Origin of the sequence: Massilia horti, assembly GCF_004614195.1 — a bacterium.
Lineage (GTDB): Bacteria > Pseudomonadota > Gammaproteobacteria > Burkholderiales > Burkholderiaceae_D > Telluria > Telluria horti.
In genome coordinates, this window is sequence record NZ_SPUM01000068.1 from 1 (window position 1) to 43,464 (window position 43,464).

Sequence of the window (43,464 nt, forward strand, 5' to 3'; positions counted from 1 at the left end):
AGCATCGTAGGGTAGGGTGCGCACCCGTGCGCACGCGGACGTTCGATCCGCCCGCGCCCTCAGATCAGTCCCTCGAACAGCAGCACATCGACCTCATCGCCGGCCGCCACATTGCCTTGTTCGTCGTGCAGCACCACCATGCAGTTCGCCTCCGACATCGAGCGCAGGATGCCCGAGCCTTGCGATCCCGTGATACGCACCTCCGGCCTGCCGTCCTCGCCGCGCGACAGGGCGCCACGCTGGTATTCGGTGCGTCCCGCCTTCTTGCGGATTGCACCCGCCGAGCGCGCGCGCACCAGGACCAAAGGCGCTTCTGCGCCCATCATGCGTAGCAGGGCATCGCGCGCAAAGAAGTAGAACGACACCATGACCGCCACCGGATTGCCCGGCAGCCCGAACAGGAACGCGCTCTTGCCGCCCGAGTTGATGCGCCCGAACGCGAGCGGACGCCCCGGCCGCATGCCGATCTTCCAGAACGTGACGTCGCCCAGGCGCGCCATGATTTGGCGGGTGTAGTCCGCGGCGCCCACCGATACGCCGCCCGAGGTGATGATCGCGTCCGCGTTCTCGCAGGCGTTCCTGAGCGCGTCCTCGAGCGCCTGCGGGTCGTCGCGCACGATGCCCATGTCGATGATGTCGCAGCCCAGCCGCTGCAGCATTCCGTAAATCGTATAGCGGTTGCTGTCGTACACGCAGCCGGGATCGAGCGGTTCGCCGATCGAGCGCAGTTCGTCGCCGGTCGAGAAGAATGCGACGCGCAGCCGGCGCTGCACGGGCACTTCGGCCACGCCCAGCGATGCGAGCAGGCCCAGGTCGGCCGGCCTTACGATCTTGCCTTGTTTGAGCGCCGCGCTGCCGGCCGTGAGGTCTTCGCCGGCAAAGCGCCGGTTGTCACCAAGGCGGATCGTGCCCGGTGCGATCGTGATGCAGGTCTCGGTTTCGTTCGCCACGAACTCCTGCGGCACCACGCTGTCACATCCGGCCGGCATCACGCCGCCGGTCATGATGCGCACGCATTCGCCAGCAGCCGGGACGAGGCTTGATGGCCGCCCCGCGAAGATCGTCCCGATCACCTTCAGCGTGGTCGGACCGTCTTCGGCAAGGTCGGCACCGCGCAGCGCGTAGCCATCCATCGCCGAGTTGTCATGCGCGGGTACGTTGATCGGCGAGATGATGTCGTCTGCCAGTACCCGTCCCAGCGCCGCGCGCAGCGCGACCTTTTCGATCGATCGGATCGGCGTGACGAAGTCGCGGATGATGCGCTGCGCATCGCGCACCGGCAGCGCGTCCGGGTCGTAGCCGGACAGGCAGCTGACGACGTCGGCCAGGCGTGCCGGACCGGCGTTGTCCATGCTGCGTAGTTCGTCGAGGGTATTGATGTTGCGGAAGGCATTCGTATCCTCGAACAGGACTTCGGCCGCCTTGAGCTCGGCGAACCAGCCGTCCACCTTGCGTCCGCCCTCAAGCAGGTAGCGCGCGAGCAGGGGCAGGCGGTCGACGCGCACTAGGCAGAACACCGGGTGTGGCTGGCGCCGCATGCCGGGTTCCTGGGTCGCGGCATAAGCGAGGTCGGCGTCGTGCTCGCGCAGGGCCGCGAACAGGCGTTCGGCCAGGTCGGCAGGCAGAAACGGGGAGTCGCAGGGCGCGGTGAGCAGGTAGGGCGTGCGGGCGCGGCGCATGCCGGCTTCCAGCCCGGCGAGCGGGCCGGCGAAGCCCGGCGTCTCATCGGGCCAGACTTCCACTCCCAGCTTCGCGTATTCGCCCTGGTTCTGGTTGGCGTTGATGGCGACCGTGCCCACCTGTGGGGCCAGGCGCTGCAGCACGTGCGCCGCCATGGTCGCGCCGCGAAATGGTTGCAGGCCCTTGTCGACGGTGCCCATGCGCGTGCCGCGCCCGCCAGCGAGGATCAGCGCGGTGATCTGTTCGTTCTTGTTCATGTTATGTCAGCCGCCAATGTAGGACATTTCGACTTTTTTCGCGCCGGGCTCAAAGCCGGGAGTAGCAATGGCGCGGGTCTCGGAATAGCGGTCGGCGCGGTTGCTCCAGAGCCCGGCGATGGCGTTGCCGATCTCGAGGTCGCTGCGGCCTTCGCGCAGCAGTGCGCGCAGGTCGTGGCCGCGGGTGGCGAACAGGCAGGTGTACAGTTTGCCTTCGGTGGACAGGCGCATGCGCGTGCAGTCCTTGCAGAAGGCTTGCGTGACGCTGGAGACCAGGCCGATCTCGCCACGGCCGTCGCGGTAGCGCCAGCGGGCGGCGGTTTCGCCGGGGTAGTTGGGAGCGATCGGTTCGAGCGGCATTTCGGCGTCGATGCGGCGCACGATTTCGCCCGAGGGGATGACTTCGTCCATGTTCCAGCCGTTGGAGGCGCCCACGTCCATGTATTCGATGAAGCGCAGGATGAACGGCGCGTCCTTGAAGTGGCGCGCCATCGGCAGCACCTGGTCGTCGTTCATGCCGCGCTTGACCACCATGTTGACCTTGATCGGGCCAAGGCCGGCCGCGTGGGCGGCGTCCAGGCCCTTGAGCACGTCGGCCACCGCAAAGTCGACGTCGTTCATGCGCTTGAAGGTGGCGTCGTCGAGCGCGTCGAGCGAGACGGTGACGCGGTCAAGGCCGGCTTGCTTGAGCGCGCGTGCCTTGCGCGCCAGGAGCGAGCCGTTGGTGGTGAGCGTGAGGTCGAGCGGACGGCCGCTGGCGGTGGGCAGTTCGCGCAGCATGCCGACCAGGCGCTCGATGTCCTTGCGCAGCAGCGGCTCGCCGCCGGTCAGGCGGATCTTTTCGACACCGTGTGCGACGAACAGGCGCGCCACGCGCGTGATCTCTTCGAACGACAGCAGGGCCGAGTGCGGCAGGTAGTCGTAGTCCTTGTCGAACACTTCCTTGGGCATGCAGTACACGCAGCGGAAGTTGCAGCGGTCCGTGACCGAGATCCGCAGGTCGTGCAACGGCCGCGCGAGGGCGTCCAGCACCGGCCCGGCCGGTTGCTGGAGGACGGGCGGAACGGCGAGTGCGGTCGCGCGCGCGTCGCTGATCATGATGATTTTTTCAGCCATGCCGATAGGATAGCATCAGGCCAGAGTTGTGTAGGGGCTGACCTGAGGCGTAGGGTGCGCACCTGTGCGCACGCGGACGTTAGCGCAGTGTTGGCACCGCAACTCAATTCAAGCGTACCGCGTGCGCACAGGTGCGCACCCTACGAGGCCCCAGGCCGCGTGCGTGGTCACAAGAAAAAGGGAAGCACGCGGCTTCCCTTTTTGGTCATCGACGCGTCACCGCATCACTGTCGGGTATCGACCTGGATCAGCGGTTCGTCGACCGGCGGCGGGGCCGGCTTGCGGGTTCGCCCGACGCGTACCGGCGGCTGCACTGCTGCCGCGGCTTCCTGTGCGGCGCGCAGCTTTTCCGGATCGGTCGATGCCAACGTCAGCCCAGCGTTGCTCAGCAGTTCGTTCAGGTCCGTCGCGGCCGCTGGTGCCGGCGCGGGCGCTGCGACAGCAGCAGCGACCGGCTCAGCAGCCGGAGCCTCGACAGGCGCCGGTACAGCGGCCGCTTCAGCCGCTGCAGCAGCGGCGGACGCTTTAGCCGCCGCAGCAGCGGCAGCTTCAGCCGCAGCTTTAGCCGCAGCCTCACGCGCCGCCTCGGCAGCAGCTTTTGCAGCCGCAACCGAAGCAGCGGTCGGGAACGGCCACGGACCGGTCGCCGGGACGGCGGCAGGCGCGGGCGCTGCCGCAGCTTCCTGTGCCACCGGAGCCGGCGCCGCAGCCTGTGCGGCAGCGAGTGCCTGAGCTGCAGCTTGTTCAGCCGCCTCCGCCACCGCGCGCTGCGCGGCGGCCTTGGCTGCCGCCACCGATGCAGCGGTCGGGAACGGCCACGGGCCGGTCTCGGTCTTGGCGCTTGGCGCCACCTCGGCCGCAGCCTTGGCTTGCGCGGCAACCTTGGCCGCTTCCTGGTCGGCTACCGGGGTGAAGGCCAGGGTCGCCTCGCCGGCTTGCGCCGATTCGATGCCCTCTGCCTGCTCGCGCTCGCGGCGGTTGCGATTGCGCCCGCCACGACGGCGGCGGCGGCGCGGCTCTTCGCCACCTTCAGCTTCGAACAGTTCGCCGTTCGGGCCGGTCGTGGTGACGGCCTTGACTGCCTGCTCCAGCTCGTCGCCGTGCGGGGCGGTCACTGCCGCTTGGGCCGATTCCACCGGTACTGCGGCGGCTTGCGCCAGCGTCAGGTCCTCGGCCTTGGCCTCGGCGGCAACCTGGGCACGCTCGCCGCGCTCACGCGGCTGGCGCGGTGCGCGTTCCGGGCGCTCGCCACGTTCGGCGCGCTCGGCACGTTCAGTACGCTCGCCACGCTGGGCGGTCGCCTGCGCTTCCACTGGTTCGCGCTGCTCACGCGGCTGGCGCGGCTGGCGTGGCTGGCGTGGGGCGCGCGCTTCGGTCTCGGCGGTCTTGGCCGCTTCTTCCTGTGCCGGCCCCTTCACGACCTGTTCGCGTTCCTCGCGCTCGCGTCCGCCTTGCTTGCCGTTGCGGCCACCGCGGGCACGCTGGCCGCGGCCGTTGCGCTCGCCACGTTCAGGCGCTGCCGCGGCCGGCTTGGCCGGGGTGGCCGGCGCAGGCACGGGCACGCTTGGTGTCGGGATGCCGAAGAAGAAGTTACGCAGCCGTGCGAAGAAGCCGAGCTGGCTTGGGGCCGGGGTGGCGGCCGGGGCCGGCTTGGCGGCAGGCTTGGCCGGTTCGCTGCGGTCGACCATCGGCGCCGGCGCGGCCGGGGTGATGCTCTTGACCACGGCTTCCTGGCGCGGCTTGGTTTCTTCCTTCTGGCGCTTGGCGAAGGCCATGTCGGTGTCGGCCGACTCGGCCAGCGTGTAGCTGGCGGCGGCTTCTTCCAGGCGCGGGTCGTCGTGCTTGATGCGCTCGAGCTTGTAGTGCGGGGTCTCGAGGTGCTTGTTGGGAATGAGGATGACGGCGATGCGGTGGCGGTTCTCGATCTTGAGCACTTCGCCGCGCTTTTCGTTGAGCAGGAACGCGGCCACGTCGACCGGCACCTGCACGTGGATGGTCGCCGAATTTTCCTTCATCGCCTCTTCCTGGATGATGCGCAGGACTTGCAGTGCGGACGATTCGGTGTCGCGGATGTGGCCGGTGCCCGAGCAGCGCGGGCAGGTCACGTGCGAGCCTTCGGACAGCGACGGGCGCAGGCGCTGGCGCGACAGTTCCATCAGGCCGAAGCGCGAGATCTTGCCCATCTGCACGCGGGCGCGGTCGTGGTGCAGCGCGTCCTTCAGGCGCTGTTCGACTTCGCGCTGGTTCTTGGCCACTTCCATGTCGATGAAGTCGATCACGATCAGGCCGCCCAGGTCGCGCAGGCGCAGCTGGCGGGCCACTTCGTCGGCCGCTTCCAGGTTGGTGTTGAAGGCGGTGGTTTCGATGTCGGAGCCGCGGGTGGCGCGCGCCGAGTTGACGTCGATCGAGACCAGCGCTTCGGTGTGGTCGATCACGATCGCGCCGCCGGACGGCAGCGGCACCGTGCGCGAGTAGGCGGTTTCGATCTGGTGTTCGATCTGGAAACGCGAGAACAGCGGCACGTCGTCGCTGTAGCGCTTGACGCGATGCACCATGTCCGGCATCACGTGGCTCATGAACTGGTGCGCCTGTTCGTAGATCTCGTCGGTGTCGATCAGGATCTCGCCGATGTCCGGCTGGAAGTAGTCGCGGATCGCGCGGATCACCAGCGACGATTCCTGGTAGATCAGGAACGGACCCGGGGCCGACTTGCCGGCGCCTTCGATCGCGCGCCACAGTTGCATCAGGTAGTTCAGGTCCCACTGCAGTTCCTCGACGTTGCGGCCGATGCCGGCGGTGCGGGCGATGACCGACATGCCTTGCGGCAGGTCGAGCTTGTCCATCGTCTCGCGCAGTTCCTGACGTTCCTCGCCCTCGACACGGCGCGACACGCCGCCGCCGCGCGGATTGTTGGGCATGAGCACCAGGTAGCGGCCGGCCAGCGAGATGAACGAGGTCAGGGCCGCGCCCTTGTTGCCGCGCTCTTCCTTTTCGACCTGGACCATGATTTCCTGGCCTTCGCGCAGCGCTTCCCGGATCGAGGCGTTACGCACGTCAACGCCTTCGCGGAAATACGAGCGTGCCACTTCCTTGAACGGAAGAAAGCCGTGGCGGTCTTCGCCGTAGCTGACGAAGCAGGCTTCCAGCGACGGTTCGATGCGGGTGATGACCCCTTTGTAGATGTTGGACTTGCGCTGTTCGCGACCGGCCGTTTCGATATCGATGTCGATCAGTTTCTGGCCGTCGACAATCGCTACGCGCAGCTCCTCTTGCTGCGTAGCGTTAAACAACATTCGTTTCATTTTTATAAACTCCGCGACCCGTGGGCCGTTGCCATGCCGCCTTGCCAGGGCGGCGAAAAGTACCGGGATATACGCGGGGAAGGGAGTTTGGAGGTGGGTATGCCCGGGCGGGGCGGGCGCGGACGAATATCGTTCTCGCGGCCGCCACGGGGCGCGGATGGGGTCGATCGTCATGCCGAAGGCACGCCGCGACTAAGGTCCCTTGCGGCCCGATCGGGGCGGCGCAACAAGACCAGTCAGGCGGGGTGCGACAACAAGCCAAACCGTAGCCAGCGAACAAACCAAGACTTCGATACTGAGGCGAACAATCAGCCTTTATTCTCTTCAGCCTTCAGATTGAGGCTTAACGACCGGGTCGGGCGCAAACGACAAGCGTTATCGACGCCATCAACCGGCGAGCTGGCTAACTGGCCAGCTTGCCGGTACTTATCCTTACAATTCCAAACAATCCAATCCTGCACCCCTGCGCGTTATCCGGTTACAACTGCGGGTGCAACCCCGACTCGCGCAAGAGCGTGCGTACACGTTTTTTTCCATCGAATTCGCAATTTGGCGGGGCCGATGGACACGCCCCTGTGTAAAATATCGTTTTAATTCTTACACCAGCAGAGGTTTGACCGCCGCCTGTCGATTATATATTCAAAATGAAGGACTTAGAGAGAATTTCTGGGAAGACAGAGCGAATGACCTTGCAAAACGATGTCGTTCCCCCTTCATCGCAGCCGGCAGCCCCCCAGGCGCAGTTCGTTACAATTACCGAGGAAGAAGCAGGCCAGCGCATCGACAACTACCTGATGCGCACTTGCAAAGGCGTTCCCAAGAGCCATATCTACCGCATCTTGCGTTCCGGCGAAGTGCGCGTGAACAAAGGTCGTGTGGATCAGCTGTACCGGCTGGAAAGTGGCGACCTGGTGCGCATCCCGCCGGTGCGAGTTGCTGAAAAATCAACATCAAACGCGGCCCCGGGCGCCGAGTTCAAGATTGTGTTCGAGGACAACCACCTGCTCGTGATCGACAAGCCGGCCGGGGTGGCCGTGCATGGCGGCTCGGGCGTGTCTTACGGCGTGATCGAGCAATTGCGTGCGGCGCGGCCGGATGCCAAGTTCCTGGAACTGGTGCACCGGCTGGACCGCGAAACGTCGGGCTTGTTGTTGTTGGCGAAAAAACGCTCGGCGCTGACCAACCTGCACGAGCAGATGCGCGTCGGCCAGACCGACAAGCGTTACCTGACCCTGGTGTCCGGCGACTGGCAGCACAAGCGGCAACATATTAAGTTGCCGTTGCACAAGTACACGACGCCCGAAGGCGAGCGCCGGGTGGTGGTGCAGGCCGGCGGCATGGAGTCGCACACAATTTTCAACCTGCTGCGCAAGTGGGAGAAATTTGCCTTGCTGGAAGCGGAGCTGAAGACGGGGCGCACCCACCAGATTCGCGTGCACCTGGCTTCTTCGGGCTTTCCGATCGCAGGTGACGATAAATACGGTGATTTTGCATTGAACAAGCAGTTGCAGAAGGCCGGCGGCCCGCTGCGCAGGATGTTTCTGCACGCGTATCAGATTACGTTCACGCACCCGGATTCCGGCAAAACCATGAGCCTGAAGGCGGCATTGCCAGCTGAATGCGAACGTTTCTTGGTAAGCTTGGGGAAACCATTGGCCTAGGACAAGCGCCAAGACCGTGCGGCGCCCCTACCAGATACCAGAATGAGGAGCCGGTCGCTAACATGCGTCCGGGAAACATGGCAAGAAAGCAATTTGATCTGATCGTTTTCGATTGGGACGGCACGCTGATGGACAGTACGGCCGCCATCGTCAAATCCATCCAGGCGGCAGCGCGCGACGTGGGCGTGCCGGTGCCAAGCGACAAGGCGGCCTCGCATGTGATCGGGTTGGCGCTGGGCGAGGCGATGTCGTCGGTGATTCCGGGCCTGGAGCCGGCGCTGTATCCCAAAATCGTCGAGCGCTATCGCTACCATTACCTGGCGAAGGACCACGAACTGGTGCTGTTCGACGGCGTTCGCGACATGTTGACGCAACTGTCGCAGGAGGGCTACTTCCTCGCCGTGGCTACCGGCAAGAGCCGGGTTGGCCTGAACCGCGCACTGAACGCGGCTGGCCTGTTGTCCGTGTTCGATGCGACCCGTTGCTCGGACGAGACATTTTCCAAGCCTCACCCTGCGATGTTGCAAGAGTTAACGAGGGAATTGGGCCAGGACATGCGCCGTACCGTTATGATCGGCGACACCACGCACGACCTGCTCATGGCAAACAACGCCGGGGCGGCAGGCATCGCGGTCGAGTATGGCGCGCATCCGGTGAACCAGCTTGAGGCGTGCAAACCGGTGTTTTCGGCCAAGACGGTGACTGAGTTGCACGAGTGGCTGATCGGAAACGCCTGATGGACCAGGTCTTTATCTGCGAGTCGGACGCGCTGGCCGAAGGCGGGAAAGGCGTGCGCTTTCCGGTCGTGGCCTACGGCGACCCGGCAACCGGCTTCGTGGTGCGTTACGATGGCAAGCCGTATGCCTACCTGAACCGCTGTGCGCATGTGCCGATCGAGCTGGACTGGTTCGAGGGCGAGTTCTTCGAGTCGAGCGGATTGTATTTAATGTGTTCCACGCACGGCGCGATCTACGTGCCGGACAGCGGGCTGTGCGCGGGTGGACCGTGCAAAGGCGGCAAGCTGCGGCCGATCGCGGTGCGTGAAGTGGACAACAAGATTTATTGGCAACCGGACGACCATATCCGGCCGCCGGCGGCGTGAAGCGCGCGAGGGCGCACGGCGCCTCCAAGGCATGCACGCCACGATTTTTGAATCGAGTTTATGAGCGACAATATTAGGAACGACAACCCGGACACGCGGCAGGCAACCAGCCCGACCGTCAGCCACTGGGAGCGAGAAACGCTCGAAAAGCTGGTATTTGCGACGATCAAGGAGCGGCGCGCAGCGCGGCGCTGGGGCATCTTCTTCAAACTGTCCTTCCTGGGGCTGGCATTGTTCGTCATCTGGGCCTATTTCGATTTCAGCCTGGGCGGGTCGGACGAGGCGATGGGCCGCCATACCGCACTCATCGAAATTAACGGCACCGTCGAGGCGGAAGGGCCGGGCGCGGCAGATACTGTGATTCCGTCGCTGAACAAGGCGTTTGCCGACAACGGGGCCGCTGCCGTTGTGCTGCGCATCAACAGCCCTGGCGGCAGTCCGGTGCAGGCCGGCATCATTGTCGATGAGATCAACCGGCTCAAGAAGGGCTATCCCAACAAGCCGCTATATGTAGTGGTTGACGAAATCTGCGCTTCGGGCGGCTATTACATCGCCGCGGCTGCGGACAAGATCTATGTAAACAAGGCGAGCATCGTCGGTTCGATCGGCGTGCTGATGGACGGTTTCGGGTTTAATGGCTTGCTCGACAAGATCGGCGTCGAGCGCCGCCTGCTGACGGCCGGCGCCAACAAGGGCTTTCTCGACCCGTTCAGTCCGCAGTCGGCGCAGCAGAAGGCGCACGCCCAGGAAATGCTCGACGAAATCCACCAGCAATTCATCGCGGTGGTGCGCGCCGGGCGCGGAAAGCGCCTCAAGGAAACGCCGGACATGTTCTCCGGCCTGTACTGGACCGGCGCCAGGGCGGTGGAGATGGGGCTGGCGGATGGTTTCGGCACCGTGGACACGGTGGCGCGCGACATCGTCAAGGCCGAGGACATCATCGATTACACCGCACACGAAGGCCTGCCGGAACGTGTTCTGAAGAAATTTGGCGCCTCCGCCGGTGCCGGGGCGGTCAAAGCCTTCACTCGCAGTTCGCTTCCCGGCCTGCGCTGACACGGGCGCGACTGCCGAAGCCGTCGCAAATCGTAGGGTGCGCACCTGTGCGCACGCGGTCACGGCATGCTGACTTGCGGCCGCGGCTTAACTACGCCACGTTCACGAACCGCGTGCGCACAGGTGCGCACCCTACGAACCCCGTGGCGGCCGCCGACCGAGTTCCATATCTCCGGCTGCCTCTCTGATCCGCCTCAATATTTCTCTTGAAAGTTCGCCCCGATGTCCTATATTGGACGTGTAGTTCTTTCCAAGGAGGGCGAGTTAAAAGTTCAGCCTGCTTTTTGCAACGTTTGAATTGAGAGGCTACAGGCCGCACGAGCGGGATTAGAGAGAATTCAATTCCTCAGCAGTGCTCCCAGTGGGAGAGGAAACGACGGCGCTTGCCGTCGTTTCCATTTGTGCTGTAGGAATCTGATTAGTCTTGGCAGAGTTTTGCTGAGTCCATCTGCCTCTCAAGAGCCGGGCACGACTGGTCGCGCGCCGTCTCGTCGTACTGGGTGAACCCACCCGCGTCGAGCCACGCCTGGAAGTTGCGCTCGGCCTGGTCGTACCACACGGCGCGCAGGAGCAGATCGCCGTGCCCGGTCAGTTGCGGCTCTTGTCCGCCAGTGCTCCAACGAGCAAGCGCCAGCCGGGTTGATAAAAGCGCAGATTGCTCGTGGGCGATTCTCGTGCGATCTTCCATCGAGCTGGTAACCTTGAAGGTAGGCATCCTCGGTCCTCTTGTTTGTCGTGTTAACTAATCCTACGGCTGAGTAGTCCTTGCTTCATTCGCGTAGGGCGATTCCTAATGCAATTGAAGTGTATCAATAGGAGGATTCCTAGGCTTGATTTGCGTCAAATGAGTGTTCTGCCGCAATGCGGGGCCCGCAGGTTCCGACGGTAGCGCTTTCCGCCGTATGGGCGTTCTGCTAAAGTCTCGCCCCATGAGCAAACTTTCCCTGGACCGGATCCTGCAATCGCAAGGTTTCGGCAGCCGTAAATACTGCAGGGCGCTGATCGAAGACGGCGATGTGGCCGTCAATGGCGCAATCTGTACCGATTACAAGACACCGATCGAGACCGAGGGCCTGGTCCTGACGGTGTTCGACGAAGAATGGACGTACCGCGAGCACCTGTATATCGCACTGTACAAGCCGGCCGGCTTCGAGTGCTCGCGCAAGCCGAGCCACCATCCGGGCGTGCTGACGTTGCTGCCGGAACAGTTCGAGTGGCGCGCCGTGCAGCCGGTCGGGCGGCTCGATCATGACACCACCGGATTACTGTTGCTTTCCGACGACGGTGCGTTCATCCATGCGCAATCGTCGCCCAAGCGGCACGTGCCGAAGGTCTACCAGGCCACGACGGCCGAGCCGGTAACCCAGGCACTGGTCGACCAGTTGCTCGCCGGTGTGCAGCTCGTTGACGAGCCGGCGCCGCTGGCGGCGGTATCGTGCGTGCAGCGCGGCGAGCATCAGCTCGAGATTGTCCTGGAGCAAGGCAAGTACCACCAGGTCAAGCGCATGCTGGCTGCGGCCGGCAACCATTGCGCGGCGCTGCACCGGTCGCAGATCGGTGGGCTTACGCTCGACTCGCTGGCGATCGGGGAAGGGGAATGGTGCTATCTCGAAAAGCCGCAGCTTGAGCTGCTGGTACCCGATTAATCTGCACCGGCCACCCGCCGCCTGACCAGACGGAGCGTCCTGACGACTCATGAAACTCGCCACTCTCAACGACGGTTCCCGCAACGGCCAGCTTATGGTGGTCGCGCGCGACCTGAAATCCGCCCACATCGCCGACGGCATCGCACCGACGCTGCAGTCCGCGCTCGACGACTGGAGCTTCATCGCGCCGCAATTAAATGAGCTGTATGCGCAGCTCAATGAGGGCAGGGCGCGCCGCAGCTTCGATTTCGATCCGGCGAAATGCATGGCGCCGCTGCCGCGCGCATTTCAATGGGCGGATGGATCCGCCTACGTGAACCATGTGGAGCTGGTGCGCAAGGCGCGCGGCGCCGAAATGCCGGAGTCCTTCTGGGAAGAGCCGCTGATGTACCAGGGCGGCAGCGATGATTTCCTGGGGCCGATGGACGACATCGTGCTCGCGCATGAGGAGTGGGGCATCGACTTCGAGGCCGAGGTGGCGGTGGTCGTTGACGACGTGCCGATGGGGGCGACGCCGGATGAAGCCTGGCTGCATATAAAGCTGGTCATGCTCGCCAACGATGTCTCGCTGCGCAATCTGATTCCGCCAGAACTGGCAAAGGGGTTCGGCTTTTTGCAATCGAAGCCGGCGACCAGTTTTTCACCGGTGGCCGTGACGCCGGACGAATTAGGCGATGCCTGGAAGGACGGGAAGCTGCACCTGCCGCTGCGCTCGACCTGGAACGGGCATCTGGTTGGGCAGCCGCATGCGGGCGTGGACATGGTATTCAACTTCCCGCAACTGATCGCGCATTTGTGCAAAACGCGTAATGCGCGAGCAGGCAGCATCATTGGATCGGGCACGGTGTCAAACAAGGATGCGTCGCGCGGGTACTCCTGCATCGCCGAACAGCGGTGCCTGGAGATGATCGAGCACGGTCAGGCGGTAACGCCGTTCATGCGCTTTGGCGACACGATTCGCATCGAGATGCTCGACGCGTCCGGCAAGTCGATCTTCGGCGCGATCGAGCAGGCGGTGAAGCGCTTCGAGCGCTGATTACATACTGCCACTCGCAGGGGCAAGCGAATCTTCCGTCCATGTGTTCATGGGCGGTTGTTTTTGCTTTGGGTCCCGACAACTTTCCAACGTAGGCACTACTCCAGTTTGTCGCGAACGGGGTCGTGCACCTCTCAGCAGCTCCCGCAGGCGCCGGGAACGGCGTAATCGGAGCGCACCTTCTGTTGCCGCCAGCCTGGCTACGGTCGAAGATTAGCAAATAAATTCAACGGAGCAGGCCGCATTGTTTTGCCAGTCTTTGGCTTTTGACCGGTATCAGATTTGTTCAATATTTTGTCGAAACAAAAGTTAATTGAACGTTATGTGAAAAACTTTCATGAAAATGTATCCAGTTATGTACGAATTGTATTTTTTGGTGAAAAAGTATTAATCGTGTAAAGACAATCGGTGAAAATTTTGTGGCGGGTTTGGTGAAAAGACACCCGAATTGGACGATTTCTGTATAGTTGATACAATGTGAAGTTGATTCACATGCATCTTCGCTTTGCTGCAAGCAGATAATAAATGTTCAAGTTAAGCACCAGTTTCATGGTCCTGGTTATAGCCACCACGACGCTTGCGGCCTCCGCTCAGCAGATGCGCAAGTCCGGCATGTCTGGTCAGGAGCCGGGAGCTGGCGAGGCTGCGGCAACTGCGTCTGTACTTACGCCGGCGCTCGTTCCTGCGCCATCGCACAGGTTGGTGATCACTGACACCGTGACGGATCCGGCCGGCGCAGCCGGTCAGGCTTCGGATACCGGCAATGACAGCCTGGAGCCGCGCCCGGTGGCAAAGCATTCAATTCATGAAAATGATGTGTCGAGTGAATTTCAAAAGTTCATCTTGGATAACCCGGCTGAGGTACTTCCGATTTTTGCTCCGCTCCTGAATTCCCCGGTTCCCGGCGATGACCTGTTAATTCGCGGTTGGGGCACTATCGCTAATAAACAGGAGCCGGCGTTATGCTGACTCACCTGTTGATCGCTGCGATGGTCGCGGCCGGTACGAGTGCAATTGCCAGTTTGGTGATTATTATCTCGCAAAGATGGCATGGCAAGCTGTCGCTCGATCATGACCTTGAGGGCGTTCAGAAATTTCATGCTCGCGCAGTGCCGCGTATCGGCGGCATTGCGATTATTACGGCTATTTCGCTTACACTTCTTTTTTCTTATTGCTTCACCGGCGATCTGCTATCTGTTTCCGCCTTTTCGGCGGCAGTGCTCCTTCTTTGCGCTGGATTGCCTGCTTTCGTCGCAGGGGTGACGGAAGATTTGACAAAGCGCGTCTCGGTCAAGGCACGTTTGCTCGCGTCATTGGGAAGCGCATTGCTGGCCAGCTGGTTACTGGGCGCCACGATCGATAAACTCGATATTTGGGGTTTGGACGCCTTGTTAACCTGGGCCCCCCTCGCTTTGGTCGTTACCGCGGTAGCCGTGGCTGGCGGTGTCAATGCCATCAATATCATTGATGGCTTCAATGGCCTGGCGGGCAGCACTGTCACCATTATGTTAGCTGCACTTGGCATTCTTGCCTGGAATGTCGGCGACGAGCTGGTAGCTCAGTTGGCGGTGGTCGGTCTCGGGGCTACGGCTGGTTTTCTTTTCATGAACTATCCTTCGGGACGCCTGTTTCTGGGCGATGGAGGAGCATATTTCCTCGGATTCTGGGTGGCGGAGATTGTTGTGCTGTTGCTCGTCCGTGATACATCGATCAGCGCTTGGCAGGTCCTGGCGATTTGCGCCTATCCGGTTATCGAAGTTTTGTTCAGCATCTATCGACGTCAATACCTTCGACAGGGTGACCCCGTGGCGCCCGACGGGCTTCATTTGCACACGCTGGTGTTCCGGCGTGTTGTTTCCCGCTTTATCGCGGATACTGATCACCCCTGGAAGCGCAATGCTGCGGTGGCTTGTGTGATTGTTCCCTGGGTCGCCCTGGGCGCGTCGTTAAGTCTTGTATTTGGAGATACAACACCATCCGCAATGCTGATTGTTTTCGGCCAGGTCCTTGCTTATATCGCCATATACCGTCGCGTGGTCCGGGGCCGATGGACTGCCCGCCAAAATACGGACGTGTTGAGCAGCGACGAAGTTCATGCCAATGACTGCACTGGGCGCGTTGCGCTATCGCCTGCCATACGACATGACGGGCACCCCTTATAACGCCACAAAGTTGCCTAAATTCACTAATTGAACTGAGGTTGCAGCAGGCGATTCTGCGCTTGTCAGCGAATTGAGGCGGATTGGGCGGGCATTTCAGGGCATGGCCGCGGAGCAACATCGGGGATAATGCCAGCTTGATGTGGTGCGCGACGCGTGTTTGAACGCGTGGGCGGGCAGGGGCCCACCCTACAGGACGCTGCGCCGTAATCAGGAGCGCGGGATGGCGGAAGAAAATGGCGCGGAAAAGACAGAACCCGCGTCACCCAGGCGATTGCAGAAGGCACGTGAAGAAGGCGACGTGCCCCGATCGCGCGAACTGGCAACTTTTACAGTATTGATAACGGCCGGTGCCGGCCTGTGGATGACCGGCGGCAGCCTGGTCGGCAAGCTGTCGTCCGTCCTCGAATCCGGGCTGGCGCTCGATCGCGAACAGATCTTCAATCCGGACGTCCTGCTGCGCCGCATCGCGGTCGATGTGGGCAGCGTACTGCTGGCCTGCCTGCCGCTGGCCGGCCTGATCATGCTGGTCGCGCTGGCCGCGCCGCTTTTTATCGGCGGCTGGCTGTTTACCTCCAAGGCATTCATGCCCAAGTTCGGCAAGCTCAACCCGATGCGCGGGCTGGGCAACATGGTGTCGACCAACGCGCTGATCGAACTGCTCAAGGCGATCGCCAAGGCCCTGCTGGTCGGCAGCGTCGCGTATCTCGTCGTGATGAGCCAGAAGGAAGCGGTGCTGGGGCTGGCGCTCGAGCCGCTGGGCACCAGCAGCGCGCACCTGGGCCGCCTGCTCGGCGTGGCTTTCCTGACCGTGGTCGGCGCGCTTGGCCTGGTCGCGGCCATCGATGCGCCGTACCAGATCTGGCGCTACGCGAAAAAGCTGAAGATGACGCGCCAGGAAGTGATCCAGGAATCGAAGGAATCCGACGGTAACCCTCAGATCAAGGGCAAGATCCGTCAGCTGCAGCGCGAAATGGCGAGGAGCCGCATGATGGCCGCAGTGCCGACCGCCGATGTGGTGGTGACCAACCCGACCCACTTCGCCGTGGCGCTGAAGTACACCGACGGCCAGCGCGGCGCGCCGCAGGTGGTGGCCAAGGGCGCCGACGAAGTGGCGGCCAGGATTCGCGAGATCGCGCAGGAGCACAAGGTGGCGATGCTGGAAGCGCCGCCGTTGGCGCGTGCGCTGTACAAGCACACCGACATCGGCGATGAGATCCCGCCGGCCTTGTACTCGGCGGTGGCCGAGGTGCTGGCCTATGTATTCCAGCTGCGGACGTGGAACAAGTCCGGCGGCCACTATCCGGATCGGCCGACCAGGCTGGCGGTGCCGCCGGAGATGGACCCGCTTAATCCGGCATCAACAAAGCGGGAAGACGATGACCCCGGCGCTAACTTGCACTGAACATGGAAAGGCAGCGAGTTTGCCAGCCCGGCATCCGGTCCGCGCTATGCGAGGTCGACGGCCAGCTGGTAACTCAGGAATGAAGAATATGGGAGTCGCCCAATGAACCGCCTCAAACTGCCGGCCTGGCTGACCGGCCTTGCCAACCGCGGCGGCAATGCGATGGCCGCGCCGGTCCTCATCGTCCTGCTGCTGGCGATGATGATCCTGCCGCTGCCGGCCTTTCTGCTGGACGTGTTCTTCAGCTTTAATATCGCGCTGTCGGTGATCGTGCTGCTCACCGCCCTGTACACGGTCAAGCCGCTCGACTTCATGGCGTTCCCGGCGATCCTGCTGGTGTCGACGATGCTGCGCCTGTCGCTCAACGTCGCGTCCACCCGCGTGGTGCTCTCGGAAGGGCATACCGGCGGCGCCGCGGCCGGCAAGGTGATCGAGGCCTTTGGCCACTTCCTCATCGGCGGCAATTACACGGTCGGCCTGGTGGTGTTCGTGATCCTCACGATCATCAACTTCACGGTGGTGACCAAGGGCGCGGGCCGTATTGCGGAAGTGGGCGCGCGCTTCGCCCTGGATGCGATGCCGGGCAAGCAGATGGCGATCGACGCCGACCTGAATGCGGGCCTGATCGGCGAGAAGGATGCGCGCCGCCGCCGCTCCGAAGTGGCGCAGGAAGCCGAGTTCTACGGCGCGATGGACGGTGCGTCCAAGTATGTGCGCGGCGACGCCGTGGCCGGCATCATGGTCACGGTCATCAACGTGATCGGTGGCCTGATCGTCGGCATGGTCCAGCACGACATGGCGTTCGGCGACGCGATCAAGAACTACACGCTGCTTGCGATCGGTGACGGCCTGGTCGCGCAGATCCCGTCGCTGATCATCTCGGTGGCCGCCGGTATGGTGGTTTCGCGCGTGGCCAGCGACCAGGACATCGGCGGCCAGCTGGTGACCCAGCTGTTCGCCAAGCCCGAGGTGCTGTACATCACCGGCGCCATCCTGGGCGGCATGGGCCTGATCCCGGGCATGCCCAACCTGGTGTTCCTGCTGCTTGGCAGTGCGCTGCTGGGCGCGGGCTACCTGGTCGAAAAGCGCGCCAAGGGCAAACCGGCGCAGGAGGCTGCGGCGGCGGAAGCGGCGGCCGCGAGCGCCGCAGCCACGCCGCCGGAGCAGGAAGAGGCGGGCTGGCAGGACATCATGCCGGTCGATACCCTGGGCCTGGAAGTGGGCTACCGCCTGATCCCGCTGGTCGACAAGACGCAGGGCGGCGAACTGCTCAAGCGGATCAAGGGCATCCGCAAGAAGTTTGCGCAGGAAGTCGGCTTTCTTGCGCCGCCGGTGCACATCCGCGACAACCTCGAACTGCGGCCCTCAAGCTACCGCATCACGCTCAAGGGCGTGGAAGTCGGGGTGGGCGAGGCGATCAACGGAAGCTACCTGGCGATCAACCCGGGCATGGCAAGCGGCACGCTGCCGGGCACGCCGACCACCGACCCGGCGTTCGGGCTGCCGGCCACCTGGATCGACGCCAACCTTCGCGACGAGGCGCAGAGCATGGGCTACACCGTGGTCGATGCGAGCACGGTCGTGGCCACGCACCTGAATCACCTGATCACCACGCACGCTTCCGAGCTGCTGGGCCGGATGGAAGTGCAGGCGCTGCTCGATCACCTGGCCAAGGAGACGCCCAAGCTGGTGGAGGACCTGGTGCCCAAGCTGGTGTCGCTGTCCACGCTGCAGAAGGTGCTGCAAAACCTGCTGGCGGAGGGTGTGCACATCCGTGACATGCGGACCATCATCGAGACCTTGTCCGAACATGCGCCGCAAATCCAGGACGCGAACGACCTGACATCGCTGGTACGCATTGCGCTGGGCCGCGCGATCGTGCAGCAGCTGTTCCCGGGCACGAACGAGCTGTCGGTGATGACGCTCGATAACCGGCTCGAGCGCCTGCTGATGCAGGCCATGTCGGCGGGCGGCGACGGTACCGGCATCGAGCCGGGACTGGCCGACACGATCGCGCAGCAGGCCGGGGTGGCGGCGCAGCAGCAGGAGGCGATGGGACTGACGCCGGTGCTGCTGGTGCCGGGACCGCTGCGCACCCTGTTGTCGCGCTTCCTGCGGCGCGCGCTGCCGCAGTTGAAGGTGCTGTCGCATTCCGAGATCCCTGAGACCAAGACGATCCGGGTCACGAGCCTCGTCGGCGCGCAGATGTAGTGCCTGGCGCACCTGTTGCCATGAAAATGGCCGGGATGGGCTACCAGCCAGCGCATCACAAGGGCAGGCAGAACTTCCGCCGTCGTTCCCGGCACTGCCGGAAACGACGGGCAAACGCTTATGCGGTAGTGCATGTTGTCCAGACTGCAAATCGCCGGGCCGTTCATCCCAGGTGGAAATGGGTGGCTTTCCCCCGCCTTTTCCCCCGATGGTTTCCTCTAGGCATCGTCAATAATCCTAGCTGTAAGAAAGGGCCAATGTGCCCCGACAGGACGACGGAGCTGATTGCAGATGGGCGGAGACCAACGATGAACGTGAAGAAATTTACAGCGGAGACTTCCCGCGATGCCCTGCGCAAGGTGCGCGAGGCGCTCGGGCCCGACGCCGTCATCCTGTCCAACCGCCCGGTGGGCGGCGTGGTCGAGATCCTCGCGATCGACAACAACGACGTGGCCTCGCTCGCCGCGCCGCCGGTCGAATCCGAGATGGCCCAGCCCAGGCCGCAGTTGCAGCAATTGCACGAGCCGGCGCCGCACAGCGCGTTCGCCGAGCAGAACTACGCCAACCGCAGCGCGCCGCAGCCTGCGTTCGACATGGACGCGATGACGTCGATGGTGTCGGCCGCGTTGGTCAAGGCCAAGGAATCGACCGTCGCCGAGATGAGCGGCATGATGAACGAACTACGCGCGATGCGCGGCCTGATGGAGACCCAACTGGCCGAGCTGTCCTGGGGCGCCACCCAGCAGCGCGAACCGCAGAAGGCCGGCGTGCTGCGCGAGATGCTGGCCGCCGGTTTTTCCGCCACGCTGGCGCGCTACCTGGTCGACAAGCTCCCGGCCAACAAGGACGCCGCCCAGTCGCTGCGCTGGATTAAGACCGTCCTGGCGCGCAACCTGGTCGCGATGTCCAACGAAGACGCGATCCTCGAACAGGGCGGCGTGTTCGCCCTGGTCGGCCCGACCGGCGTGGGCAAGACCACCTCCACCGCCAAGCTGGCCGCGCGCTGCGTGATGCGCCACGGCCCGAACAAGCTGGCCCTGATCACCACCGATGCCTACCGTATCGGCGGCCACGAGCAGCTGCGCATCTACGGCAAGATCCTCGGCGTGATGGTGCACTCGGTGAAGGACGAGGCCGACCTGCGCATCGCGCTCAAGGAACTGAAGAACAAGCACACGGTCCTGATCGACACGATCGGCATGTCGCAGCGCGACCAGATGGTCACCGAGCAGGTGGCGATGCTGTCCGGCTCGGGCGCCGACGTGAAGCGCCTGCTGTGCCTGAACGCGACCTCGACCAACGAGACCCTGAACGAAGTGGTGCGCGCGTACCAGGGGTCGGGCCTGGCTGGCGTGATCATGACCAAGCTCGACGAAGCGGCTTCGATCGGCGGCGTGCTCGACGTCCTGGTCCGCCAGAAGCTCAACCTGCACTACATCTCCAATGGCCAGCGCGTGCCGGAAGACCTGCACCTGGCCGATCGCGCCATGCTGATCGATCGCGCGTTCCGTTCGCGCCGCGAGGCGGCATCGCAGATCGCGGATGCCGACCTGCCGTTGATGATGGCGCACACCGGCAACGTGGACCACGACCGCAGCCTGCGCGAGGTGTCGATTGGCTAGCTTCGATTTTGACCAGGCCGAGGGCCTGCGCCGGATGCTGGCCGGCCCCAAACCGCGCATCGTCACCTTCCTTTCCGCCACGCCTGCCGATGACAGGGGCGCCATGCTGGTCAACCTGGGCGCGTCGCTGGCCCAGGCGGGCAATGATGTGCTGATCGCCGATGCGTGCGAGCGCGAATATGGCGTGGCGCAAAGGCTGGGCGTCGATGGCGGCGCTTCGCTGCTGCAGGTGGCGCAGCAGGAATGCGCGCTTAACGAGGTGATCACGCCTGTTCCGCAAGGGTTCTCTGTTGTGAAGCTCGCGCGCGGACCGCGCGGCAAGGGCGCCGCACGGCCGGCGGGCCCGGACGATATCCGGCGCCTGGCCAACACCTTTGACGTGATGGTCAAGCAGGCCGGCATCGTCATGGTCGATGGCGAGTTCTCGCCCGATAACGGCTTTCCGCTGCCGGTGATGGCAAGCTCGGAAATTGTGGTCCAGGTCTCGACCAGCGCCACCTCGATCACCAACGCCTACGCATTGATCAAACGCTTGTCGCAGCAATTTGGCCGTCGTCCGTTCGGTATCCTTGTCACAGGCGCTACCGAAGCCGAGGCAAAGGTGGTATACGATAATATGGCATCTGCGGCAACACGTTACCTTGCCGTAACGCTAACATCGATGGGCTCCGTGCCCGCCGACGAATACCTGCACCGTGCGGCGCGGCTGGGCCGCGCGGTGGTCGATGCGTTCCCGCTGGCCGGTGCTTCGGTCGCGTTCCGACAGTTGGCGGGGCGTTTTGCGCTGCCGAAGGTCCCATCGTTTGGTCAGGGGAGCAGCGCGCATTTTGGTACTTAAGAAATCATAAGAATGTACACGGTCAAAGGGAAAGCCAACAAGGACTACTTGCTGACGGAGCATATGCCGCTGGTGAAGAGACTTGCGCACCACATGAAGGCCAAGTTGCCGCCTTCGGTGGAAGTGGACGACCTGATCCAGGCCGGCATGATGGGCCTGCTCGACGCGATCAACCGCTACGAAGACAACCACGGCGCCCAGTTCGAGACCTATGCCGTGCTGCGCATCCGCGGCGCCATGCTCGACGAACTGCGCAACAGCGACTGGATGCCGCGCAGCACCCGCCAGAACATGCGCAAGGTCGAGGAGGCGATGGCCACGCTGACCCAGCGCCTGGGCCGCCCGCCCTCTGAATCGGAAGTGGCCAGGATGCTCAAGATGCCGCTCGAGGACTACCAGGAGATGCTGTTCGACAGTGGCGGCCACCAGCTCGTGTACTACGAGGACTTCCACGAGGACGACGGCAACGACAGCTTCCTCGACCGCTACGCGGTGGACGACAGCGATCCGCTGCGTAGCCTGCTCGAAACCGACTTCCGCCAGGCCGTGATCGACGCGATCGACGCGCTGCCGCCGCGCGAGAAGCTGCTCATGGGCCTGTACTACGAAGAGGAACTGAACCTGAAGGAGATCGGCGCCGTGATGGGCGTGTCCGAATCGCGGGTCTCGCAACTGCACACCCAGGCGGTGGCGCGGCTGCGTGCATCCATGCGGGAGAAGCTGTGGACTGGTCCAGCGTAGCCGGTCTGGCGCTGGCGCTGGTCGGCATCTTCGTCGGCCACACGCTTGACGGCGGCAAGTTCGCCTCGCTGCTGCAGCCGGCCGCGTTCGCGATCGTCGTCGTCGGCACCTTCGGCGCGGTCCTGCTGCAGACCGAAAGCGCCACTTTCATGCGCGGCATGCGCATGCTGCGCTGGGTGTTCGTGCCGCCTGCGTCCCAGCGCCAGAAATTCGCACGCGAGGTTACGCTGTGGAGCCTGTCGGCGCGGCGCGACGGCCTGCTCTCGCTCGAGCAGTACATGCAGGGCAACCAGGATAAATTCATCCAGAAGGGCTTGCGCCTGGTGGTGGACGGCATCCATCCGGACAAGCTGCGCGGCCTGCTCGAGACCGAGGTGACCGCCTACGAATTCGGCCAGCGCCAGGCGGCGCGCATCTGGGAATCGGCGGCCGGCTATGCGCCCACGATCGGCATCCTCGGCGCGGTCCTGGGCCTGATCCACGTGATGGAAAACCTGACCGACCCCTCGCGCCTGGGCTCTGGCATTGCGGTCGCCTTTGTCTCCACCGTGTACGGCGTGGGCCTGGCCAACCTGTTCTTCCACCCGGCCGGGAACAAGCTCAAGGCCATCGTCGCCGAGCGCGTGACGCAGTACGAAATCTTGACCGACGTGTTCCACGACATCGCCAGCGGCGACCACACGCGCGTCATCGAAGAGCGCGTGGCGAGCCTGCTGGCACGGCCCTAGCCATGGCGCGCAAACGCTACGACGACTCGGTCGAGAACCACGAACGCTGGCTGATCTCGTACGCCGATTTCATCACGCTGCTGTTCGCGTTCTTTGTCGTGATGTATGCGATCTCGGTGGTCAACGACGGCAAGTACAAGGTGCTGTCCGACGCGTTGGGCGACGCCTTTGGCGGGCGCGCCGGCCAGGAGACGCGGGCCAACGGCACGGTCGAACCACTGCCGCTCACCAGTCTTTTGCAGCGCAAGCGCGCGGAAAGCGCCAAGCGCGAGCGCGAACGCCTGGCCACGCTTGCGCGCGACCTGGGCAACACCCTGGCGCCGCTGATCAAGGCCGGCAAGGTGAGGGTGACGCAGAGCGGGCGCGGTGTGAGCATCGAGATCAATGCGAGCGTGCTGTTCGATTCGGGCGATGCGGCGTTGACCGGCGAATCGAAGGAAGCGCTGCGCGCGGTGGCGCAACTGCTCAAGGACGACACGCATGCGATCCGGGTCGAGGGGCATACCGACAACGTCCCGATCAGCAATGCGCGCTATCCGTCGAACTGGGAACTGTCGGCCGTGCGCGCGAGCAGCGTGGTGCGGCTGTTCATCGAAGGCGGCGTGGCCGAAGGCCGGCTGACGGCGGTGGGCAATGGCGCCAACCAGCCGGTGGCGCCGAATAACGACGATGCGGGACGCTCGCGCAACCGGCGGGTCGCGATCATGATCCTGTCGGCGCTGCCCGACGGCGCGGCCGAGGTTCCCGCACGCTGATCGTCCGCCGTAGGGGGCGCGGGGCCGCCGAGGACCCGTGCGCACGCGGTACGTGTGCCTACCGGCGCCAACGGCATTCAAACGTACCGCGTGCGCACAGGTGCGCACCCTACGACCGCTGCAGGACGCGGTGTGGCGTCGCTGACTCATGAAACGAAAACGGCCGCATGAGCGGCCGCATCGGTGATTCGAAGGGAAGGGGCTTAGCCGACCACAAACCGCTTGGACGGCCCGCCGCCGATGGTCTGCCCGCCCGGCCCATACACCCCGGCCTCCGGCGCCTCGCCCGGCGTTTGCAGCGCGCCCAGCGCCGCGCGGGTGTGCGCCAGTTGCTTGTTGATCAGCATGCCGTTGACGCGGTTCAGTTCCTTGGCCTGCGCCGTCAGCCCCAGCAGTTGTTGCCACTGCGCACGCACGTCCGGCGCGCCGCTGGCCGCCAGCCACGGTTCCATCCCGCTTTCCGACGCCGCAAATCCGGCCGCGCCCAGCGCCTTGTGCCGTTCGCCCGCCAGGTTCGCCAGCTGTTGCACCAGTTCCGATTTGTGCGGCATCAGCGCCGCCAGGCCCTCGGCATCCGCCTTGATCAGCAAGTCTTGTTCTTGTTGCATCAGCTCGACCAGCGAGCCGACCAGTTGCTGTTCAGTGAGGAGAGTTACGTTGGGACTGGCGAGATTCATGAATGTTTAGCGCTTGCGCGAATGCAACAGATCGCGCACGGTGTCGAGCAGGCCGTCTGCGATCTTTTCGGAATTGACCTGGAACTGGCCGTCGGCGATGGCCATCTTGATGCGTTCGACTTTCTTGACGTCGAACGTCGCGCCGCTGCCGCCGACCGCGCTGGCCATGGCCTGGCCCTGTGACGATAGACGCACGCTATCGGTCGTGGCCGGCGCGGTGGTGGCGGCCTTGTCCGCGGCGCGGGCATTGCCGGCCTGGGTGCCGGCCGGCTGCAGGCCCGGGTTGCTTTTGAGTGTATCGTTGATTTTCACAGCATCATCCTTCTCTCTGCGGAGCAGGAACTCCGATTCTTCGTCAATTTACGGCCACGCCCGTAAAAACTTTAGTGAATCGGATGAATATTGTTTAAAAAGCCACTTCGACCAGCCCACCGGCCCGGGCGGTGCCGCTGACGATCGCCCCCGACGCCGTGCGGGCCTGCACTACCTGGCCTTCACCGGCGTTGCCGATCGCCCGCGCCTCGCTTGATACCGAAAAGCCCGCGCCCGAGGAAACCAGCCGCACCGTCTGGCCCTGCTGCACCACGGGTCGCGCCTTGAGCGTATCGAGCCGCAGCGGCGTGCCGGCCGCCAGCGACACGGTGGGGCTGCGGCCGAGCGCCTGCGCGATGTCGGTGACGATGCCGTTTGGCATTGCCGCAATGTCGCCTTTCACCAGCGTCAGTTGGCCGGCCTCGAGCGGCTGGCCCTGGGCCAAGGACACGGCCGCGGCGACGTAGTCGGCCACCACGCTCACCTGGGCCTGAATATACACGGTCCAGGGGGAAGGCTGGGTGCAGCGAACGCCCACTGTTGTTTTTCCCCACGCGCGCGCGCCCGGCTGCAGGAAGGCTTGCGGGGCGGGGCAGTTTGCCAGGCTCATGCGCTGGTCGATCGGGCCGACCTGCACGCTCACCTTGCCGGGCAGGCCGGCAGTCTCGGTGGCCAGGAATTGTTCGACGACGGCGCGCAGCCGCGCGCTGTCCTGGCGCGCTACCTGGGCGCTCGCAGGCGCTTGGGCCAGGACGCTGCCGCCGGCGGCCAGCAGGGCGAACAGGAGCGCAATATGAAGCGTGGATTTCATGATGCTGCCATCTTAGGCGCGCTTTTGCCATAGTGAAACTAAGAAAAGCCCCGGTTTGGGTGCCCTTATCCTTCGATTGCCCAATGTTGCCCAGTCGTATGATCCAAGCTGTCCCAACAAGAATCCTGGCTGGAGGCGCCATGATTGGCAAACTCGACGATTACCTGCGCTTCAACGAATTGGCGCTGTCGCTGCGCTCGCAACGCCAGGAACTGCTGGCGTCGAACATCGCGAACGCCGATACGCCCAACTACAAGGCGCGCGACATCGATTTCGCCAGCGCCCTGCAAGGCGCGCTGGCGCGATCAAGCGTCCCCGGCAGCCCGCTTTCCACCACCAGCCCGGCGCATCTCCCCCAGGGTACGCCGGACGGCAACCTGCTACCCGACGGCACGCCGGTGCTGTACCGCGGCGTGGTCCAGGGCGCGGTCGACGGCAACACGGTCGACATGGACGTCGAGCGCAACCAGTTCGCCGACAACGGCCTGCGCTACGAAGCGGGCATTTCGATGATCAACCACCAGATCCGCGCCATGCTGGCGGCGATCCAGGGAGGCCAATAATCATGTCGCTGTTTAACATCTTCAACGTGTCCGGTTCGGCCATGAGCGCCCAGGCGCAGCGCCTGAACACCGTGGCCAGCAACCTGGCCAACGCCGACAGCGCCACCAGCGCCAGCGGCGAAGCCTACCGCGCCAAGCAGGTGGTGTTCGAGTCCGTGCCGCTGGCCACCGGCGGCACCGCGGTCAAGGTGCAGCAGGTGGTGGAAGACCCGTCGCCGGGCAAGCAGGTGTACGACCCCAAGCATCCGCTGGCCGATGACAAGGGCTATGTGACGATGCCGAACGTGAACGTGGTGGACGAGATGGTCAACATGCTCTCGGCCTCGCGCTCGTACCAGACCAACGTCGAGACGATGAACGCAGCCAAGACCATGCTGCTCAAGACCTTGACCATCGGTCAGTAACAACAGGAATAAAAATGACCGCCGTAAATAACAATCCCTCGACGATCAACGACCTGATGGCGACGATGAACGCCAAGCCGCCTGCCGCGCTGGATAGCGTGTCGGCCGACACCGACAAGTTCATGACCCTGCTGGTCACCCAGCTGAAGAACCAGGATCCGCTCAACCCGCTCGACAACGCACAGGTGACCAGCCAGTTGGCGCAACTGTCGACCGTGACCGGCGTGAACAAGCTGAACGCGACGCTCGAAACGCTCAAGGCCAGTTACCAGAGTTCGGAAGCCATGACCGCGACCAACCTGATCGGCCGCGGCGTGCTGATCGAGGGTAATTACGCCTACCTGCACGGCGGCCACGCCGTGATGGGCGTCGAGCTGGCATCGGCGGCCGACAACGTGCAGGTCATCATCACCGACCCGAAGACCGGCAAGGACGTGGAGACGATCGAGCTCGGCGCGCAGCAGGCCGGCACGGTGCCGCTGGCGTGGGACGGTACGCCCGATCCGGACAACCTGGACAGCGAAGGCAAGCCGGTCACCCTGGCCGACGGCCAATACACGTTCCGCGTGGTCGCCACGCGCGGCGGCCAGCAACTGAACGATGCCAAGGGCTTGTCGCTGGACAGTGTGGCCAGCGTGACCACCGGCGGCAGCAACGGCGTCAAACTCAATCTCGGCATCAAGGGCCCGATCGCGCTGGCCGACATCAAGCAAGTCCTGTAAGGGCGTCTACCAATTCTTAGGAGAACAGCATGTCTTTTCAACAAGGGCTCTCCGGCCTGAACGGCGCGGCGAAATCGCTGGATGTGATCGGCAATAACATCGCCAACGCCAGCACCGTCGGCTTCAAGGGCGGCCAGGCGCAGTTCGCGGACGTCTATGCCAGTTCGCTCAACGGTGCCGGCGGCCTTTCCGCGGGCATCGGCACCAAGGTGACGAACATCGCCCAGCAGTTCAGCCAGGGCAACCTGGAAACGTCGAACAATCCGCTGGACATCGCCATCAACGGCGCCGGCTTCTTCCGTACCGACCTGTCGGGCCTGGCGCAATACTCGCGCAACGGCCAGTTCTCTCTAGACAAGGACGGTTACATGGTCAACGCCCAGGGCGCCAAGCTGACCGGCTACGGCATCGGTCCGACCGGCCAGGTGCTGGCCGGCGCCCCGATCCCGCTGCAGATCAACACCGCCGACCTCAAGCCGGTGCCGACCTCCAAGATCGACACCAGCATGAACCTGAACTCGAGCAGCGCGGTCCCGCAAAACATCCCGTTCGACGCGACCGACCCCACCACCTATAACAAGCAGGTGCCGATCGACGTCTACGACACGCTGGGCAATGCGCACGTGATGTCGCTGTACTACGTGAAAACCGGCGCCGGGAATTGGGACGTGTACGTATCCAGCGACGGCGTCGAGATCACCAACCAGGCGGTGGCCGCGTCCGCGCAGGCCAACGCGGCCGCTGTCACCGCGCGCGACGCCTGGACTGCCGCCACCAAGGCGGTGCCGGCCAACCCGGGAGCGGTGGCCACTGCATTGGCCAACTACGCGACCGCGGCATCGGCCGCGGTGGTGGCTGCGGCCCAGGCCGCCGGCGCAAGTCCCGCCACCGTGACCGCGATCGGCAACGCCGCCACCAGCGCGGGCAACACGGCCGGCTACACCCCGGCGGACGTGGACAAGGCGATTTCGGGGGCGGTCAAGGTGCCGGCGATATCGGTGGGCCACCTGAACTTCGACAGCAACGGCGCGCTGTCCGCGACCCTGATGTCGCCGCAGACGCTGCCGCTGACCTTCAACTTCCCGATCTATCCGCCGACCGGCGCGAACCCGAGCCAGTCGATCAGCCTGAACTTCACCGGGACCACGCAATACGGCGCCGACACCAGCGAGAAGAAGACCACCCAGGACGGCTACACGGCGGGGCACCTGATGCGCTTCGCGGCGGGACCGGACGGCGTCATCCTCGGCCAGTACAGCAACGGCAAGGCGCAGCCGCTGGGGCAGATCGTGCTGGTGAACTTTTCCAACCCGAACGGGCTGGAGCCGCTCGGGAACAACGCCTGGGCCGAAACCTCGACCTCGGGCTTGCCGCTGGTCGGCACCCCCAACTCGGGCGGGTTGGGCGTGCTGCAATCGTCGGCGGTGGAAGCCTCCAACGTCGACCTGACCGCGGAACTGGTGAACATGATCACCGCGCAGCGCGTGTACCAGGCCAATGCGCAGACCATCAAGACCCAGGACTCGGTGCTGCAGACGCTGGTGAACATGCGTTAATGGGGCAGGTTGAGATGATTCTCCGTAGGGTGCGCACCTGTGCGCACGCGGTCACCGCATGCTCACTTGCGGCTGACGCTTCACTACGCTACGTTCGCGAACCGCGTGCGCACAGGTGCGCACCCTACGGGAAATGACATGGATCGGTTGATTTACACCGCCGCGAGCGGCGCAAAGCATATCCTGGAGCAGCAGGCGACGACCTCGAACAATCTCGCCAACGTCAGCACCACCGGCTTTCGCGCCCAGATCGATACCTTCCGCGCCGTGCCGGTGCAAAGCGAGGGCCTGCCCACGCGCACCTTCGTTGTCGATAACACCGTCGGCGCCGATTTTTCCCAGGGCCCGCTGCAGATCACCGGCCGCGACCTGGACGTGGCGATCAAGGGCAAGGGCTGGTTGGCGCTGCAGCTGCCCGACGGGACCGAGGCCTACACCCGCAACGGCGCCTTGCAAATGAACCCGAACGGCCTGCTGCAATCGGCGGCGGGCTTGACCATCCAGGGCGAGGGCGGTCCGATCAGCATCCCGCCCGACGTCACCGTGTCGATCGGCGCCGATGGCACCGTCTCGACCATCGCCACCACCACGCCGCCCGGCCCGGCCACCGTGCTCGGGCGCCTCAAGCTGGTCAATCCGCAGGAGGCCGATATGGTGCGCGGCGACGACGGCCTGTTTCGCATGAAGGACGGCAGCGCGGCGCCCGCCGACCCGCTCGTGTCCGTGGCGCATGGCACCCTCGAGGGCAGCAACGTCTCGGCCGTCGATTCGATGGTGACGATGATTAACCTGGCGCGTTCGTTCGAGACCCAAATGAGCCTGCTGAAGAACGCCGAGAATAACGCCGCAAAAGCCACCCAGATCCTTGCTTTGACTTGAGTGTTGCTCCTGCATAATTTATTTGTCGTGGCGGGTTTTGTCTGCCGCCCAAAAGGAGAACCTCATGATCCGTTCGCTGTTCATTGCCAAGACCGGCCTCGAAGCGCAGCAGACCAACCTCGACGTTATCACCAACAATCTCTCCAACGTCAGCACCAACGGTTTCAAGAAATCGCGCGCGGTGTTCGAGGACCTGCTGTACCAGAACATCCGCCAGCCCGGCGCCCAGTCCTCGCAGCAGACCAACCTGCCATCGGGCCTGCAGATCGGCACTGGCGTGCACGCCGTCGCCACCGAGCGCATTTTCACCCAGGGTAACCCGCAGTCGACCGGCAACTCGAAGGACGTGATGGTCAACGGCTCCGGCTTTTTCCAGGTGCTGCTGCCGGACGGCTCCACCGCCTACACCCGTGACGGCTCGTTCCAGACCGATTCCAACGGCCAGCTCGTCACTTCGAGCGGCTACGTGGTGCAGCCGGCGATCACGGTGCCGTCCAACGCCCTGGAGCTGGCGGTCGGCCGCGATGGCACGGTCTCGGTCAAGCTGCCGGGCTCGGTGGTCATGACCCAGATCGGCACGCTGCAGCTGTCAACCTTCGTGAACCCCGCAGGCCTGGAGTCGCTTGGCGAGAACCTGTACATGGAATCTTCCGCTTCCGGCGCGGCGACCACCAACACGCCGGGCACCAACGGCGCCGGCATCCTGATGCAGGGGTATGTCGAGACCTCGAACGTGAACGTGGTCGAGGAGATGGTCAACATGATCCAGACCCAGCGCGCTTACGAAATCAACAGCAAGGCCATCGCCACGTCCGACCAGATGCTGCAAAAGCTGTCCCAGTTATGAAACGCCTGACCCTCATCGCGCTCTTCGCGCTGGCTGGCTGCTCCACGGTTCCCAGCTCGATCGTGCAGCGCCCGACCAGCGCGCGCCCGATGCTGGCCGATGCCGGCACGCCGAGCGATGGCGCGATCTACAACGCCGGCACGTTCCGGCCCATGTTCGAAGACAACCGCGCGCGCCACATCGGCGACATGCTGATCATTAACATCGTCGAAAAGACGGCGGCCGTGAAGGCGGGCGCCAGCTCGGGCAACAAGACCGGCAGCGTCAGCTTCGGCACGCCGGGGGGCATATTGCAGGGCCGCCTGGGCAGCACGGTGTCGGCCAACGCCGCCACCAAGTTCGCCGACGGCGACAACCAGAGCGCGTCGAACACCTTCACCGGCCAGATGGGCGTGACGGTCAGCGAAGTGCTCCCGAACGGGAACCTGATCGTGGTCGGCGAAAAGCAGGTCGCGATGAACAAGGGCGTCGAATTCATCCGCTTTTCGGGCATGATCAGCCCGGACACCATCCAGCCCGGGAACATCGTGCAGTCGACCCAGGTGGCCGACGCGCGCGTCGAATACCGCACCAGCAGCCAGATCGACCGCGCCGAGCTCAATTCGATGATGTCGCGCTTCTTCCAGTCGCTGCTGCCGTTCTGAGATCGACCATGCGCACCAAGTTCTCCCTGTTGTTCCTCGCCTGGCTGCTCCTGGCCGGCGTGGCGCCGTTCGCGCAGGCGGAGCGCCTGAAGGACCTCGCCAGCATTGGCGGCGTGCGCCAGAACCAGCTGTCCGGCTACGGCATCGTGGTTGGCCTGGACGGCACTGGCGACCAGACCACCCAGACTCCGTTCACCGTGCAGTCGATCATGTCGATGCTGCGCCAGAAGGGCGTCAACCTGCCGGCCGGCACCCAGCTGCAGCTCAAGAACGTGGCCGCGGTGATGGTCACCGCTTCGCTGCCGGCGTTCGCGCAGCCGGGCCAGACGATCGACGTGACTGTTTCGTCGATGGGCAATGCCAAGAGCCTGCGCGGCGGCACGCTGCTCATGACGCCGCTGCAGGGCGCGGACGGCCAGGTGTATGCGATGGCGCAGGGGAACGTGCTGGTCGGCGGCGCCGGCGCCGGCGCGGGCGGCGCGCAGGTGCAGGTCAACCAGTTGGCGGTGGGGCGCATCTCGGCCGGGGCCACGGTCGAGCGCGAGGTCGCATCCAACCTGGGCGCGGACAACCAGATTCGCCTGGAACTGAACACCACCGACTTCGCCACCGCCGCACGCGTGGTCGAGGCCATCAACGACAAGTTCGGCCCGGGCATCGCGACCGCGCTCGACGGCCGCGTGATCCGCGTGCGCACGCCGTCCTCGAGCGACCAGCGGGTGGCCTTCCTCGGCATTCTCGAAGGGCTCGAAGTGAGCCCGGCACAGGCCGCGGCCAAGGTGATCCTGAACGCGCGCACCGGCTCGGTGGTGATGAACCAGGCGGTCTCGCTCGAAACCTGCGCGATCTCGCATGGCAACCTGTCGGTCACGATCGGCGCCGACACCCAGGTCAGCCAGCCGGCGCCTGGCAGCCGCGGCGCGACCGTGGTCACCCAGAACCCGACGGTGGAACTGAAGAAGGACCCGGGCAAGGTGGTGCTGGTCAAGGGCGGCGCTTCGCTGGCCGAAGTGGTCAAGGCGATGAACGCGATCGGGGCCACGCCGCAGGACCTGCTGGCGATCCTGCAGGCGCTCAAGGCCGCCGGTTCGCTGCGCGCCGAACTCGAGATCATTTGAGGTGGCTAGATGATTTCGAACGGTTCTGACCTCTCCGGCAAACTGGCGCTCGATACCAAGAGCCTGGGCGACCTGAAGCAATCGGCCAAGGACGGCTCGCCCGAAGCCCTGCGCGGCGCGGCCACCCAGTTCGAGGCGATGTTCATCAACATGATGATGAAGTCGATGCGCGAGGCCACGCCGCAGGAGGGCATGCTGGACAACCAGCAGACCAAAACGTTTACGACCATGCTCGACCAGCAGATGAGCCAGAACCTGGCCAAACGCGGCATTGGTCTTGCCGACATGCTGGTGCGCCAGATGACGGCGCAAAGCGTGAACGCGCAGGCGCTGGCGATCGGCGGCGGGCAGCAGGAAGGCGCAACGCCGGCCGCGCTGGACGCGGCGGCAAAGTTGAATACAACAGGCGGGGCCAAGGCGCCAGCGGCGGGAGCCGGGCACCAGGCGCCGCACGTGCGCTCGTTCCAGGAAAAGCTGGCGTCGCATGCCGAGGAGGCCGAGCGTGCCACCGGCGTGCCGGCCAAGTTCATGCTGGGCCAGGCGGCGCTGGAGACCGGATGGGGCAAGCGCGTGATCCGCAATTCCGACGGCAGCACCAGTCACAACCTGTTCGGCATCAAGGCCGGGCCGGGCTGGAAGGGCAAGGTGGCCACCGCGGTCACCACCGAATACGTGAACGGCAAGCCGCACCAGCGGGTCGAGAAGTTCCGTGCGTACGATTCGTATGCGGACGCGTTCAAGGATTACGCCAGGATGCTCAGCACGAACCCGCGCTACGAGAAGGTGCTGGCGCACGGCGGCGACGCGGCCACCTTCGCCCACGGCCTGCAGCGCGCGGGCTATGCGACCGACCCGCACTACGCCGTCAAGCTGGCCAAGATCATCAAGCATTCGCTGGTATGAAGGGGACAGCGTGTTGCAAGTTTGACCAATCAAGTTTTGGACGGTTTTGCCGTAAATAGCATAGATAACGGAAAGAGTTACCATGTCCCTTCTTAGCATCGGCAAGTCCGGTTTGTTCGCGGCGCAGGCTGCCCTGTCCACGACCGGCCATAACATCACCAACGCCAACGTGGCCGGCTACAGCCGCCAGGGGGTGGTGCAGTCGACCGCGATCGCAATGGGCCAGGGCTATGGCTTTCTCGGGAACGGCACCCAGATCGCCCAGGTCAAGCGCTATACCGACGAGTTCCTCAATGCCCAGGTGCGCACCGCCCAGGCGTCGAGCAGCGCAATGGATACCTACAACGCCCAGATCAGCCAGATCGACAACCTGCTGGCAGACTCCACCACCGGCCTGTCGCCGGCGTTGCAGGGCTTTTTCGGCAGTGTGCACGACCTCACGCAACCCAGCGCGGGTGTGCCTGCGCGCGGCACGCTGCTCACCTCGGCCGATATTTTGGCGGCGCGGTTCCAGGCGATGAACGCCCGTATGGAGGATATCCGCCAGGGCGTGAACGGTCAGATCACCTCCAACGTCACCGTGATCAATACCTACGCCCAGCAGATCGCGAAGCTGAACGACCAGATCGCGCTGGCGTCCGGCGGCGACCTGCGCCAGCCGAATGACCTGATGGACCAGCGCGACCAGCTGGTGATGGAGCTGAACAAGCACATCAAGGCGACCGTGAGCCAGGCCGATAACAACAGCTTGACGATCTCGATCGGCAACGGCCAGCCGCTGGTGGTCGGCAAGAGGGCGTTCGAGCTGGCCGCGACCACTTCCCCGACCGACCTGACCCGGGTGGAGGTCGGCTATGTCACCGGCGACAAGGTCACGGTGCTGGCCGATAGCGCGCTCACCGGCGGCGAACTGGGCGGGTTGCTGGAGTTCCGCTCCAAGTCGCTCGACCTGGCGCAGAACTCGCTGGGCCGGATCGCGATTGGCTTGGCCGAGACCTTCAATGCCCAGCACCACCTTGGCCTTGACGCCGACGGCAATTTCGGCGGCGACTTCTTCAGCGTGGCCGACCCGTTCGTCAGCAAGAACTTCAACAACAACCAGAGCAGCACCACGACCGTCACTGCCAAGATCAGCGACGCGACCCAACTGACCACCAGCGACTACCAGGTCGACTTCGATGGCACCGACTTCACCGTCACCCGCCTGTCGGACAACCAGAAGACCAAGATCGCGCCATTTCCGCAGACCGTTCCCCAGACGATCGATGGTGTGGATTTTTCGATCAGTGGCAGCGCGGCGCCACGCGACAGCTTCCTGGTGCGCCCGACCAGCAACGGCGCCGCCAGCTTCAAGGTGGCGATCACCAGCTCGTCACAGATCGCCGCTGCCGCGCCGATCCGCACCAAGGTACCGCTCGCCAACAAGGGCACCGGCACGATCAGCGAGGGCACGGTCGATGCCAACTACCTGGCGAACAAGCTGGCTGGCCCTTTGACGCTGGCGTTCGACAGCGCGACCGGCAGCATCACGGGCTTTCCCGCTACGCAGCCGGTGACGGTGGTAGCGGGTGGCGTGACCACCACATACGCTGCCGGCGCGGCGGTGCCGTTCACGGCCGGCGCCAGCTATACGGTCGCCGGCATGAGCTTTAGCATGAACGGCAAACCGGCCGACGGCGACCAGTTCGTCATCGAGCCCAACACGGGCCTGGGCGACGTGCGCAACGCGGGCCTGCTCGCCGGCCTGCAGTCGAAGAACATTTTCAACAGCGGCAGCACGACCTATCAATCGGCCTACGCGGACCTGGTCGCCCGGATCGGCAACAAGGCGCGCGAAGTGCAGGTCAATGCCGAAGCCAGCAAGGCGCAGCTGGCCCAGGCCCAAGGCGCGGCGGAGGATGTCTCGGGCGTGAACCTGGACGAGGAAGCGGCCAACCTGCTCAAGTACCAGCAAGCCTACCAGGCCGCCAGCAAGGTGATGCAGATCGCCGACACCATCTTCAACGCCATCCTGGCGATCGGCCGCTAATTCCGGAGCCCCCCATGCGCATCAGCACCAAGACCTTGTTCGAGACCGCGACCACCCAGATCGGCACCTTGCAGAGCCAGCTGTCCCGGACCCAGATGCAGCTCTCGGCGCAGCGCCGCCTGTTGACCGCCGCCGACGACCCGATCGCCTCGGCGCGCGCGCTGGAGGTGACCCAGTCGCAGTCGATGAACACTCAGTTCGGCACCAATCGCCAGAATGCGCGCGCGTCGCTGTCCCTGGTCGACCAGACCCTGATGGGCGTGGTCGGCCTGATCCAGGATGTCCAGTCGCTGGTGGTCGATGCCGGCAACGGTACCTATACCCCGACCGACCGCGCGGCCAAGGCGACCGAACTGGAAGGCCGGCTGACCGACCTGCTGGGCCTGGCCAACACTGCCGACGGCATCGGCGGCTACCTGTTTTCGGGCTACATGACGACCACCCAGCCGTTCAGCCAGACGCCGACCGGCGCCCAGTACCAGGGAGACCAGGGCAATCGCAGCATGCAGGTGGGTTCGGCACGCAAGATGGGGGTATCCGAGAACGGCAGCGCGATCTTCGAGGCCAACCTGACCGGCAACGGCGATTTCCAGACCCTGGCCGCGGCCGCCAACACCGGCTCGGGCATCATCTCGCCGGGCGCGGTGACCGACAGGAGCAAGCTGACCGGGCACGATTATGCGATCAGCTTTGCGGTGACCGGCTCGCCGCCGGTCACCACCTACGACGTGGTCGACAACAGTGCAACGCCGCCCAGCACGGTGGTCACTGGCGCGCCGTACCAGGCGGGGGCGTCGATCACGTTCGACGGCATGTCGTTTGACATCAAGGGCGACCCGGCCGACGGCGACACGTTCACGGTTCAGCCGAGCCAGAAGCAGTCGATATTCGAGACGATCACCAACCTGATCGCAACGCTGCGCGCGCCGGCCGAGGGCTCGAGCGGCAAGGCCGCGCTGGCCAACGGGCTGAACACGGCCAGTCTGAACTTGAAGAACTCGCTCGACAACGTGTTGACGGTGGAGGCATCGGTCGGCGCGCGTTTGAAGGAACTCGACTATCTCGACAGCAGCGGCGACGACCTGGACATCCAGTACACCGCCACCCTCGGCACCCTGCAGGACCTGGACTATACCAAGGCGATCTCGCTGTTCCTGCAGCAGCAGATGACGCTGCAGGCGGCGCAGCAGTCATTCAAGTCCGTGTCCGGCCTGTCGCTGTTTAACTATCTGAACTTCTGACCTGCGGCCGCAGGCCGCACGCTTGCTGCGCCTGGGAGCGTGCGCGCCGCATCGATCCCCTGGTGGAACAGGTTCTGCATCGGCGTGCCGAGGTAGGGCAGGGCCAGGCTGATCGTCAAAAAGCCGACGCCCAGCGTGATCGGAAAACCGATACCGAAGATGTTCAGCTGCGGCGCGGCGCGGGTCAGGATACCCAGCGCGACGTTGGTGATCAACAGCGCGGCGATGACCGGCATGGCGATCTGCAGGCCGGCGGAGAAAATCTTGCCACCCCATCGTGCCAGTTCGAGCGGCGCACCAATGCCTGCCGGCGTGGCGGACACCGGCAACGTGACGAAGCTTTCGGCCAGCGCCTCCAACAGCACCAGGTGCCCGTTCACCGCGAGGAAAGCCATGGTCGCGACCAGCGCCAGGAACTGGCTGACCGCCGACGAGCGGCCGTGGGTGTTGGGGTCGAAAAAGCTGGCAAAGGACAGGCCCATGGTCGAGCTGACCACCTCACCGGCGAATTCGATGGCGGCGAACACCAGGCGCATGGCAAAGCCCATGGCCAGGCCCGTCACCAGTTCCTGCGCCAGGATCAACAGGCCAGCCCAGGAGGCCGGGTCGGCCGCCGGCAGCGCCGGGACGGTGGGCGCGATGATCGCCGCCAGCAGCACGCCGAGCGCGATCTTGATAGAGATCGGCACGCTGGCGTGGCCGAACACCGGCGCCGCCGCGAGCAGGCCGAGGATGCGTGACAAGGGCCAGAGCAGGGCGGCGATCCAGGTATTGAGCTGGATGGTCGTGAGGGTGATCATGGGGTGGAGGCGCGGTTAAGCAAATCGTAGGGGGCGCGGGGCCGCCGAGGACCTGTGCGCACGCGGTTCGCACACCCGGCAGGCCTGCTCGGAAGCCGCAAGAGCGCATACGGTGTCCGCGTGCGCACAGGTGCGCACCCTACGGTGGTCGCGCGTCATTAGCCGATCATGCCGGGAATGCCGGTAAACACCTGGCGCATGTAGTCGGTCATGACCGACAGCATCCACGGCCCCGCGATCACCAGCGCCAGGAATACCGCAACCAGCTTGGGGATGAACGAGAGCGTCGCCTCGTTGATCTGGGTCGCGGCCTGGAAGATGCTCACCACCAGGCCGACCGCCAGCGCCACCAGCAGCAGCGGCGCCGAGATCATCAGCGTCACCTGCATCGCGGTGCGTGCCATCGTCATTACGCTTTCGGGCGTCACTCTCGGCTCCTTAGTAAAAACTCTGGGACAAAGAACCGAGCAGCAGCTGCCAGCCATCCACCAGCACGAACAGCATCAGCTTGAACGGCAGCGAGATCACCGCTGGCGACATCATCATCATGCCCATCGACATGAGCACCGAGGCGACCACCATGTCGATGATCAGGAACGGGATGAAGATCGCAAAGCCGATCTGGAACGCGGTCTTGAGTTCGCTCGTGACGAAGGCCGGGATCAGCACGCGCAGCGGCACGTCGTCCGGGCCCTGCAGCGCGGGCGAGCGCGAGATCTTGACGAACAGCGCCAGGTCGGCCTGGCGCGTCTGCTTGAGCATGAATGCCTTGAGCGGCGCGGCCGCCTTGTCCATCGCCTCGCCCATCTGGATCCGGTTTTCCTGGAGCGGCTGGTAGGCTTCGGTATAGATCTTGTCGAAGGTCGGGCCCATCACGAACAGGGTCAGGAACAGGGCCAGTCCGACCATCACCTGGTTCGGCGGGGCGGTCTGGGTGCCCAGCGCCTGGCGCAGCAGCGACAGCACGATGATGATGCGGGTGAAGCTGGTCATCATCAGGAGCGCCGCCGGCAGGAAGGTCAGCGCCGTCATCAGGAGCAGGGTCTGGACCGGCAGGGTCCAGGCGGTGCCGCCGCCGGGGGCGGGGCTGCTGGTGAAGGCGGGGATTCCGGGGGCGGCGACGGCCAGCAGCGGCAGGGCCAGCAGGCCCGCCGCCAGCAGGAGCTTTTTATTTCGCATTACGTTTGTCGATCGTCTGTTTGAGCCAGTCGGCAAAGGCAGCCGCCGGCGGCTGGGCGGCTGCCTCGGGCTCGATGCCTTGCTGTTTGGGCATGGTGGCCAGCGCGTTGATGCGCCCGGGCGAGGCGCCGACCACGATCCACTGCTCGCCGACTTCGACGACCATGATGCGTTCGCGTCCGCCGATGTTGAGCGCGCCGACCAGGCGCAGGTTGGCCCCGCCAGTGCCGGCGCGGGGCGCGAAGCGTTTCAGGAACCACGCCAGCGCGGCCAGCAGCCCGAGCACGAAGATCAGGGCGAGCAGGGTTTGCAGCAGGCTGCCTGTCGCGGCCGGGGCGGTTTGAACGGCCATCGCAGTCACCGGGGGCACCGCGGCCGGTTGGGCGGGTGTCGTCGCCTGCGCGCAGACGGCCAACGGCAGCGCCAGCAGGGCAGTGCACAGCAGGGGGCGCATTTTTTCGGGTATGGTTTGGCGCCAACGTGACGCGGCCGTCCGCGTGCGCACGGTCCTCGCCGGCCGCACGCACCCTACGATTTCGCGCAACTTCATTTGTTCAGCTTTCGTATCCGTTCCGAGGGGGTGATGATGTCCGTCAGGCGGATGCCGAACTTGTCGTTCACGACCACCACTTCGCCCTGCGCGATCAGGCAGCCGTTGACCAGCACGTCCATCGGCTCGCCGGCCAGGCCGTCGAGCTCGACCACCGAGCCCTGCGCCAGCTGCAGCAGGTTCTTGATCGCGATCTTGGTGCGTCCCAGTTCCACTGTGAGCTGGACCGGGATGTCGAGGATGAAGTCGATGTCGTTCGGGGTCTCCGGTCGCGGCCCCTTGTTCGAAAAGTCCTGGAACACGGCGGCCGATGCCGCGGCCTGCTGCTTTTGCAGCGCCGCCGCTTCCGCCGCCGCCTGTTCGGCGATCGCCGCGCCCCAATCGTCGTCGAGGCTCTGGTCGTCCTGGGTGTCTGACATGTGCTTCTCCTGTGTTGCTTATTTCATGCTGTCGCTGTTGGCCAGCAGTTTTTCGACCTTCAGCGCGTATTGGCCGTTGAATACACCGTAGCTGCAGTCCATGACCGGCACGCCGTCCACGGTGGCCTGGATCTGTTCGGCCATCGTAATCGGGATGACGTCGCCGACCTTCATGTTGAGGATCTCGTCGAAGTTGACCTTGCCGTGGCCGAGCACCGCCACCAGTTCGACTTCGGCGACCTGGATCTGTTGGGTCATCAGCCGCACCCAGCGCTTGTCCACTTCCAGCGCCTCGCCCTGGATGCTGGAGGTCAGCGCGTCGCGGATCGGCTCGATCATCGAGTACGGCATGCAGAAGTGGATCTGGCCCGATACCGAGCCCAGTTCGACCGTGAAGGTGCACGACACCACGACCTCGTTCGGGGTCGCGATGTTGGCGAACTGGGTGTTCATCTCCGAGCGGATGTATTCGAATTCGATCGGGTACACCGGTTCCCACGACTTGGCGTAGGCCTCGAACACGATGTCCAGGATGCGCATGATGATGCGCTGCTCGGTCTGGGTAAAGTCGCGTCCCTCGACCCGAGTGTGGAAGCGCCCGTCGCCGCCGAACAGGTTATCGACCAGCAGGAACACCAGGCCCGGGTCGAACACCATCAGCGCGGTGCCGCGCAGCGGCTTCATGTGCACCAGGTTCAGGTTGGTCGGGACCACCAGGTTGCGAATGAATTCGCTGTACTTGGACACCCGCACCGAGCCGACCGAGACTTCGGCGCTGCGGCGCAGGAAGTTAAACAGGCCGACCCGCAAGTACCTGGCGAAGCGCTCGTTGATGATCTCGAGCGTCGGCATGCGGCCACGCACGATGCGCTCCTGCGTGGCCAGGTTGTAGGTGCGGACTCCCGAAGTGTCTTCCGGCGCGGCGATGTCGTCCTGGTCGCCGTTCACGCCCTTGAGGAGGGCGTCGACTTCTTCCTGGGAGAGGAAATTATCGGCCATGTTGCAGCTTACTGGATGATAAACGAGGTAAACAGTACGTCGGTCACGTCCTGCTGCTCGCCCTTCTCGACGAACGGTTCTTTCAGGGCGGTGAGGATTTCGCCGGCGAGGTGGCGCTTGCCTTCGACGGTGTTGATGTCCGAGGCCTTTTTACCGGACAGGAGCAGCAGCACGCGGCTGCGCACCTGCGCCATGTTGGCCTTGAAGACTTCCACCTGTTCCGGGCTCGACACCTGCAGCGTGAACTGCACCTGCAGGTACTGGTCGCCGTTTTCCGGCTGCAGATTGACCGTGAACGGTTCGACCGTGACGTATTCCGGCGGGGCGGCCCTGGACGTGCGGCGCTCCTTCTTGACGGGGGCCGCGTCGTCGTCCTTCATGAAGAACCAGGCCGCGCCGCCGCCACCGGCCAGCAGGGCGAGCACGGCGACGCCGGCGATGATCAGTATTTTCGTCGGTTTGCGTGCTGCCGCTTCCGGTTTCGGGTCAGCCTTCATTTTCGGATTCGCTTTCAAGATGCCTCGGATCTGCTCGTGGATCGTGCCGTCATTATGGCATTATCGGGTGCAACTGGGCAGCGGAAAGGGAGGAATAAAGGGGGGAAGAACGGGTATCTCGTTGTTTCTTCGCGGTTTTTGCTAAGGCGTAGGGTGCGCACCCTGTGCGCACGCGGTACGGTTGAATATCGTTGGCTCGGGTACGCACACGTACCGCGTGCGCACAGGTGCGCACCCTACGTGGGCGCGCACGCGTGTCGGACTTCGGTTTGCGCCTGCGGTCAGGCGAAGGTGTCGACCGCGCCGCGAGGGCCCAACGTGGTGACCCGTGTGACGGTAGGCGGCGCGCTGTCGGGCGTTCCGGCTGCGTCGTCATGCCGCGTGCCCGCTCCGCCGCCCGCACGCGATCCATCGTCCTGCGCCTGGCGCTGGTCCGGCATGCCGGCGTCCACCGTTGCGTTACCCAGCGCGATGCCGCTTTCGCTCATCATCTCGCGCAGCCGCGGCAGCGCGTTTTCCAGCGCCTGCCGCACTTCCAGCTGGTTGGCCGAGAACGCGACGCTGGCCTGGTCGTTGGTCACACTCAGGACCACTTTCAGCGGACCCAGGTCGGGCGGATTCAGCGTCAGCGATGCGCTTTGTTCTTCGCCCGCCACCATCCAGACGATCTTCTGTCCAACCTGCTGGTCCCAGGCGGCGCTGCCCACGCGCGCCGGCAGGTGGTCGGCGGCCACGCCGGCCGCCTGCGCTGCCAGCGGCGCGACCTGGGCCAGTGTCGTTGCGATCGGCGCCAGTTCCTGGTGGGCCGCCGCTTCCACCGCCGCGCGTTCCTGCGCGGCCTGCGTCATCGTTGGCTGCACCTTGAATTTGTCCGGCAGCGCTTCGGCGCCGGTGCGCAGATCGAAGCCTTCCTTGGCCGGGCCCTTGTGTTCGACCGCGGGCGTGACGGTGGCCTTGGCCGGGTTGTGCGACCGGGCTGCGGCATCGAATGCCCTGCCAGCCATCGGCGCGCCGTCCTTGCCGGTGCCTTTCGTGCCGAGGCCTTTCGCGACAGTGCCGGGGATGGCGTCGGTCGTGCCGTGCGCGGGCAGGGGCGTCTCGGCGGGCTGGCTGGCCGGCGCGGCGGGGTTCGCCTGCGGCGGCAGGTTCAGGCTCGCCACCAGCGCGAGCATGTCGGTCACCTGGGCCGCGATGGGGTGTTCGGTTCCATCGTCATCCTCGCCAGCGTCGCTCGCGTTCGCGGTCTTGCCTGTGGAGTCGTCCGGTGCCGCCCGCACCGGCTTGGCCGGCTCGCTCGCGCTGGCTGCAGGCGCGGCCGGCTTGTCGGCCGGGGGCGGCGCCGATGCTTCCTGGCGCTGCGCCACCTCGCGTGCGAGCGCGGCGCTGAACTGGCCGGCGTCCGAATCGCCAGGGACGGCCGTGTTTTCCAGCTGCGGCGATATGCCGGTGGTGGCCCGGATCGGAAGGGTAGGGGTATCCATCATATGTTCTTGTAGTGCGCGCTGCGCGCCGCGTGCGCATCCATCAGCTTCTGGTCGCGCTGGTTGTCGAGCTTGAGCGCCTCTTGCGCGGCGCGCTCGGAAAGGGTGCGGTATGACAGCCGCTTGCGTTCACTCGCCTGCCACGCCTGCTTTTCGACGCCGCTCTTGTACTGCGCGTGCTTGAGTACTTCGCGCTGGCCGGCCACCGCGTTGTCGAGCTTGGCCAGGAAGGCGACGAAGTTGTGGTACGCGAGCGGGGTCATGCCGTTCTTCTGCGCCGCTTCCAGCTTGGCCGAGTATTCGTCGCGGTAGCCGAGCAGCATGTGCAGCTTCTGCTGCGCCGCGTCGACCTGCTGCAGCGCCGCGCCAAGGCGCTTGGCGGCGGCGTCGACGTCGCGCTGGGCGAGGTCGATCAGGGTGTCGAGGGCGGAGACAGTAGCCATGGTGCCTCAAGTATAGGCGGCGCCTGGGCTCGCCAATCAGTCAAACAGCGAGGTAAGTTGGCCCAAGCTCTGCAGCATGTCAACCTTTTCTTCGATTTCCTGGCACAGGAATGTCTCGATCTGGTCGTGCTTGGCGATGGCCTGGTCGACTAGCGGGTCGCTGCCGGGCGCGTAGGCGCCCACGCTGATCAGGTCGCGCGAGCGTTCGTAGCGCGAGTACAGCTGCTTGAGCTTGCGCGCGGCCTGCTGGTGCTCGGTTGAGGTGATCGAGTGCATGGCGCGGCTGATCGACTGTTCGATGTCGATCGCCGGGTAGTGGCCGGCCTCGGCCAGCTTGCGGTCCAGGACGATGTGGCCGTCCAGGATACCGCGCGCGGCGTCGGCGATCGGGTCCTGCTGGTCGTCGCCTTCCGACAGCACAGTGTAGAAGGCGGTGATCGAGCCGCCTCCCACGGTCCCGTTGCCAGCCCGTTCGACCAGGATCGGCAGCTTGGCGAACACCGATGGCGGATAGCCCTTGGTGGCAGGCGGCTCGCCGATCGCCAGCGCGATCTCGCGCTGGGCCATCGCGTAGCGGGTCAGAGAGTCCATGATCAGGAGTACGTTCTTGCCCTGGTCGCGGAAGTGCTCGGCGATCGCGGTGGCGTAGGCCGCGCCCTGCAGGCGCATCAGCGGTGGGCTGTCGGCCGGCGCCGCCACCACGCACGACCTGGCCAGGCCCACTGGTCCGAGGATCTGTTCGATGAAGTCCTTGACCTCGCGTCCCCGTTCGCCGATCAGGCCGACCACGATCACGTCGGCGCTGGTGTAACGGGCGATCATCCCCAGCAGCACCGACTTGCCGACGCCGGTGCCGGCGAACAGGCCGAGGCGCTGGCCGCGGCCGACCGTGAGCATGGCGTTGATCGCGCGTACGCCCACGTCGAGGGTGTCGCGGATCGGCGCCCGGTCGAGCGGGTTGATCGGGCGCGAGTTGATCGGCGCGACCTCGCCTGCGCCGAGCGCACCGAGGCCGTCGAGCGGGCGGCCGGCCCCGTCGACCACGCGCCCCAGCAGGCTGCTTCCCACCGGCAGC

43 protein-coding genes are annotated in these 43,464 nt (G+C 64.6%); 26 read left to right on the forward strand and 17 right to left on the reverse strand.

Annotated features, from left to right (window positions below):
• Positions 1–59: 59 nt before the first annotated feature.
• The 3 genes from moeA to E4O92_RS11080 form a co-directional block, all read right to left on the reverse strand.
• Complete coding sequence (gene moeA, locus E4O92_RS11070) at positions 60–1,937, reverse strand: molybdopterin molybdotransferase MoeA (protein ID WP_135189832.1); 1,878 nt, start codon at positions 1,935–1,937, stop codon at positions 60–62.
• A gap of 6 nt (positions 1,938–1,943) precedes the next feature.
• Positions 1,944–3,053 (reverse strand): GTP 3',8-cyclase MoaA, encoded by a 1,110-nt coding sequence (gene moaA, locus E4O92_RS11075; protein WP_135189833.1) that lies wholly within the window; start codon positions 3,051–3,053, stop codon positions 1,944–1,946.
• Between the two features lie 224 nt (positions 3,054–3,277).
• On the reverse strand, positions 3,278–6,355 hold the full coding sequence (locus E4O92_RS11080; RefSeq protein ID WP_135189834.1) for an Rne/Rng family ribonuclease: 3,078 nt from the start codon (positions 6,353–6,355) through the stop codon (positions 3,278–3,280).
• A 683-nt stretch (positions 6,356–7,038) separates the two neighbouring features.
• Between E4O92_RS11080 and E4O92_RS11085 the strand changes: the two genes are divergently transcribed.
• From E4O92_RS11085 to E4O92_RS11100, 4 genes are all read left to right on the forward strand, one after another.
• On the forward strand, positions 7,039–8,016 hold the full coding sequence (locus E4O92_RS11085) for an RluA family pseudouridine synthase (RefSeq protein WP_135189835.1): 978 nt from the start codon (positions 7,039–7,041) through the stop codon (positions 8,014–8,016).
• 77 nt (positions 8,017–8,093) lie between these two features.
• The gene (locus E4O92_RS11090) at positions 8,094–8,753 is read left to right on the forward strand and encodes an HAD-IIIA family hydrolase (protein ID WP_135189836.1); all 660 of its coding nucleotides are present in this window, start codon (positions 8,094–8,096) and stop codon (positions 8,751–8,753) included.
• The gene (locus E4O92_RS11095; RefSeq protein ID WP_135189837.1) at positions 8,753–9,118 is read left to right on the forward strand and encodes a Rieske (2Fe-2S) protein; all 366 of its coding nucleotides are present in this window, start codon (positions 8,753–8,755) and stop codon (positions 9,116–9,118) included. Before E4O92_RS11090 ends, E4O92_RS11095 begins: the two co-directional genes overlap by 1 nt.
• A 60-nt stretch (positions 9,119–9,178) precedes the next feature.
• Positions 9,179–10,174 (forward strand): S49 family peptidase, encoded by a 996-nt coding sequence (locus E4O92_RS11100; protein ID WP_135189838.1) that lies wholly within the window; start codon positions 9,179–9,181, stop codon positions 10,172–10,174.
• A 418-nt stretch (positions 10,175–10,592) separates the two neighbouring features.
• Here the strand turns inward: E4O92_RS11100 and E4O92_RS11105 are convergent, their stop codons facing one another.
• Entirely contained in the window at positions 10,593–10,889 is a 297-nt protein-coding gene (locus E4O92_RS11105; RefSeq protein WP_135189839.1) for a hypothetical protein, read from the reverse strand.
• Between the two features lie 214 nt (positions 10,890–11,103).
• Here E4O92_RS11105 and E4O92_RS11110 point away from each other — a divergent pair, with 214 nt between their 5' ends.
• The 11 genes from E4O92_RS11110 (at position 11,104) to motD (ending at position 23,315) form a co-directional block, all read left to right on the forward strand.
• Positions 11,104–11,820: a pseudouridine synthase gene (locus tag E4O92_RS11110; RefSeq protein WP_135189840.1), complete on the forward strand. Its 717-nt coding sequence runs from the start codon at positions 11,104–11,106 to the stop codon at positions 11,818–11,820.
• A gap of 49 nt (positions 11,821–11,869) precedes the next feature.
• Positions 11,870–12,856 (forward strand): fumarylacetoacetate hydrolase family protein, encoded by a 987-nt coding sequence (locus E4O92_RS11115; RefSeq protein WP_135189841.1) that lies wholly within the window; start codon positions 11,870–11,872, stop codon positions 12,854–12,856.
• Positions 12,857–13,381: 525 nt separating this feature from the next.
• Positions 13,382–13,825: a hypothetical protein gene (locus tag E4O92_RS11120; protein WP_135189842.1), complete on the forward strand. Its 444-nt coding sequence runs from the start codon at positions 13,382–13,384 to the stop codon at positions 13,823–13,825.
• Entirely contained in the window at positions 13,819–15,018 is a 1,200-nt protein-coding gene (locus E4O92_RS11125) for an MraY family glycosyltransferase (protein WP_135189843.1), read from the forward strand. Before E4O92_RS11120 ends, E4O92_RS11125 begins: the two co-directional genes overlap by 7 nt.
• A gap of 220 nt (positions 15,019–15,238) precedes the next feature.
• Positions 15,239–16,420: a flagellar biosynthesis protein FlhB gene (gene flhB, locus E4O92_RS11130; protein WP_135189844.1), complete on the forward strand. Its 1,182-nt coding sequence runs from the start codon at positions 15,239–15,241 to the stop codon at positions 16,418–16,420.
• Positions 16,421–16,522: 102 nt separating this feature from the next.
• On the forward strand, positions 16,523–18,631 hold the full coding sequence (flhA, locus tag E4O92_RS11135) for a flagellar biosynthesis protein FlhA (protein WP_135189845.1): 2,109 nt from the start codon (positions 16,523–16,525) through the stop codon (positions 18,629–18,631).
• Between the two features lie 308 nt (positions 18,632–18,939).
• A complete protein-coding gene (gene flhF, locus E4O92_RS11140) occupies positions 18,940–20,253 on the forward strand; it encodes a flagellar biosynthesis GTPase FlhF (protein WP_135189846.1) in 1,314 nt (437 codons plus the stop codon).
• Positions 20,246–21,091 (forward strand): MinD/ParA family ATP-binding protein, encoded by an 846-nt coding sequence (locus E4O92_RS11145; protein ID WP_135189847.1) that lies wholly within the window; start codon positions 20,246–20,248, stop codon positions 21,089–21,091. The genes flhF and E4O92_RS11145 overlap by 8 nt, the downstream gene beginning before the upstream one ends.
• Before the next feature lie 12 nt (positions 21,092–21,103).
• Positions 21,104–21,832 (forward strand): RNA polymerase sigma factor FliA, encoded by a 729-nt coding sequence (locus E4O92_RS11150; protein WP_135189848.1) that lies wholly within the window; start codon positions 21,104–21,106, stop codon positions 21,830–21,832.
• Positions 21,814–22,560 carry a flagellar motor protein gene (locus E4O92_RS11155; protein WP_135189849.1) on the forward strand — a complete coding sequence of 249 codons (747 nt, stop codon included), beginning with the start codon at positions 21,814–21,816 and terminating at the stop codon, positions 22,558–22,560. Before E4O92_RS11150 ends, E4O92_RS11155 begins: the two co-directional genes overlap by 19 nt.
• Positions 22,561–22,562: 2 nt before the next feature.
• A complete protein-coding gene (gene motD, locus E4O92_RS11160) occupies positions 22,563–23,315 on the forward strand; it encodes a flagellar motor protein MotD (protein ID WP_135189850.1) in 753 nt (250 codons plus the stop codon).
• Between the two features lie 203 nt (positions 23,316–23,518).
• On the opposite strand, the gene E4O92_RS11165 is transcribed toward motD, so the two are convergent.
• The 3 genes from E4O92_RS11165 to flgA all read right to left on the reverse strand — a co-directional run bounded on the left by E4O92_RS11165 (position 23,519) and on the right by flgA (position 25,115).
• Positions 23,519–23,992 carry a flagella synthesis protein FlgN gene (locus E4O92_RS11165; protein WP_135189851.1) on the reverse strand — a complete coding sequence of 158 codons (474 nt, stop codon included), beginning with the start codon at positions 23,990–23,992 and terminating at the stop codon, positions 23,519–23,521.
• Between the two features lie 6 nt (positions 23,993–23,998).
• Positions 23,999–24,304: a flagellar biosynthesis anti-sigma factor FlgM gene (gene flgM / locus E4O92_RS11170; RefSeq protein WP_135189852.1), complete on the reverse strand. Its 306-nt coding sequence runs from the start codon at positions 24,302–24,304 to the stop codon at positions 23,999–24,001.
• Between the two features lie 94 nt (positions 24,305–24,398).
• Positions 24,399–25,115, reverse strand: a complete 717-nt coding sequence (flgA, locus tag E4O92_RS11175; protein WP_135189853.1) for a flagellar basal body P-ring formation chaperone FlgA — start codon at positions 25,113–25,115, stop codon at positions 24,399–24,401.
• A gap of 140 nt (positions 25,116–25,255) precedes the next feature.
• On the opposite strand from flgA, the gene flgB reads away from it, so the two are divergent.
• From flgB to flgL, 11 genes are all read left to right on the forward strand, one after another.
• Positions 25,256–25,678 carry a flagellar basal body rod protein FlgB gene (gene flgB / locus E4O92_RS11180; protein ID WP_135189854.1) on the forward strand — a complete coding sequence of 141 codons (423 nt, stop codon included), beginning with the start codon at positions 25,256–25,258 and terminating at the stop codon, positions 25,676–25,678.
• 2 nt (positions 25,679–25,680) lie between these two features.
• Positions 25,681–26,082 carry a flagellar basal body rod protein FlgC gene (gene flgC / locus E4O92_RS11185; protein ID WP_135189855.1) on the forward strand — a complete coding sequence of 134 codons (402 nt, stop codon included), beginning with the start codon at positions 25,681–25,683 and terminating at the stop codon, positions 26,080–26,082.
• 14 nt (positions 26,083–26,096) lie between these two features.
• Complete coding sequence (locus E4O92_RS11190) at positions 26,097–26,804, forward strand: flagellar hook assembly protein FlgD (RefSeq protein WP_135189856.1); 708 nt, start codon at positions 26,097–26,099, stop codon at positions 26,802–26,804.
• Between the two features lie 29 nt (positions 26,805–26,833).
• Positions 26,834–28,360, forward strand: a complete 1,527-nt coding sequence (locus E4O92_RS11195; RefSeq protein WP_135189857.1) for a flagellar hook protein FlgE — start codon at positions 26,834–26,836, stop codon at positions 28,358–28,360.
• 138 nt (positions 28,361–28,498) lie between these two features.
• Positions 28,499–29,239 (forward strand): flagellar basal-body rod protein FlgF, encoded by a 741-nt coding sequence (gene flgF / locus E4O92_RS11200; RefSeq protein WP_135189858.1) that lies wholly within the window; start codon positions 28,499–28,501, stop codon positions 29,237–29,239.
• A gap of 64 nt (positions 29,240–29,303) precedes the next feature.
• Positions 29,304–30,086 (forward strand): flagellar basal-body rod protein FlgG, encoded by a 783-nt coding sequence (gene flgG / locus E4O92_RS11205; protein WP_135189859.1) that lies wholly within the window; start codon positions 29,304–29,306, stop codon positions 30,084–30,086.
• Positions 30,083–30,730, forward strand: coding sequence for a flagellar basal body L-ring protein FlgH (locus tag E4O92_RS11210; RefSeq protein WP_135189860.1), 648 nt, complete (start codon positions 30,083–30,085; stop codon positions 30,728–30,730). Before flgG ends, E4O92_RS11210 begins: the two co-directional genes overlap by 4 nt.
• A gap of 8 nt (positions 30,731–30,738) precedes the next feature.
• Positions 30,739–31,848, forward strand: coding sequence for a flagellar basal body P-ring protein FlgI (locus tag E4O92_RS11215; RefSeq protein WP_135189861.1), 1,110 nt, complete (start codon positions 30,739–30,741; stop codon positions 31,846–31,848).
• A gap of 9 nt (positions 31,849–31,857) precedes the next feature.
• Positions 31,858–32,751: a flagellar assembly peptidoglycan hydrolase FlgJ gene (gene flgJ / locus E4O92_RS11220; RefSeq protein ID WP_135189862.1), complete on the forward strand. Its 894-nt coding sequence runs from the start codon at positions 31,858–31,860 to the stop codon at positions 32,749–32,751.
• Between the two features lie 82 nt (positions 32,752–32,833).
• A complete protein-coding gene (gene flgK / locus E4O92_RS11225) occupies positions 32,834–34,780 on the forward strand; it encodes a flagellar hook-associated protein FlgK (RefSeq protein ID WP_135189863.1) in 1,947 nt (648 codons plus the stop codon).
• A 14-nt stretch (positions 34,781–34,794) separates the two neighbouring features.
• Entirely contained in the window at positions 34,795–36,021 is a 1,227-nt protein-coding gene (flgL, locus tag E4O92_RS11230; protein ID WP_135189864.1) for a flagellar hook-associated protein FlgL, read from the forward strand.
• Here flgL and fliR read toward each other — a convergent pair.
• From fliR to E4O92_RS11280, 10 genes are all read right to left on the reverse strand, one after another.
• Entirely contained in the window at positions 36,006–36,821 is an 816-nt protein-coding gene (fliR, locus tag E4O92_RS11235; RefSeq protein ID WP_135189865.1) for a flagellar biosynthetic protein FliR, read from the reverse strand. The two genes, flgL and fliR, sit on opposite strands and share 16 nt — an antisense overlap.
• Before the next feature lie 158 nt (positions 36,822–36,979).
• Positions 36,980–37,249 (reverse strand): flagellar biosynthesis protein FliQ, encoded by a 270-nt coding sequence (gene fliQ / locus E4O92_RS11240; protein WP_135189866.1) that lies wholly within the window; start codon positions 37,247–37,249, stop codon positions 36,980–36,982.
• Positions 37,250–37,259: 10 nt separating this feature from the next.
• Entirely contained in the window at positions 37,260–38,000 is a 741-nt protein-coding gene (gene fliP / locus E4O92_RS11245; RefSeq protein ID WP_135189867.1) for a flagellar type III secretion system pore protein FliP, read from the reverse strand.
• Positions 37,990–38,454, reverse strand: coding sequence for a flagellar biosynthetic protein FliO (gene fliO / locus E4O92_RS11250; protein ID WP_229483255.1), 465 nt, complete (start codon positions 38,452–38,454; stop codon positions 37,990–37,992). The genes fliP and fliO overlap by 11 nt, the downstream gene beginning before the upstream one ends.
• Before the next feature lie 92 nt (positions 38,455–38,546).
• Positions 38,547–38,969, reverse strand: coding sequence for a flagellar motor switch protein FliN (gene fliN, locus E4O92_RS11255; protein WP_135189869.1), 423 nt, complete (start codon positions 38,967–38,969; stop codon positions 38,547–38,549).
• Positions 38,970–38,987: 18 nt separating this feature from the next.
• Positions 38,988–39,968, reverse strand: a complete 981-nt coding sequence (fliM, locus tag E4O92_RS11260; protein ID WP_135189870.1) for a flagellar motor switch protein FliM — start codon at positions 39,966–39,968, stop codon at positions 38,988–38,990.
• A gap of 8 nt (positions 39,969–39,976) precedes the next feature.
• Positions 39,977–40,465, reverse strand: a complete 489-nt coding sequence (fliL, locus tag E4O92_RS11265) for a flagellar basal body-associated protein FliL (protein WP_135189871.1) — start codon at positions 40,463–40,465, stop codon at positions 39,977–39,979.
• Between the two features lie 281 nt (positions 40,466–40,746).
• Positions 40,747–41,946: a flagellar hook-length control protein FliK gene (locus E4O92_RS11270; protein WP_135189872.1), complete on the reverse strand. Its 1,200-nt coding sequence runs from the start codon at positions 41,944–41,946 to the stop codon at positions 40,747–40,749.
• The gene (fliJ, locus tag E4O92_RS11275; RefSeq protein WP_135189873.1) at positions 41,946–42,389 is read right to left on the reverse strand and encodes a flagellar export protein FliJ; all 444 of its coding nucleotides are present in this window, start codon (positions 42,387–42,389) and stop codon (positions 41,946–41,948) included. The genes E4O92_RS11270 and fliJ overlap by 1 nt, the downstream gene beginning before the upstream one ends.
• Positions 42,390–42,425: 36 nt before the next feature.
• Positions 42,426–43,464: FliI/YscN family ATPase (locus E4O92_RS11280; protein ID WP_135189874.1), on the reverse strand; the 1,039-nt coding region annotated here is incomplete at its 5' end.

Excerpts from the sequence above, each read along its gene's own strand:
- moeA (WP_135189832.1), bottom strand. The coding sequence starts at position 1,937 with ATGAACAAGAACGAACAGATCACCGCGCTGATCCTCGCTGGCGGGCGC.
- E4O92_RS11100 (WP_135189838.1), top strand. The coding sequence starts at position 9,179 with ATGAGCGACAATATTAGGAACGACAACCCGGACACGCGGCAGGCAACC.
- motD (WP_135189850.1), top strand. The coding sequence starts at position 22,563 with ATGGCGCGCAAACGCTACGACGACTCGGTCGAGAACCACGAACGCTGG.
- E4O92_RS11195 (WP_135189857.1), top strand. The coding sequence starts at position 26,834 with ATGTCTTTTCAACAAGGGCTCTCCGGCCTGAACGGCGCGGCGAAATCG.
- flhF (WP_135189846.1), top strand. The coding sequence starts at position 18,940 with ATGAACGTGAAGAAATTTACAGCGGAGACTTCCCGCGATGCCCTGCGC.
- E4O92_RS11080 (WP_135189834.1), bottom strand. The coding sequence starts at position 6,355 with ATGAAACGAATGTTGTTTAACGCTACGCAGCAAGAGGAGCTGCGCGTA.
- E4O92_RS11190 (WP_135189856.1), top strand. The coding sequence starts at position 26,097 with ATGACCGCCGTAAATAACAATCCCTCGACGATCAACGACCTGATGGCG.
- E4O92_RS11165 (WP_135189851.1), bottom strand. The coding sequence starts at position 23,992 with ATGAATCTCGCCAGTCCCAACGTAACTCTCCTCACTGAACAGCAACTG.
- flgA (WP_135189853.1), bottom strand. The coding sequence starts at position 25,115 with ATGAAATCCACGCTTCATATTGCGCTCCTGTTCGCCCTGCTGGCCGCC.
- fliO (WP_229483255.1), bottom strand. The coding sequence starts at position 38,454 with ATGCGCCCCCTGCTGTGCACTGCCCTGCTGGCGCTGCCGTTGGCCGTC.
- fliL (WP_135189871.1), bottom strand. The coding sequence starts at position 40,465 with ATGAAGGCTGACCCGAAACCGGAAGCGGCAGCACGCAAACCGACGAAA.
- E4O92_RS11110 (WP_135189840.1), top strand. The coding sequence starts at position 11,104 with ATGAGCAAACTTTCCCTGGACCGGATCCTGCAATCGCAAGGTTTCGGC.
- fliP (WP_135189867.1), bottom strand. The coding sequence starts at position 38,000 with ATGCGAAATAAAAAGCTCCTGCTGGCGGCGGGCCTGCTGGCCCTGCCG.
- flgB (WP_135189854.1), top strand. The coding sequence starts at position 25,256 with ATGATTGGCAAACTCGACGATTACCTGCGCTTCAACGAATTGGCGCTG.
- E4O92_RS11125 (WP_135189843.1), top strand. The coding sequence starts at position 13,819 with ATGCTGACTCACCTGTTGATCGCTGCGATGGTCGCGGCCGGTACGAGT.
- E4O92_RS11120 (WP_135189842.1), top strand. The coding sequence starts at position 13,382 with ATGTTCAAGTTAAGCACCAGTTTCATGGTCCTGGTTATAGCCACCACG.
- flgC (WP_135189855.1), top strand. The coding sequence starts at position 25,681 with ATGTCGCTGTTTAACATCTTCAACGTGTCCGGTTCGGCCATGAGCGCC.
- fliR (WP_135189865.1), bottom strand. The coding sequence starts at position 36,821 with ATGATCACCCTCACGACCATCCAGCTCAATACCTGGATCGCCGCCCTG.
- E4O92_RS11210 (WP_135189860.1), top strand. The coding sequence starts at position 30,083 with ATGAAACGCCTGACCCTCATCGCGCTCTTCGCGCTGGCTGGCTGCTCC.
- flgF (WP_135189858.1), top strand. The coding sequence starts at position 28,499 with ATGGATCGGTTGATTTACACCGCCGCGAGCGGCGCAAAGCATATCCTG.
- E4O92_RS11095 (WP_135189837.1), top strand. The coding sequence starts at position 8,753 with ATGGACCAGGTCTTTATCTGCGAGTCGGACGCGCTGGCCGAAGGCGGG.
- E4O92_RS11150 (WP_135189848.1), top strand. The coding sequence starts at position 21,104 with ATGTACACGGTCAAAGGGAAAGCCAACAAGGACTACTTGCTGACGGAG.
- E4O92_RS11115 (WP_135189841.1), top strand. The coding sequence starts at position 11,870 with ATGAAACTCGCCACTCTCAACGACGGTTCCCGCAACGGCCAGCTTATG.
- flgG (WP_135189859.1), top strand. The coding sequence starts at position 29,304 with ATGATCCGTTCGCTGTTCATTGCCAAGACCGGCCTCGAAGCGCAGCAG.
- flhB (WP_135189844.1), top strand. The coding sequence starts at position 15,239 with ATGGCGGAAGAAAATGGCGCGGAAAAGACAGAACCCGCGTCACCCAGG.
- flhA (WP_135189845.1), top strand. The coding sequence starts at position 16,523 with ATGAACCGCCTCAAACTGCCGGCCTGGCTGACCGGCCTTGCCAACCGC.
- fliM (WP_135189870.1), bottom strand. The coding sequence starts at position 39,968 with ATGGCCGATAATTTCCTCTCCCAGGAAGAAGTCGACGCCCTCCTCAAG.
- moaA (WP_135189833.1), bottom strand. The coding sequence starts at position 3,053 with ATGGCTGAAAAAATCATCATGATCAGCGACGCGCGCGCGACCGCACTC.
- E4O92_RS11105 (WP_135189839.1), bottom strand. The coding sequence starts at position 10,889 with ATGCCTACCTTCAAGGTTACCAGCTCGATGGAAGATCGCACGAGAATC.
- flgJ (WP_135189862.1), top strand. The coding sequence starts at position 31,858 with ATGATTTCGAACGGTTCTGACCTCTCCGGCAAACTGGCGCTCGATACC.
- E4O92_RS11270 (WP_135189872.1), bottom strand. The coding sequence starts at position 41,946 with ATGGATACCCCTACCCTTCCGATCCGGGCCACCACCGGCATATCGCCG.
- E4O92_RS11085 (WP_135189835.1), top strand. The coding sequence starts at position 7,039 with ATGACCTTGCAAAACGATGTCGTTCCCCCTTCATCGCAGCCGGCAGCC.
- fliJ (WP_135189873.1), bottom strand. The coding sequence starts at position 42,389 with ATGGCTACTGTCTCCGCCCTCGACACCCTGATCGACCTCGCCCAGCGC.
- E4O92_RS11215 (WP_135189861.1), top strand. The coding sequence starts at position 30,739 with ATGCGCACCAAGTTCTCCCTGTTGTTCCTCGCCTGGCTGCTCCTGGCC.
- flgL (WP_135189864.1), top strand. The coding sequence starts at position 34,795 with ATGCGCATCAGCACCAAGACCTTGTTCGAGACCGCGACCACCCAGATC.
- fliN (WP_135189869.1), bottom strand. The coding sequence starts at position 38,969 with ATGTCAGACACCCAGGACGACCAGAGCCTCGACGACGATTGGGGCGCG.
- E4O92_RS11090 (WP_135189836.1), top strand. The coding sequence starts at position 8,094 with ATGGCAAGAAAGCAATTTGATCTGATCGTTTTCGATTGGGACGGCACG.
- flgK (WP_135189863.1), top strand. The coding sequence starts at position 32,834 with ATGTCCCTTCTTAGCATCGGCAAGTCCGGTTTGTTCGCGGCGCAGGCT.